This window comes from Microbacterium sp. Leaf151 (assembly GCF_001424225.1).
Taxonomy (GTDB): Bacteria; Actinomycetota; Actinomycetes; order Actinomycetales; family Microbacteriaceae; genus Microbacterium.
In genome coordinates this window covers 566863-623076 of sequence record NZ_LMOR01000003.1, presented here as the reverse complement: position 1 = coordinate 623076, position 56214 = coordinate 566863, and the positions used below count along the sequence as shown (strand labels likewise).

Annotated in this window: 53 protein-coding genes and 1 pseudogene (2 of these 54 cut by a window edge); 30 read left to right on the top strand and 24 right to left on the bottom strand. The window is 70.2% G+C overall.

Features of this window, described 5'->3' with window-relative positions:
• Together ASF76_RS10395 and ASF76_RS10390 are read left to right on the top strand one after the other, a co-directional pair.
• Positions 1-859: the 3' portion of a Gfo/Idh/MocA family protein gene (locus ASF76_RS10395; RefSeq protein ID WP_055956969.1), read on the top strand. It extends 125 nt beyond the left edge of the window; 859 of the gene's 984 nt are visible here — the last part of the coding sequence; its start codon lies beyond the left edge, outside the window; its stop codon occupies positions 857-859.
• A 92-nt stretch (positions 860-951) separates the two neighbouring features.
• Complete coding sequence (locus ASF76_RS10390) at positions 952-1812, top strand: NYN domain-containing protein (RefSeq protein ID WP_055956966.1); 861 nt, start codon at positions 952-954, stop codon at positions 1810-1812.
• A gap of 18 nt (positions 1813-1830) precedes the next feature.
• On the opposite strand, the gene ASF76_RS10385 is transcribed toward ASF76_RS10390, so the two are convergent.
• Together ASF76_RS10385 and ASF76_RS10380 are read right to left on the bottom strand one after the other, a co-directional pair.
• Positions 1831-2457: a hypothetical protein gene (locus ASF76_RS10385; protein WP_055956963.1), complete on the bottom strand. Its 627-nt coding sequence runs from the start codon at positions 2455-2457 to the stop codon at positions 1831-1833.
• Positions 2458-2542: 85 nt separating this feature from the next.
• Positions 2543-4105 carry an ATP-dependent DNA ligase gene (locus ASF76_RS10380; RefSeq protein ID WP_055956961.1) on the bottom strand — a complete coding sequence of 521 codons (1563 nt, stop codon included), beginning with the start codon at positions 4103-4105 and terminating at the stop codon, positions 2543-2545.
• 383 nt (positions 4106-4488) lie between these two features.
• Between ASF76_RS10380 and ASF76_RS10375 the strand changes: the two genes are divergently transcribed.
• Positions 4489-6141 carry a RecQ family ATP-dependent DNA helicase gene (locus ASF76_RS10375; protein ID WP_055956959.1) on the top strand — a complete coding sequence of 551 codons (1653 nt, stop codon included), beginning with the start codon at positions 4489-4491 and terminating at the stop codon, positions 6139-6141.
• Positions 6142-6554: 413 nt separating this feature from the next.
• Here the strand turns inward: ASF76_RS10375 and ASF76_RS10370 are convergent, their stop codons facing one another.
• The 5 genes from ASF76_RS10370 to ASF76_RS10350 all read right to left on the bottom strand — a co-directional run bounded on the left by ASF76_RS10370 (position 6555) and on the right by ASF76_RS10350 (position 12468).
• Positions 6555-6962: a DoxX family protein gene (locus tag ASF76_RS10370; protein ID WP_082484987.1), complete on the bottom strand. Its 408-nt coding sequence runs from the start codon at positions 6960-6962 to the stop codon at positions 6555-6557.
• Positions 6963-7034: 72 nt separating this feature from the next.
• A complete protein-coding gene (locus ASF76_RS10365) occupies positions 7035-7811 on the bottom strand; it encodes an LLM class flavin-dependent oxidoreductase (RefSeq protein ID WP_055956957.1) in 777 nt (258 codons plus the stop codon).
• Positions 7808-8689, bottom strand: a complete 882-nt coding sequence (locus ASF76_RS10360) for an LLM class flavin-dependent oxidoreductase (protein ID WP_055956955.1) — start codon at positions 8687-8689, stop codon at positions 7808-7810. Before ASF76_RS10360 ends, ASF76_RS10365 begins: the two co-directional genes overlap by 4 nt.
• Before the next feature lie 352 nt (positions 8690-9041).
• The gene (locus tag ASF76_RS10355; RefSeq protein WP_055956953.1) at positions 9042-11564 is read right to left on the bottom strand and encodes an ATP-dependent Clp protease ATP-binding subunit; all 2523 of its coding nucleotides are present in this window, start codon (positions 11562-11564) and stop codon (positions 9042-9044) included.
• Between the two features lie 73 nt (positions 11565-11637).
• Positions 11638-12468 (bottom strand): hypothetical protein, encoded by an 831-nt coding sequence (locus ASF76_RS10350; RefSeq protein WP_055956952.1) that lies wholly within the window; start codon positions 12466-12468, stop codon positions 11638-11640.
• A 103-nt stretch (positions 12469-12571) separates the two neighbouring features.
• On the opposite strand from ASF76_RS10350, the gene ASF76_RS10345 reads away from it, so the two are divergent.
• The 6 genes from ASF76_RS10345 to ASF76_RS10325 all read left to right on the top strand — a co-directional run bounded on the left by ASF76_RS10345 (position 12572) and on the right by ASF76_RS10325 (position 17623).
• Positions 12572-12940: a VOC family protein gene (locus ASF76_RS10345; RefSeq protein ID WP_055956950.1), complete on the top strand. Its 369-nt coding sequence runs from the start codon at positions 12572-12574 to the stop codon at positions 12938-12940.
• A 53-nt stretch (positions 12941-12993) separates the two neighbouring features.
• Positions 12994-13899, top strand: a complete 906-nt coding sequence (locus ASF76_RS10340) for an EI24 domain-containing protein (protein WP_156459216.1) — start codon at positions 12994-12996, stop codon at positions 13897-13899.
• A gap of 24 nt (positions 13900-13923) precedes the next feature.
• Positions 13924-14073 carry a hypothetical protein gene (locus ASF76_RS17080; RefSeq protein WP_013585971.1) on the top strand — a complete coding sequence of 50 codons (150 nt, stop codon included), beginning with the start codon at positions 13924-13926 and terminating at the stop codon, positions 14071-14073.
• A 14-nt stretch (positions 14074-14087) separates the two neighbouring features.
• Positions 14088-15752, top strand: coding sequence for an alpha-keto acid decarboxylase family protein (locus tag ASF76_RS10335; protein ID WP_055956948.1), 1665 nt, complete (start codon positions 14088-14090; stop codon positions 15750-15752).
• Between the two features lie 66 nt (positions 15753-15818).
• Complete coding sequence (locus ASF76_RS10330) at positions 15819-16922, top strand: class I SAM-dependent methyltransferase (RefSeq protein ID WP_055956946.1); 1104 nt, start codon at positions 15819-15821, stop codon at positions 16920-16922.
• Between the two features lie 146 nt (positions 16923-17068).
• Positions 17069-17623: a hypothetical protein gene (locus ASF76_RS10325; protein WP_055956944.1), complete on the top strand. Its 555-nt coding sequence runs from the start codon at positions 17069-17071 to the stop codon at positions 17621-17623.
• A gap of 160 nt (positions 17624-17783) precedes the next feature.
• Here the strand turns inward: ASF76_RS10325 and ASF76_RS10320 are convergent, their stop codons facing one another.
• A complete protein-coding gene (locus tag ASF76_RS10320) occupies positions 17784-18248 on the bottom strand; it encodes a DUF3817 domain-containing protein (protein ID WP_055956942.1) in 465 nt (154 codons plus the stop codon).
• Positions 18249-18555: 307 nt separating this feature from the next.
• Between ASF76_RS10320 and ASF76_RS10315 the strand changes: the two genes are divergently transcribed.
• Positions 18556-19581 (top strand): FUSC family protein, encoded by a 1026-nt coding sequence (locus ASF76_RS10315; protein WP_055956940.1) that lies wholly within the window; start codon positions 18556-18558, stop codon positions 19579-19581.
• 6 nt (positions 19582-19587) lie between these two features.
• Positions 19588-20073, top strand: a complete 486-nt coding sequence (locus ASF76_RS10310) for a hypothetical protein (protein ID WP_055956938.1) — start codon at positions 19588-19590, stop codon at positions 20071-20073.
• 57 nt (positions 20074-20130) lie between these two features.
• Here the strand turns inward: ASF76_RS10310 and ASF76_RS10305 are convergent, their stop codons facing one another.
• Entirely contained in the window at positions 20131-20568 is a 438-nt protein-coding gene (locus ASF76_RS10305; RefSeq protein WP_055956936.1) for a YybH family protein, read from the bottom strand.
• Between the two features lie 59 nt (positions 20569-20627).
• Between ASF76_RS10305 and ASF76_RS10300 the strand changes: the two genes are divergently transcribed.
• Positions 20628-21476, top strand: coding sequence for a PfkB family carbohydrate kinase (locus ASF76_RS10300; RefSeq protein ID WP_442922763.1), 849 nt, complete (start codon positions 20628-20630; stop codon positions 21474-21476).
• Positions 21473-22399: a nucleoside hydrolase gene (locus ASF76_RS10295; protein WP_055956933.1), complete on the top strand. Its 927-nt coding sequence runs from the start codon at positions 21473-21475 to the stop codon at positions 22397-22399. Before ASF76_RS10300 ends, ASF76_RS10295 begins: the two co-directional genes overlap by 4 nt.
• Positions 22400-22758: 359 nt before the next feature.
• On the opposite strand, the gene ASF76_RS16755 is transcribed toward ASF76_RS10295, so the two are convergent.
• From ASF76_RS16755 to nrdH, 6 genes and pseudogenes are all read right to left on the bottom strand, one after another.
• Complete coding sequence (locus ASF76_RS16755) at positions 22759-24561, bottom strand: AAA family ATPase (protein WP_235561283.1); 1803 nt, start codon at positions 24559-24561, stop codon at positions 22759-22761.
• 117 nt (positions 24562-24678) lie between these two features.
• Positions 24679-24963 (bottom strand): annotated as a pseudogene (locus tag ASF76_RS17735) (restriction endonuclease); the annotation flags it as partial.
• Positions 24964-24987: 24 nt separating this feature from the next.
• Complete coding sequence (nrdF, locus tag ASF76_RS10280) at positions 24988-25962, bottom strand: class 1b ribonucleoside-diphosphate reductase subunit beta (RefSeq protein WP_055956927.1); 975 nt, start codon at positions 25960-25962, stop codon at positions 24988-24990.
• A 39-nt stretch (positions 25963-26001) separates the two neighbouring features.
• Positions 26002-28158: a class 1b ribonucleoside-diphosphate reductase subunit alpha gene (gene nrdE, locus ASF76_RS10275; protein ID WP_055956925.1), complete on the bottom strand. Its 2157-nt coding sequence runs from the start codon at positions 28156-28158 to the stop codon at positions 26002-26004.
• Entirely contained in the window at positions 28140-28580 is a 441-nt protein-coding gene (gene nrdI, locus ASF76_RS10270; RefSeq protein WP_055956923.1) for a class Ib ribonucleoside-diphosphate reductase assembly flavoprotein NrdI, read from the bottom strand. Before nrdI ends, nrdE begins: the two co-directional genes overlap by 19 nt.
• A gap of 28 nt (positions 28581-28608) precedes the next feature.
• Positions 28609-28842, bottom strand: a complete 234-nt coding sequence (gene nrdH / locus ASF76_RS10265; RefSeq protein ID WP_055838040.1) for a glutaredoxin-like protein NrdH — start codon at positions 28840-28842, stop codon at positions 28609-28611.
• A gap of 387 nt (positions 28843-29229) precedes the next feature.
• Here nrdH and ASF76_RS10260 point away from each other — a divergent pair, with 387 nt between their 5' ends.
• Positions 29230-30435: an MFS transporter gene (locus tag ASF76_RS10260; RefSeq protein ID WP_055956921.1), complete on the top strand. Its 1206-nt coding sequence runs from the start codon at positions 29230-29232 to the stop codon at positions 30433-30435.
• 217 nt (positions 30436-30652) lie between these two features.
• Here the strand turns inward: ASF76_RS10260 and ASF76_RS10255 are convergent, their stop codons facing one another.
• Positions 30653-31057 (bottom strand): hypothetical protein, encoded by a 405-nt coding sequence (locus ASF76_RS10255; protein ID WP_055956919.1) that lies wholly within the window; start codon positions 31055-31057, stop codon positions 30653-30655.
• A 72-nt stretch (positions 31058-31129) separates the two neighbouring features.
• Between ASF76_RS10255 and ASF76_RS10250 the strand changes: the two genes are divergently transcribed.
• The 8 genes from ASF76_RS10250 to ASF76_RS10215 all read left to right on the top strand — a co-directional run bounded on the left by ASF76_RS10250 (position 31130) and on the right by ASF76_RS10215 (position 38273).
• Positions 31130-31882 carry an alpha/beta fold hydrolase gene (locus ASF76_RS10250; RefSeq protein ID WP_055957236.1) on the top strand — a complete coding sequence of 251 codons (753 nt, stop codon included), beginning with the start codon at positions 31130-31132 and terminating at the stop codon, positions 31880-31882.
• A 201-nt stretch (positions 31883-32083) separates the two neighbouring features.
• Positions 32084-33244 (top strand): acyl-CoA dehydrogenase family protein, encoded by a 1161-nt coding sequence (locus ASF76_RS10245; protein ID WP_055956917.1) that lies wholly within the window; start codon positions 32084-32086, stop codon positions 33242-33244.
• Positions 33244-34518 (top strand): DUF445 domain-containing protein, encoded by a 1275-nt coding sequence (locus ASF76_RS10240; protein ID WP_055957235.1) that lies wholly within the window; start codon positions 33244-33246, stop codon positions 34516-34518. The genes ASF76_RS10245 and ASF76_RS10240 overlap by 1 nt, the downstream gene beginning before the upstream one ends.
• Positions 34519-34595: 77 nt before the next feature.
• Positions 34596-34949 (top strand): gamma-glutamylcyclotransferase family protein, encoded by a 354-nt coding sequence (locus tag ASF76_RS10235; protein ID WP_055957233.1) that lies wholly within the window; start codon positions 34596-34598, stop codon positions 34947-34949.
• On the top strand, positions 34946-35890 hold the full coding sequence (locus tag ASF76_RS10230; protein ID WP_055956914.1) for an arginase family protein: 945 nt from the start codon (positions 34946-34948) through the stop codon (positions 35888-35890). The genes ASF76_RS10235 and ASF76_RS10230 overlap by 4 nt, the downstream gene beginning before the upstream one ends.
• Positions 35887-36351: a SixA phosphatase family protein gene (locus tag ASF76_RS10225; protein ID WP_055956911.1), complete on the top strand. Its 465-nt coding sequence runs from the start codon at positions 35887-35889 to the stop codon at positions 36349-36351. Before ASF76_RS10230 ends, ASF76_RS10225 begins: the two co-directional genes overlap by 4 nt.
• A gap of 289 nt (positions 36352-36640) precedes the next feature.
• On the top strand, positions 36641-37717 hold the full coding sequence (locus ASF76_RS10220; RefSeq protein WP_055956908.1) for an acyltransferase family protein: 1077 nt from the start codon (positions 36641-36643) through the stop codon (positions 37715-37717).
• The gene (locus tag ASF76_RS10215) at positions 37707-38273 is read left to right on the top strand and encodes a hypothetical protein (protein WP_055956905.1); all 567 of its coding nucleotides are present in this window, start codon (positions 37707-37709) and stop codon (positions 38271-38273) included. Before ASF76_RS10220 ends, ASF76_RS10215 begins: the two co-directional genes overlap by 11 nt.
• Here the strand turns inward: ASF76_RS10215 and hutI are convergent.
• From hutI to hutH, 3 genes are all read right to left on the bottom strand, one after another.
• Complete coding sequence (gene hutI / locus ASF76_RS10210; protein WP_200936117.1) at positions 38270-39463, bottom strand: imidazolonepropionase; 1194 nt, start codon at positions 39461-39463, stop codon at positions 38270-38272. The genes ASF76_RS10215 and hutI overlap by 4 nt on opposite strands.
• 74 nt (positions 39464-39537) lie before the next feature.
• Complete coding sequence (gene hutU / locus ASF76_RS10205; RefSeq protein ID WP_082484982.1) at positions 39538-41247, bottom strand: urocanate hydratase; 1710 nt, start codon at positions 41245-41247, stop codon at positions 39538-39540.
• Between the two features lie 59 nt (positions 41248-41306).
• On the bottom strand, positions 41307-42878 hold the full coding sequence (gene hutH / locus ASF76_RS10200; protein ID WP_055956902.1) for a histidine ammonia-lyase: 1572 nt from the start codon (positions 42876-42878) through the stop codon (positions 41307-41309).
• A 61-nt stretch (positions 42879-42939) separates the two neighbouring features.
• On the opposite strand from hutH, the gene ASF76_RS10195 reads away from it, so the two are divergent.
• The gene (locus ASF76_RS10195; RefSeq protein WP_055956901.1) at positions 42940-43713 is read left to right on the top strand and encodes an IclR family transcriptional regulator; all 774 of its coding nucleotides are present in this window, start codon (positions 42940-42942) and stop codon (positions 43711-43713) included.
• Between the two features lie 186 nt (positions 43714-43899).
• Here ASF76_RS10195 and ASF76_RS10190 read toward each other — a convergent pair whose 3' ends face one another.
• Positions 43900-44895 carry a LacI family DNA-binding transcriptional regulator gene (locus ASF76_RS10190; RefSeq protein ID WP_055956898.1) on the bottom strand — a complete coding sequence of 332 codons (996 nt, stop codon included), beginning with the start codon at positions 44893-44895 and terminating at the stop codon, positions 43900-43902.
• A gap of 234 nt (positions 44896-45129) precedes the next feature.
• Here ASF76_RS10190 and ASF76_RS10185 point away from each other — a divergent pair, with 234 nt between their 5' ends.
• The 4 genes from ASF76_RS10185 to ASF76_RS10170 are packed head-to-tail and all read left to right on the top strand — an operon-like array spanning position 45130 to position 50406.
• Positions 45130-46380, top strand: coding sequence for a sugar ABC transporter substrate-binding protein (locus ASF76_RS10185; protein ID WP_055956895.1), 1251 nt, complete (start codon positions 45130-45132; stop codon positions 46378-46380).
• Positions 46381-46382: 2 nt separating this feature from the next.
• Positions 46383-47540: a carbohydrate ABC transporter permease gene (locus ASF76_RS10180; protein WP_055956892.1), complete on the top strand. Its 1158-nt coding sequence runs from the start codon at positions 46383-46385 to the stop codon at positions 47538-47540.
• Positions 47537-48454, top strand: a complete 918-nt coding sequence (locus ASF76_RS10175) for a carbohydrate ABC transporter permease (protein ID WP_055956888.1) — start codon at positions 47537-47539, stop codon at positions 48452-48454. Before ASF76_RS10180 ends, ASF76_RS10175 begins: the two co-directional genes overlap by 4 nt.
• Positions 48451-50406, top strand: a complete 1956-nt coding sequence (locus tag ASF76_RS10170; RefSeq protein WP_200936112.1) for a glycogen debranching N-terminal domain-containing protein — start codon at positions 48451-48453, stop codon at positions 50404-50406. The genes ASF76_RS10175 and ASF76_RS10170 overlap by 4 nt, the downstream gene beginning before the upstream one ends.
• Before the next feature lie 218 nt (positions 50407-50624).
• On the opposite strand, the gene ASF76_RS10165 is transcribed toward ASF76_RS10170, so the two are convergent.
• Complete coding sequence (locus ASF76_RS10165) at positions 50625-51101, bottom strand: YbaK/EbsC family protein (RefSeq protein WP_055956885.1); 477 nt, start codon at positions 51099-51101, stop codon at positions 50625-50627.
• A 303-nt stretch (positions 51102-51404) separates the two neighbouring features.
• On the opposite strand from ASF76_RS10165, the gene ASF76_RS10160 reads away from it, so the two are divergent.
• Positions 51405-52478, top strand: a complete 1074-nt coding sequence (locus ASF76_RS10160; protein ID WP_055956882.1) for a Glu/Leu/Phe/Val dehydrogenase family protein — start codon at positions 51405-51407, stop codon at positions 52476-52478.
• A 112-nt stretch (positions 52479-52590) separates the two neighbouring features.
• Here ASF76_RS10160 and ASF76_RS10155 read toward each other — a convergent pair whose 3' ends face one another.
• The 3 genes from ASF76_RS10155 to ASF76_RS10145 all read right to left on the bottom strand — a co-directional run bounded on the left by ASF76_RS10155 (position 52591) and on the right by ASF76_RS10145 (position 54141).
• Positions 52591-52929 carry a histone-like nucleoid-structuring protein Lsr2 gene (locus ASF76_RS10155; RefSeq protein ID WP_055956878.1) on the bottom strand — a complete coding sequence of 113 codons (339 nt, stop codon included), beginning with the start codon at positions 52927-52929 and terminating at the stop codon, positions 52591-52593.
• A 95-nt stretch (positions 52930-53024) separates the two neighbouring features.
• Complete coding sequence (locus ASF76_RS10150; protein WP_055956873.1) at positions 53025-53765, bottom strand: acetolactate decarboxylase; 741 nt, start codon at positions 53763-53765, stop codon at positions 53025-53027.
• A 28-nt stretch (positions 53766-53793) separates the two neighbouring features.
• On the bottom strand, positions 53794-54141 hold the full coding sequence (locus ASF76_RS10145; protein ID WP_055956868.1) for a histone-like nucleoid-structuring protein Lsr2: 348 nt from the start codon (positions 54139-54141) through the stop codon (positions 53794-53796).
• Positions 54142-54308: 167 nt separating this feature from the next.
• Here ASF76_RS10145 and ASF76_RS10140 point away from each other — a divergent pair, with 167 nt between their 5' ends.
• Together ASF76_RS10140 and ASF76_RS10135 are read left to right on the top strand one after the other, a co-directional pair.
• Positions 54309-55799: an amino acid permease gene (locus ASF76_RS10140; RefSeq protein ID WP_055956864.1), complete on the top strand. Its 1491-nt coding sequence runs from the start codon at positions 54309-54311 to the stop codon at positions 55797-55799.
• Positions 55800-56019: 220 nt separating this feature from the next.
• Positions 56020-56214, top strand: partial view of a hypothetical protein gene (locus tag ASF76_RS10135; RefSeq protein WP_156459215.1) — the 5' end (the start) only. The gene runs 900 nt beyond the window's last position; the window shows 195 of its 1095 coding nt (coding positions 1-195); its start codon is at positions 56020-56022; its stop codon lies beyond the right edge, outside the window.

Genomic DNA, 56214 nt, shown 5'->3' with positions numbered 1-56214 from the left:
GTTCGCGGCGCAGTACGACATCGCGAACGCCCACGGCTCGTACGAAGAACTCGTGGCCGACCCCGACGTCGACATCATTTACATCGCGACCCCGCACCCCGGCCACATCGACAACGCCCTGCTCGCGCTGAATCACGGCAAGCACGTGCTCGTCGAGAAGCCCTTCGCCCTCAACGCGACCGAGGCGACGATCATCCGCGATCGCGCCGCCGAGAAGGGCCTGCTCGCCATGGAGGCGATGTGGACGCGCTACCTGCCGCACATGGTGCGCATCCGCGAGATCCTCGCCGCCGGCACTCTCGGCGAGGTACGCGTCGTCTCGGCCGACCACACCCAGAAGCTCCCGACCGACCCCGCGCACCGCCTCAACGACCTCGCGCTCGGTGGCGGCGCCCTTCTCGACCTGGGCATCTACCCCATCTCGTTCGCCGTCGACGTGCTCGGACTGCCCGAGCGCATCACCGCCCTCGCCCGCCTCTCGGATGCCGGAAGCGACGCCGAGGTCGCGACGACGTTCGTGCACACGGGCGGCGCGATCTCCACCACGGTGTCGTCGTCGCGGGGCGCCGGCACGAACGCCGCGCAGATCGTCGGAACCGAGGCGCGCATCGAGATCGACCGCGTCTGGTACACGCCCACCTCGTTCCGCGTCGTGTCGCCCGAGGGCGAAGTGCTCGAGGAGTTCTCCTCCGAGGTCGAGGGGCGCGGCATGCAATATCAAGCGCTCGCCGCCGAACGCTTCGCGGCCGATGGCGCCGCCGCGAACGACATCCTCCCGATCGACGAGACCGTCGCGATCATGGGCGTGCTCGACGAGGTGCGCCGCCAGATCGGCGTCGTCTACCCCGGCGAGCGCTGAGCACCAACGCCCGCGGTCCTCGCGCGGGAGGTGTTTCCGCCTTCCCGGGCGCGGGGTTTCTGCGCGCCCGGCGGACGGGTCAAACTGGAGTCATGCCCGACACCCAGACCGCCCGCGTCGCCGTCTACCTCGACTTCGACAACATCGTGATGTCGTGGTACGACCGCGTTCACGGGCGCAACGCCTATTCGCGTGACCGGCAGAAGATCGCCGACAGCCCGGTCGACCCCGAGATCACCGAGCGGCTGACGAAGGCGACGATCGACGTGGGCGCGATCATCGACTACGCGGCATCGTTCGGCACCCTCGTGCTGACCCGGGCGTACGCCGATTGGTCCGCTCCGGTCAACGCCGAGTACCGCTCGCAGTTGGTGGCCCGCGCGGTCGACCTCGTGCAGCTCTTCCCCGCGGCGGCCTACGCGAAGAACGGCGCCGACATCCGGCTGGCGGTGGATGCCGTGGAAGACATGTTCCGCCTCCCCGACCTGACGCACGTGGTCATCGTCGCCGGCGACAGCGACTACGTTCCCCTTGCGCAGCGGTGCAAGAGGCTCGGGCGGTACGTCGTGGGCGTCGGCGTGGCGGGCTCCACCGCGAAATCGCTCGCGGCGGCCTGCGACCGCTTCGATGCGTACGACTCCCTGCCCGGCATCCCGAACCTGGCCGAGACCAAGAAGGATTCCCCGCCCTCGCGGCCCCGGGCGCGCAAGCGCTCCAAGGACCCGGCTGTCGACCTGCTCGAGCGGGCGATGCAGCTGGAGGGAGAGCGCGCCGACGGGGAGTGGCTGCACGCGTCGGCGGTGAAAGACCTCATGAAGCGTCTCGACCCATCCTTCAGCGAGAAGGCGCTGGGATTCCGCAGCTTCTCGGACTTCCTGAAGGCGCAGACCGAGCACGTCGAGGTAGACGAAGAGTCCAACGTCGTGCAGGTGAAGGCGGTCGTCCGCGGCTGACGGAGAGGGCCTCGGCGGTCAGCGGCGCCCGGCACCGGGGGCGACGTGTGCGAGCACGCGCTCCCAGACCGAGGTGAGCGTGACGTGTCCGTTGACCGAGGTGATCTCGGCGTCGGGCACGACCTCGACCTCGGCCGATCGCATCCGCTCGACGTACCACTCGGCGTCGCCGGAATCTGCCGGACCGTCGCCCCCGACGACGACGAGAACCTCGGCGTCGAGATGGTCGAGGAGGGGTGTGCGCAGATCGCGGCTGAGCGGGTCGGACGGACTCTGCACGCCGACGATGGCCAGGCGATCCACGACCGGGCCCAGGGCTGCGGCGAGATAGATCGCGATCGGGCCGGCGGAGCGCTCCCCCACCAGTCCGACGATGGCGCCGGGCGCCTCGCGACCGACCAGCTCCCGTAATGCCTCCACGGTGAGACCGGCGGGGGTCTGCCCGCCGAAGACCGGGGGGTCTTCCAGCTCGGGGGCGTCGAGCCCCACGGCGACCACGCGCACGTCGTAGCCGGACGTGACGCGCGCGTCGGGGTCGGTGGTGGCCGAATCTCCGGTGCGCAGAACGAACACGGCGCGCGGCGCTCCGGGTGTTCCGAAACTGCGGTAGCCGAGCTCGCCGTCGAGCCAGGGTGCGAGACTCATCGCGTCGTCCTCTCGGTCCCGCGGTATGTCGCGAGACGATCTCTTCGCCCACCCGGCGGCTGCCGGCTGCGTGCTGCCCACGGCATCAACCCTCGCCCGACTCATCGGAATCGGCCGACCCGCCGCCCCCGGGGAGGAGCGACCGCAGCGTATCGATCGTGTCGGCCTCGGCCGCGGGCTTGTCGGAACGGTAGGCCTTCACGCGCGCGAAGCGCAGCGCCACGCCGCCGGGATACCGCACTGATCGCTGGACGCCGTCGATCGCGATCTCGACGACCGTGTCGGGCACGACCCGGATGCCGCCGGGGATCTCCCCGGCCTCACGCTCGGAGAAATGCGCGGTCTGCCAGGTCAGCAGCTCGTCGGTGAGGCCCTTGAACGTCTTGCCCACCATGACGAAACCGTCGGGCTGCCCGAAACGGCCCGCGGGGTCTCGCGCCCCGAGGTGCAGGTTCGAGAGCCAGCCCGAGCGCCGCCCCGACCCGCGTTCGACGCCGAGCACGACGAGGTCGAAGGTGTGCACGGGCTTGACCTTGAGCCAGCTCTTGCCGCGCCGACCAGCCGTGTACGGGGCGTCGAGGCCTTTGACCATCACGCCTTCGTGACCGGCCGCGAGGGCATCGCGCGCGAACGCGTCGGCGGTCTCGACGTCGTCCGTGGTCACCGCCGGGATGCGCCAGGGCGAGGCGATCCTCTCGAGCTCGTCGAGTCGGGCCGACAAGGGCTCGTCGACGAGGTCGCGCCCGTCGATGTGCAGGACGTCGAAGAACCACGGGCGCAGGGCGATCTCGCGCGCCGTCTCGGCACCGAAGCGCGCCATCGTGTCTTGGAAGGGACGCGGACCCCCGTCGTCGTCGAGCGACAGCGTCTCACCGTCGAGGATGACGTCGTCCACCGGCAGACCGCGGACCACCTCGACGATCTCGGGCACCCGGTGGGTGACATCGGCCAACGTGCGGGTGAACACGTGCACCTCGTCACCATGCCGGTGCACCTGCACGCGGGCCCCGTCGAGCTTGTACTCCACCGACGCCCGGCCGGCGTCACCCAGCGCGTCGGCGACCGATGTGGCGGTGGAGGCGAGCATCGGCTGCACCCCGCGACCGACGATGAGGCCCACGGCGGCGAGATCGTCGACCGTGCCGGTCAGGGCCACACGCGCCGTCTGGCCGAGGTCGCCCGAGAGCATCGCGGCGCGCCGCACCGCGGCACCGTCGCGGTCGGAGGCACGAGCGACGGCATCGACGAGCACCCCCTCCAGCGCACCCGTTCGCAGTTCGCCGGTCATGACGCGGATGAGCAGCTGCCACTCCGCCGCCGTCGCCCGCTCGGCCAGCGTGTCGAGGAGCGCCGTGCGGACCGCCGCCGACCCCGCACCGCCGATCCCGGTCAGCCGCGAGAAGGCCTCGTCGACGTCGTCGACCGTCAGCGAGGGCTCGCCGGCGTGCGATCCGCCGCGGCTCGACAACGTGCGCCAGCCGACACCGAGACGACCCTGACGCGGCGACGCCGTCAGCAGGCCCACCGCCGGCACGATCTCGTCGGGCGCGAGAGACCGCAGCACCGCGGCGAGAGCGTCGACCTTCGCCAGCCGCGAGCGTGTGTTCGTCACCGTCGCGAGGGCAGTCTCGATGTCGCTGAAGAGCATGTCGGCATCCTGGCACTCCCCTCCGACATCGGCCCGGCGCTTGCGTCGTCGCGGCGCCCGTGGCATCCGGGGTCCGACCCGCACCGCGGTCTCCCGCGCGGGCCGTCGCAGGACACCACCCCGCATCGGGCCGGCACACGGTGGCCGAGGCCGCAGGCGTTCGCCGGGCGAGCCTGCCTTCGCCGGGTCCGGGTGCGCGCCGAACCCGTGCGGTCACGAGTCCGATTCGGGCGCGGACTCGACCGTTCGATGCGAGCTCGGCGTCGGCGCCCCGCGCCGCTCGTCACGGTCGCCGTCCATCACACGTCGCCGACGGCCGCAACCCCCGGCGCGATGTCGGAGGTCTGAGGTGTGCTGGGGGCTCCCCCAGGAATGAGGCATCCGTGAACGCTCCCGCCACCCTCGAACAGTCCGCCCGCACCGCCCGTGAGGTCTTCGGGTGGGACGACCTGCTGCCGGGGCAGGCCGAAGCGATCGACGCGGTCGTCGGCGGGCGCGACACCCTCGTCGTGTTCCCCACGGGTGCGGGGAAGTCGGCGGTGTACCAGATCTCCGGATGCGAGCTCGGCGGCGTGACCGTCGTCATCTCGCCGCTGCTGGCGCTGCAGCGCGACCAGATCGACTCCATCGACGCCGCTCCCGATGCTCCCGCCGCCATCGCCCTGAACTCCCGCACGAGCGCGTCGGCCAAGAAGGCCGCATGGGCGGCGATCGAGAGCGGCGACGCCGTGTACGCCTTCCTCGCGCCCGAGCAGCTGGCGAACAGCGAGGTGTTCGACCGCCTCGCGAAGGCCGATGTGCGTCTCGTCGTCGTCGATGAAGCGCATTGCGTCTCGGCCTGGGGCCACGACTTCCGACCCGACTACGCGCGGATCGGCGACGCCGTCGAGGCGCTCGGGCATCCGCCGGTGCTGGCGCTGACGGCCACGGCATCCGCCCCCGTCCGCGACGACATCGTGGCGAGTCTGGGCATGCGCGAGCCGCACCTCGAGGTGCGCGGCATGGATCGTCCCGAGATCCACATGGCGGTCCGCCGCCACGAGCACGACGACGACAAGCGTCGTGCCGTCATCGCGGATGTCCAGGATGCCGGCGGCCCGGCGCTGGTGTACGTGGCGACCCGCAAAGAGACCGACGCGTACGCCGACGAGCTCACCGCCCTCGGCCTCCGGGCGGCCGCGTACCACGGGGCGATGGCTCAGAAGCGGCGCGACGAGGTGCACACGGCGTGGAGCGCAGGCGAACTCGATGTCGTGGTCGCGACCTCGGCGTTCGGCATGGGCGTCGACAAGAGCGACGTGCGCCTGGTCGTGCACGCCGACGTCACAGAGTCGCTGGACTCTTATGCGCAGGAGATCGGCCGCGCGGCGCGCGACGGGAAACCCGCCCGGGCGATCCTGCATTACCGTGCCGAAGACTTCTCGCTGCGGTCGTTCTTCGCCGGTGGGCACACGAAGCGCGCCGACATCGCCGGCGTCTGGGATGTCCTGCGGCGCGCGGAATCCCCCCTGCGCGCGAAGGACATCGCCGAAGAGGCCGGGCGCTCGGCCCGCGTCATCGGTCGCGTGCTGAACCAGCTCGTCGCGTGCGGTCTGGCCGTGTCGAGCCCCGAGGGCGTCTCGATGCGCGAGCGGGTGTCGGCGGGCGATGCGGTGAGCGCCGTTCGCGAGCGTGACGAGGCCGAGCAGCGTATCCGCGCGTCGCGCATCGAGATCATGCGCGGTTACGCCGAGACGACCCACTGCCGCCGACGCGCGCTGCTCGAGTACTTCGGGGTCGAGGCGTCCGAACGGTGCGGGGCGTGCGACCGCTGCGACAGCGGCGCCGTGGGTCCGGTCGACGTCGACGGCCCTGCGGACGCGGACGAAGACGGCATCCGCATCGACTCCGTCGTCGAGCACGGCGAATTCGGCACCGGCACGGTCATGGGGATCGAAGACGACCGGCTCACCGTGTTCTTCCCCGAGCACGGCTACAAGGTGCTCGCCCGCGCGGCTTTCGAGAACGGCATCCTTGAGCTCGGCGAGGCGGCGTAAGCGTCCGGACGTCGCGGGTCGGGGTAGCGGGGGCCTCGTCGGGTAAAGCGGCTGCGCGAGGAGCTGACTCGTCGAGTCGAGTCGCATCAGTCGCTCCTGGGGCGTGCCTGCCCGCCCCAAGGGGCCGGCAGGCACTCCGCGCACGCTGCTGTCATGCGGCCCTCGGGCCGCTCTGGCATTCGGGGTGTTCCGCCGGTCCGGAGGTCTGACCCCCTTCGGCGGTGATGGTCGGGTCACGTTTCAGGCAACAGGGCGGCCACCGACCGACCCGACGCCCAATGGGTGCCCCACGCCGAACCAGCCGCACCGCGCGAACGAGCTCGTCACGTATCGGGGCGTGTTTCGTCCTTCGGGGCGCACGAAACACGCCCCGATGCGCGAATCCCGCCGAAAACGGACCCGTTCAGCGAGGGTCAGCGCTCGCGCGTCGCCCACCACGCCCACGCGACGAGCGGCACCTGAAGGAACAGGCGGATGAACCGCGCACGGTCGGTGTTGAGGCCCGGCGCAGAGCGACCCGTGCGCCACTGGTGCACGTTGCCCGGGAACACGGCGACGAAGAACGCGGCGATGACCGCGCCGATGCGGCGGCGTTCGCGCGGCAACGACATCAGCGCCGTCCCGAGGAGCATCTCGACGGCTCCGGATGCCACGACGATGGCGTCCTTGTCCGTGTGAAGTATCCGCGTGGCCCAGCCCGGTACGACGATGCGATACCCCCGCCGTCCCCACGTGAGGTGGCTGACGCCCGCCCCGACCAGCAGCAGGGCCAGCACCCCGCGCGCGATCGAGCGGATGGTGAGACCTCGACGACGTGGCATCCGGTCAGTCTCGCACCAGAGAGAGGGAGGCGGGCCACGGTCTCGCGGTCCGGGCGTCTATGCGGTCTACGCTCAGCCGGGAGACGGGGCCGCCCGGCGGACGAAGTCGAGGTACGCCTCGACGGTGTCGTCGGGAACGACGGCTCGGAGCACGACCTCGTCGGCCGCGGCGGTGTGAGCCTCGAGCGCGTCACTCAGCTCGGTGACGTCGCGGATGGTCGTGTCGGCGGCCCCCACTCCCATTCGTTCGAAGTTGGCGGCGTAGTTCGGGAACGAGGCGTAGCGCGCAGTCTCGGCGTCGAGGCGTTCTCGCGCGGCGGGGACGATCGCCGCACGCACGTAGACGGCGACGTGCGCGGCGGGTGAGATCGCGTGCAGCGCGTCGGCCTGGGTTCGCACCTCGGTGGGCGGCACCCAATTGAGCAGCACTCCCTCAGCACGCTCCGCCCCCGTGCGCCGCATCTTCGGCCCCAGCGCCCCGAAGACCACGCGCGGCACCCCGGCGTCGTGCAGCACCTCGACGGCCTGGCGGACGCGCGCGAGCGCCCCCGCTTTGGACCCGCCCGAACCGATCCCGAGCGTCAGCCGCTCGATCGGAAGGTCGAGGGACGCCACCTCGGCGGCGATCGTGTCGGCGGGCCGACGGTCGACGGGCACGACGCCGGTGGCGAGGTGCAGGCGTTCTGTGACGCGCGCGGCCGCGGCCAGCGCGGCGAGAGCGTCGCCGTCGGGGGTGTCGTTGACCCACAACGTGTGGAAACCCGCGTTCTCGACCGCCGGGGCGATGCGGGCGATCACGTCGGGGCCGAGGGATCCGGCGACACCGAGCGAGACCGCGCCTCGCGTCATGAGACGCCGCCGGCGTTCGGCACGGCCACGGCGACCTGGCCGACGGCGGCGTAGAAGGCCGCCAGGTCGACCTCATCGGTCGGGAGCAGTACCACGTCGTCGACACCCACCGCCTGGAACCGCGCCACGCCCTCGGCGACGTCGTCCACCGAACCCGCCAGCACACGGTCTGCCGCGTCGGGGCGGTCGCGCATCGACGCAGTCGCGCGTTCGAGCGCGTCGGGACCGAAGGCGGTGAGGACGTAGGCCACGACATCCGCACGGCCCTCGTGCGCCGCGGCGGTGCGCGCCGACTGCAGCGTCTCGACCGCGACGGCGATCTCGGCGACGGTGTGCCGACTGTCGAGCACGACTCCGTCGGCGACGGCGCCCGCGAGGGCGAGCGTCTTCGGGCCTTCGGCCGCGGCGTACACCCGCGGCGGGGAGGCGGGCGGCCAGTCGAGCGCGACGCCGCGGAGCTTCACGTAACGGCCCTCGGTGCTGACCGTCTCGCCCGCCAGGAGCGCTCGGAGGGCGGGCAGCTGCTCCTGCATCAGCGTGAGCGGCGACGCCGCTTTTGCGCCGATCTGTCGCATCCAGTCCTGCACGCCGTGGCCGAACCCGGGCAGCAGGCGACCGGGGAACATGCGCTCGATGGTGGCGACCTCCATCGCCGAAGCGGCGACATTGCGCAACGGGAAGGGCGCGATGCCGACCCCGATGCGCAGATGGTCGGTGACCGCGAGTGCGGCGGCGGCCGCCGCCCACGCCGAAGAGCGGAAGCAGTCTTCCCACAGCCACAGTTCTTCGACCCCGGCATCTTCGGCCGCGCGCGCGGCGTCGCGCAACTGCTCGGGCGGGTGCGGGTAGGGGCTGAAGATCGTGCCGATACGACTCATGCGTCTACTCTGCCCCCAACCTCCGACATCGGGGCAGGGGCTTCCGTCCGTGCAGGATTCCGCGGAACCGTGGTCGCCGGCCCCTTCCCGCGCCCGCGACGACACGACGCGAGAGTTCGGCGCGAGACCGGCCCGACGCGCCACCGAACCGCGGGCTACGGCAGGAGTCTCCTGCGCTGTGTCCGGTGACCCGGCGCGACGCCCGTCGAGGGATGCTGAACCTCCGGCACCCCGTCGAACGACCCCGCGCAGCGCCCGTCCAGGGATGCCGAACCCGCACGCGCCGTCGCCCCCGAGACGCGAGATGCCCCCGGTGCCGAAGCACCGGGGGCGTCGTGCCGTGGACGCGCGCTCAGGCCGCGAGCGCCGTGACCACAGCCCGCACGACGAAGCCTGCGTCGGTGGCATTCACCGTCACCGCTCCCCCGTCTGCCAGCTCTCCCGACACGAACAGGTCGGCGATGCGGTCGTCGACCTCGCGCTGGATGACCCTGCGCAGCGGCCGCGCACCGTATTCGGGTTCGTAGCCGACCTCGGCCAGGCGATCGATCGCGGCATCCGTCGCGTGGAAGGTCACCTCGCGAGCGGCGAGCCGTCGAGACGTGGCTCCGAGAAGCAGCCCCACGATCTCTCGAAGCTGCGCCCTCTCGAGCTTGCGGAACAGCACGATGTCGTCGATGCGGTTGAGGAACTCCGGCCGCATCGCCTCACGGAGCTTCCCCATCACGCGGTCGCGCAGGTCGTCGTCGGCGAACTCGCGGCCCGTGGTGGTGAAGCCGATCGCACCGGAGCGGGATGCCAAGAACTCGGCGCCCAGGTTCGAGGTCATCACGATGACCGTGTTGCGGAAATCGACCGTGCGCCCCTGGCCGTCGGTGAGGCGTCCGTCGTCGAGCACCTGCAGCAGCAGCGTGAAGACGTCGGGGTGGGCCTTCTCGATCTCGTCGAACAGCACGACGGCGTACGGGTTGCGGCGCACGCGCTCGGTGAGCTGGCCGGCCTCGTCGTAGCCGACGTATCCCGGAGGGGCACCGATCAGGCGCGAGACCGTGTGGCGCTCGCCGAACTCGCTCATGTCGAAGCGGATCACCGCGCCGTCGTCGTCGAAGAGCGACCCGGCGAGCGCCTTCGCCAGCTCGGTCTTGCCGACGCCGGTGGGTCCGAGGAAGAGGAAGGATCCGACCGGACGGTTCTCGTCGCCCATGCCCGTGCGATTACGGCGCACGGCCTTCGCGACGGCCGCGACGGCGTCGTCCTGCCCGATGACCCGGGCGTGCAACTCGGTCTCGAGGTCGGCGAGACGCCCACGCTCGGTCGCCGTGAGGCGCGCGACCGGAATTCCGGTGGCGCGGCTGATCACCGCGGCGATATCGGGCTCGTCCACGACGGCCGAGAGACGGGGCCCACCGGCCACGGCGTCGAGGCGCGTCTGCACCGCCGCGATCTCGTCACGCAGGCGCGAGGCCTCCTCGTAGTGCTCGGCCGAGACCGCGGCATTCTTGTCGGCCTCCAGGGTCGCCAGACGCTCGAGCAGGGAGGAGGTGTCGACGCTCACCCCGAGGCGCAGGCGCAGGCGTGCTCCCGCCTGGTCGATCAGGTCGATGGCCTTGTCGGGCAGCACCCGATCGCTGAGGTACCGGTCGCTCAGCTCCACCGCGGCGCGCAGAGCATCGTCGGTGTAGGTGACGGCGTGGTGCTCCTCGTAGGCCGGACGGAGCCCCCGCAGGATCTCCACGGCATCCGGGATCGACGGCTCCCCCACGCGCACGGGCTGCAGGCGCCGCTCGAGCGCGGGGTCCTTCTCGATCGTGCGGTACTCGCGCAGCGTGGTCGCGCCGATCAGGTGCACGTCGCCGCGCGCGAGGCGGGGCTTGAGGATGTTTCCGGCATCCATCGATCCGTCTCCGCTACCGCCTGCCCCCACCAGCGTGTGCACCTCGTCGATGAAGACGACGAGCTTCTCGGATGCCGAGACCTCGTCCATCGTCTGGGTGAGACGTTCCTCGAAGTCACCGCGGTAGCGGGCGCCGGCGAGCATGGCGGCGAGGTCGAGCGACACCACGCGGGTCTCGCGCAGCTGCTCGGGCACCTCGCCCGCGACGATGGCACGCGCGAGTCCCTCGACGACGGCGGTCTTGCCGACACCGGCCTCGCCGATGAGCACGGGGTTGTTCTTCGTGCGACGACTGAGGATCTCGATCGTCTGCTCGATCTCGTCGGTGCGCCCGATCACGGGGTCGAGGTCGCCGGCGGCGGCGCGTGCGGTGAGGTCGGTGCCGAAGCGGTCGAGGTTCGGGGTGACGGATGCCGTCTCTGCCGACGCCTCGTCCTGCCCGCCGCCGAGGACGGTCTCGCGCACGCCCTCGGTCAGGGCCTCGGCGGTGACGCCGGCCTGCGCGAGGATCTGACCCGCCGGGGCATCCTGCGCGAGCACGAGCGCGAAGAAGAGGTGGTCGGGGTCGACGTACGTCGATCCCGCCGCGCGCGCCACCTGGAACGCGTGGAACAGGGCCCGCTGCACGGAGCCCGCCACGACGGCGCCGTCGACCTCGGCGGCGGGCGAGGCGGCGGGGAGCCTGCTCTCGGCGGCCCGGGCGATGGCGACGGGGTCGGCGCCGAGGCGGCCCACGGCCTCCCTCGCGGGCGAGCGCCCGACGAGCACGTGGAGCACGTGCAGCGCGTCGAGTTCGCGCTGACCGCGGCTGAGGGCGAAGCGACCGGCTTCCTGCAGGGCGTCCTGGGTTCGGGCGCTCAGGAACCGGCTGAGGTCGATGGAGCGCTCGGCACGGGCCTGCTCGCCCGCCAGATAGCGAGCGAGGAATTCGTCGAACGACTGCGCGCCGTCGCCGGCGCCGGGGGTGACATCTTCGGGCAATTCCGTCTCCTGTGATACGTGGGGGCGGCAACTTGAGTGCCGCCGTATCAACTTCAACGTGAGGTCGTCGCCGCTATTCCCGCAGGCCCGGATCGACGTCGTTCCAGAGCTCGACGGTCTGCACCACCCAGAACACCCCGAACAGCGCGAGGGCGATCGACTCCCCCACGAACACCACGGGGAACCCCGTGCGCTCGACGTCCGTCACGACGCCGACCACGAGCAATACCAGCGTGACGAGGATCCCCATCGCGACGGCCCCGTACGCACGACGCAGTCGCGCACGGCGACGGCCCACCGACTGCGGCCGCCACGCGGCGAGGGCTGCGACCGCCGCGATCAGGACGAAGAACGCCACAGCCGCGACCTCGTGCGCCATCTCGAAGAAGCCCTCCGGCGCGATCGCCGCCCACGCCACGGCCGCGACCGTGAGCGACACGATCACCCCGATGGTCGCCGTCACCCCACGGCTCGCCGTGCCCTGGACCCGCGCGAGGATCCCGCCGGCCACCGCTCCGAGAAGGACCACGGATGCCACGGCCACACCGTTGTTCACCACGGTCGCGCGCACATCGGGTGGCACACACCGCCGCACCGGCTCGCAGACACCCGCCGCGACGGTGGTGGGAACATAGGCCACGGCGAGCGCGAGGACCGCGGCGATGTCGAGCAGACCCTGCTCCAGGCTCCGGCCCGACAGGGCCAGCAGCGCCAGGGCGATCGCGCTGAGCGCGCCGACGAACACCGGCCCCGCCGGGCCGTAATAGGCGGCGCTGACGGACGGGAGCGCCGCACCGCCCGCGACCTGGAGTGCGACGCCGATGGCGAGGAAGACGGTGGCGCCGATGATCGCCAGTCGCACGTACCGATAGGTGCGCTGGGTCGAGGTGGTGCGGATGCGCATACCGGCATCCTTCCAGTGCCCTCCGACATGACGTGCGGGCGCTTCCCCTCGCGCGATGTCGGAGGTCGGGTCCATACTGGCCGCACATCGAGAGGAGCCGCTCATGGAGTGGAAGATCGAGCTCATCTTCGTCCCGGTGACGGACGTCGACCGGGCGAAGCAGTTCTACGAGCGCATCGGATTCCATCCCGACCACGACCATCAGGTCACCGACGAGCTGCGCTTCGTGCAGATGACCCCGCCGGGGTCGGCGTGCTCGATCGCCTTCGGCACGGGTCTCGAGCTGACGCTCGAACCCGGACGCCAAGACACGATCCAGGTGGTCGTGCCCGATGCCGACGGCGCGCTCGCGCACCTGCGGGAGGCGGGAGTGGAGGCCGACGGCGTCGACGAACAGCAGTGGGGGCGCTTCGTCACGTTCGCCGATCCCGACGGCAACCGGTGGACGCTGCAGCAGCTTCCGACGTACTGACGCTCGACGCGACGCGGCCAGCTCCGCGAGAGAGGGTCTGGAAGACTCTCCCCATGCGCGAATTCCTCACCGGTGCGGGACTCCTGTTGCGTGGCCTCGGCCAGTGGCGTCGCACCCCGGGGGCGATGGCCCTCGGTCTGATCCCCGGAGCCGTGGTCGGGCTCGTCTTTGCCGTCGCGCTGGTGGCGTGGGGCATCATGCTGCCCGGCCTGGTCGACGACTGGACGCCCTTCGCCGACACATGGCCGTCGTTCTGGGCCGATGTCGTGCGCACGGCGATCGGCGTCGCGTCATTCGGTGCCGCCCTCCTGGTAGTGGTGGTGTCGTTCACGGCGGTGACCCTCGCGGTCGGCGAGCCGTTCTACGACCGCATCTGGCGAGCGACCGAGCGCAGCGCCACGGGCACGGTGCCCGACGCCGACTACGGCTTCTGGCAGGCGGTCGCCGACAGCGTGCGCCTCATCCTCCGGGGCATCCTGGCTGCCGCGCTGGCCTGGCTCATCGGACTCATCCCGTTCATCGGCGGCGCGCTGGGTTTCGCCACCGGTGTCGCGCTGACCGGTTGGCTGCTCGCCGACGAGCTCACCTCGCGCTCCCTGTCGGCGCGGGGGTTCGACCGCCGCGCGCGGCGCGCGATCATCCGCGCGAACCGCGCGCGAGCCCTGGGCTTCGGCGTCGCGACCCAGCTGTGCTTCCTCGTTCCCCTCGGCGCCGTCGCAGTCATGCCCGCCGCGGTGGCCGGAAGCACCCTCTGGACGCTCTCGGCCCTCGACGGCAAGCGACCGCTCGGTGGCCCCGCCGACGCCATCCGACCGCTCGGCGCGCCCGCCGACGCCGACCCGGTCATCGCGGCACCCGCCGACGCCAGCCGGCCGACCGTGGCACCCGACGTACCGGCGGCGCCCCTCGCCGCCACGCCGACCCCTCCCGCGAACCGCCCGGTCGACCCGGCACGATAGCCTGGACCGACCGAAGGGATCCTCATGTTCATCGTCTCGCTCATCCTGTTCGTCGGCGGCATGCTGCTGACGGGACTGTCGTTCTCGCTCGCCGCTCCGGCGCTGTTCTTCGCGCTCGGCATCATCCTCGTTTCGGCCTCGCTGGCCCTTCCCTTCCACTTCGGCACCCGGTAAGCGGCACGGCGGCCATGACGACGTACACGGTCGCCGATTACCTTCTCGACCGTCTCGCCGAGGCGGGTGTACGACACCTCTTCGGGGTGCCGGGAGACTTCACTCTCGCCTTCCTCGACCACGTCGAGCGCCACCCCATCGTCGAATGGGTCGGGTGCGCCAACGAGCTCGGCGCCGGGTACGCCGCCGACGGCTACGGACGCCTGCACGGTCTCGGCGCGCTGAGCACGACCTTCGGCGTCGGCGAGCTCTCGGCGATCAGCGCCATCGCCGGCAGCTACGCCGAGCACGTGCCCGTCGTCCATGTCGTGGGCGCGCCGACCACCGCCGTGCAAGCCGCCGGTCGGGCGAGTCACCACTCCCTCGGCGACGGCGATTTCGGACACTTCGCCCGCATGACGGCCGAGGTCACCGCCGCGCAAGAGGTGCTGTCGGCCGCCGACGCCCCCGCGCAGATCGACCGCCTCCTCGCCGAGGTGCGTCACCGGCGTCTGCCCGGCTACCTCCTCATCCCGGCCGACATCGGCGAAGCCCCGGCCGATCCGCCGTCCTCGCCGCTCCCCGACCCCGACGTCGTCACCGACCCCGTCGTGCTCGCGCGTTTCCGTGACGCCGTCGCCGCCCGTCTCGAGGCGTCCGACACCGTCGCCGTGCTCGCCGACATCCTCGTCGCTCGTCTCGGCGCCGAGGACGCGCTCCACGCACTGCTCTCGCACGGGCTCGCCCACGCCTCACTGCTCTGGGGCCGCCGCGTCGTCGACGAGTCGGCATCCGGGTACCTCGGCCCCTATCTCGGCGCCGCCAGCGCTTCCGCGGTGCGCGATGGTATCGAGGGGGCCGACCTGCTCGTGCTGGCCGGCGTGCAGTTCACCGACCTCACCACGGGCTTCTTCTCGCAGCGCATCGATGCGGCCCGCACGGTCGAGATCCGCGGCGAGCGCGCGCGGGTCGGTGACGACGACTTCCGCCCCCTCGCGATGCGCGACGCGCTCGACGCCGTGGCCGCCGAGGTGGCGGTGCGGGGCGACCGCTTCCGGGCAGACGACTCCGCGTCGACGCCGGCTCCCCCGCACCCGCCTGTCGCCGGTGGCGCCCTCTCGCAGCGGGCCCTCTGGCACGAGGTGGCGGCGTTCCTCCGCGACGGAGACACGGTGCTCGCCGACCAGGGCACCTCGTTCTACGGCATGGCCGGAGAACGCCTCCCCCACGGCGTCGTCTTCGGCGGCCAGCCCCTGTGGGCCGCGATCGGCTTCACGCTCCCCGCGATCCTCGGGGCCGCCCTCGCCCGACCCGAGCGGCGCCCGGTGCTGCTCATCGGCGACGGTGCGGCGCAGTTGACCGCGGCCGAGGTCGGTACGCTGGTGCGCCATGACGTGCCCGCGGTGATCGTGGTCGTCGACAACGCCGGCTATACCGTCGAGCGCGTGATCCACGGGCTGCACGAGGAATACAACGACATCGCCGCATGGGACTGGACCACTCTGCTGGCTGCCATGGACCCGCGCGGTTCGACGACGGGCGTGCGGGTCGACACTGTCGAAGACCTCCGACGGGCTCTCGCCGACGCGCGGTCGTCGTCGTCGTTGACGCTGATCCAGGCGGTGGTGCCGCAAGACGACGTGCCGCCCGTACTGGCCGACCTCGCCGCCGCGGCCGCCGCCGCGAACCGTCGCACCTGAGTCGCGCCCGGCGTCACCGCCGCGAACGCCGCGGAGCCGCCCGCCCGACACGGGTACCGTTGCACGGTGCCCTTCTCGTTCGATGTCCTCCGCCGCCGCCCCGACCTCGAAGGCCCCGACCTCGCCGCCGTAGACGCCGCTGATCGCCTGATCCTCGACGAGTCGGCCGCCGCGCGCGCGGGTCTCTCCGACGGCGCCCTCGTCGTCGTCGGCGACACGCACGGCGCGCTGACCCTGGCCGCGGCGGACGCGGGGGCGCGCGGCATCCGGGTGCATCAAGACGAGCTCCTCGGCGAGCAGGCCCTCGCCGCCAACGCCGCCGAGGCGGGGCTCGACACCGCCTTCGTCTCTCACCCGCTCGACAAAGCGCTCCTCGCGGGGGCGCGCGTGGTGCTCCTGCGCCTGCCGCGTTCGCTGCGGGCGCTCGCCGACATCGCGGGACTCATCGCACTGCACGCCGACCCCGACGTGGTGGTGTTCGCCGGCGGACGACTCAAGCACATGACCGTCACCATGAACGACGTGCTGCGCGCCCGCTTCGATCGCGTCGACGTCTCGCACGCCCGACAGAAGTCCCGCGTCCTCATCGCCCGCGGCCCCCACGACGGCGGCGAACCCGTCCCGGAGGCTGCCGAGGTCGACGGCATCCGGGTGCGCGCGTTCGGCGGCGCGTTCGCGGGGGCGTCGATCGACATCGGGACCCGTCTGCTCCTCGCGCACCTTCCCGAACCGCAGACGTCCGAGGCCATCGACCTCGCGTGCGGCACCGGCGTGGTGGCGGCGGCGCTGGCCACGCGGCATCCCTCCCTTCGGGTGCTCGCGTGCGATCAGTCGGCGATCGCCATCGCGTCGGCGCGGGCGACGGCGGCCGCCAACGGTGTCGACGATCGCGTGCGGGTGGAGCGCGACGACATGCTCCAGGCGCACCCGGATGCCACGGCCTCATTCATCGCGCTCAACCCGCCGTTCCACGCGGGGGCCGCCGTGGCCGACGGTCTCGCGCCGCGCATGTTCGCCGACGCGGCGCGGGTACTTCGTGCGGGAGGAGAGCTGTGGACCGTGTGGAACTCCGCCCTGCAGTACCGCCCGGTCCTCGAGCGCGTCGTGGGACCCACCCGGCAGGTCGCGCGTGATCGCAAGTTCACCGTGACCGTGTCGACGAAGCGCTGACGGCGGTCGCCTGCCGCGCGTCCTCCCTCGGATTCACCGCCTCCGCCTCACCCCGCCGTCACCTCGGCGCGGCCGCCCCGTGGCGCGTCCGGTGGCGCCGCACCGCGGCCGAGCGTAGATTCGCAATCGTCCACGAGGAGGTGCGGATGCGTGTGCGCACGATCGCTGCGACGCTCTGCGCCCTGGGTGTGGTCGTGGGTCTGCTCGCGACGGGCCCGACCGCCCCGGCGGGCGCCTCCCCCATTCCTCTGTCGGAGAGCGTGTCGTCCCCGCTGCTCGCCGACTGCTCGAGCATCACCGGCAACGGCCGCGGGTACGCCCGACTGCACGACATCGCGTTGTGCGGCGCCGACACCATCCCGCCCGACGAGCCGTTGCGCGTAGAGGCCGTCGGCGGTGAGGAGTGCGGGTCGGCCACCCTCACCCTCACCAGTCGCGGCGGAGGGCTTGCGACGGTCTCGTGGCGGGTGGCATCCACCTCGGGTCCCATCCTCGACGTCGAGCTGGACGCGTCGTCCTCCGGCCGGACGGGCGGGACGACGCGCCGGTTCTCGGTCCGCGAGCCCTCGCTGCACGCCACGGGTTCCTCGATCGCGTTCCTCGGTTCCGGCCAGGCGATGGCGACGTTGTCGGGCACCGTCGAGACCTTCACGGCGACCTGCCGCATCGCCCCGGCGAGCGTGCGGGTGCACCTGCGCTGACGCGCGGCACCCGCTTTCGGAACATGACGCAGGAGTCCGACGGCGCGAACGCTCGGATCCGCCGCGCGACGACAACAGATCCGCGAAGCTCCTGCGTCGTGCCCGTGGCGCGCAACCCCGCGCGGAGACCGCGCCGTCTGCGGATCCCGTCGGACCGGGCTCAGCCCTTCCCGCCCGGTGGGCCCACCACGAGCAGCACCACGAACACCACGGCGACGACGGCGACCAGCGCGACCGCGAGCGCCCACGGACGCCGTAAGAAGAAGCGCAGCATCCGATCGATGGGCCGCCGGTCACGCGGGTCGGCGGTCTCGTCGAGCCGCCACGCCCCGCGGAGTCGTCCGGTGCGCTGCAGCCAGACCTCGGTCGGAATGGTCGCATACGGGATGACCGCGCTGACGACGGCCAGCGCCGTCGGTCCGATCCCCCACCGCTGATTCAACGCGACGAGCACGGCGGTGGCGCCGTAGGCGAGGAACACGAACCCGTGGATGCCACCCCCGATCGTCACCGCGAGGGGCAGGTCGGCTACGGCACGCAGGATCAACCCGCCGATCAGCAGGGTCCACGAGACCGCCTCGGCGATCGCGAGCGTACGGAACAGGTTCAGGGGCGTGCGGAACACGTCTCTCCTCGGGCGGGTCGGGGCTTCCCACCCTACGCAGGGGCGTCATGCCCGCGCGGCCGCTCGCCTCGACATCGAGGAGTCACTCGATGGGCTCGTCGTCCCCCTCCAACGAGGGATCGGACGTCGACCCCTCCGCCGCGGTCGTCGTGTCGGGTTCGGGCCCGGGTTCGATCGGGGGCTTCTCGCGTTCGGCATCCATGGATCCACCTCACCAGAGATCGTCGACCGGATGCCAGTACCCGGACGCCGCAGACGCCTGTCGGCCGACCGCGGGGGACGCCGAGGTGGAGCGTAGGGTGGTCGGGTGGCGGAATCCCGGGGACGCGTGTGGACCGGGGTCATCCGGGTCGGACCCCGCGCGGGCGATCATCGCGTGGCCGTCCGTGCCGTCCTTAGCGTGGGCGTCCCCCTCGTCGTCCTGCTGCTGATCGGCCGACTCGATCTCAGCGTCTACGCCAGCTTCGGCGCCTTCGCAGCGCTGTACGGCCGCACCGACAAGCCACGGCCCCGCGTGATCATGCAGGCGACCGCGGGCACGATCCTCGTCTCCTCGATGCTCATCGGCACGGTCGTCTCGGCGCTCGGGAGCCCGGCGGTCGTGGGCGTCGTCGTCGTTGCCGCCCTCGCCTCGGCCGTCACCCTCTTCGCGTACCGCGCTCAGTGGCATCCACCCGGAGCGCTCTTCGCGGTCTTCGCCGGTGGCGCGACGGCGAGCCTTCCGGCCACGTGGTCGTCGCTGTCACTCGTCCTCCTCGTCGGTGGCGCGAGCGTGGCGTGGAGCCTCATCGTGACCGTCGCTTTCGCGCTCGTCCGCCGCGGATCGTGGACGCGGCCGACACGCTCGCGCCCGGCGATCGGCCCCGTCGCATGGGAGATGGCGGCGACCGTCGGCGCCGCGGCCCTTCTCGCGGGCATCGCCGGGGCGCTCCTGGTGGGCACCCACTGGTACTGGGCGATGGTGGGAGCGGTCGCGGCCGTCGGCGGCGCGCACGTGACGGCCCGTCTCATCCGCGGCGTGCAGCGCCTGGTCGGCACGCTCCTGGGAGTGCTCATCGCTGCGGGGCTCCTCGCCCTCCATCTCCCACCCTGGCTCGTCATCCTCATCGCCGTCGCGCTGCAGGCCGCCTCCGAGCTGTTCGTCGGCCGCAACTACGGCATCGCGATGATCTTCATCACGCCTCTCGCGCTGCTGATGATCTCGCTGGCCTCCCCCGCGACGCCCGAGATGCTGCTGCGCGACCGCGTGATCGAGACGATCATCGGTGTCGCGGTGGGGACGGTCGTCGCCATCGTCTCCGCGGTCCTGCGCCGCCGACCCTCGAGGAGCTGATCCGCTATGACCGCCGCGACCGCCAAACCCCTCGGCCACATCGCCGCCGAACGCATCAGCGCGGGGTGCTACGGCGCGCTGGTGTCGGCATCCACTCTCATCGGTCTCGGCGGCTCCGACCTCGGAGTGGTCGTCGCCGTCGTCGCGTTGACGAACGTCGTGTACTTCGCCACCCACGTCTTCGCCTACTCGGTCGGCGACACCTCGTCGGAGCGCCCCTCGAGAATCGTCGCCCACCACCTGCGCGTCAGCGCGCCAATGGTGTCGGTGACGTTCCTGCCGCTCCTCGTCGTGGTGGTGCTCGCCGGGTTCGGCGTCGACCTGTCGACGGCGCTGCTCTGGGGCGTGGGCGTTGCGATGGCGTACCTCGTCGTGGTCGCCACCGCCGGAGCACGGTTGCGGGGCTACTCCGGCCTCGGCGTCGTGTTGACGGCGATCGGTGCGGCTCTGATGTCGGCTCTGCTGATCGTGGCGAAGCTGCTGCTGCACTGAAGCCATCGGACGCACGGCACAGCCCCCGGGCGGCGGCCGGGCGAACGCGCCCCTCCCTCACACGGCGGTCGTGGTGTGGTCGCCGTGACGGTGGACGATGCGCCAGACGCCGTCCTCCCGACGCCAGACGTGCGTCACCCGCACCACGAACGGGCGCGGCTCCGCCCCGTCGACCGACAGGGTCCCGCGCTCCCGCCCGGCCGTCATCGCCCAGTCGTCTCCGACGAGCACGCGGTCGTACTCCGGCACGAGGGCTCCGCCGCGGAACCGTCGGGCCACCGCCCGCAGGGTCGAAGCCACCTCCGCAGCGGTCGTCGCGTGCGTGCCGAATCCGCCCATCAGAGTGGCATCGTCGGTCCGGGTCCACAGCGCCGCGAACGGATGCGGATCGCCGTGCCCCATGGCATCCAGAGCCGCCGCCACCGCGCGAAGCGCATCATCGAAGGGCTGCAGCGACTGCGCTGCCGATGTGTCGCCGAGGGGTCCGCTCGTCATGGACACATCATCCCGTGTCGCGGAGCGGAGCACCTTGGCGCGTGACAGGGTGGATTCTCGTGACCCCTCCTCCCCCGACGCCCGAACTCACCGTGGTCGGTGCGATCAACGTCGACCTCACCGCCCGCGTCGAACGAGCCCCCGCCGCGGGTGAGACCGTCGCCGACGGCGTGCTGCACCGCGGACCCGGCGGCAAGGGCGCGAATCAGGCTGTCGCCGCGGCCCGGCTCGGAGCCGCCGTGCGGTTGATCGGTGCCGTGGGCGACGACGCCGAGGGGCGTGGCATCCGGGATCTACTCGTCTCGGTCGGCGTGGACGCCACCGGGGTCCAGACCTCGGATGCCGCCACCGGCACGGCCCTCATCGTCGTCGACGCGACGGGTGAGAACTCGATCGTCGTGTGCGCGGGTGCGAACGCGGCGATCGACGCGGACGCGCTCGACATCGAGCCGGGAGCTGCGGTGCTCATGCAGCTGGAGGTGTCGGATGCCGTGGTCTCGGCCGCCGCTGATGCCGCCGGTTTCTTCGCCCTCAATGCCGCCCCCGCACGTTCGCTCCCCGCGGGGGTGCTCGAGCGGTGCGACCTCGTCATCGTGAACGAAACGGAGTACGCGCAGCTGCCCGAGGTGCACGACGCGCCTCTGCTGTGTGTGACGCGCGGCGCGGATGGCGCGCGCCTGTACCGTCACGGCGACCTGGCGGCATCCGCTCCCGGCGTCGCGACGACCGTGGTCAACACCGTCGGCGCGGGCGATGCGTTCTGCGCGGCGCTCGTCGTGGGTCTTCTGCGCGGCGATTCCGCCGACGACGCGCTCGCGCGGGCGTGTGCCGTGGGAGCCGCGGCCGTCGCCGACGACGCCTCGCAACCCGCGCTCCAGAATCTCGACGCGTACGAGGTGGCCCCGTGACCCGCCGCCCGATCCTCGTCGACTGCGACACGGGCATCGACGACGCCCTCGCCCTGGCGTACCTGCTGGCCGAGCCTGCGGTCGAGATCGTCGGCGTCACCACGGTCTCCGGGAACACGGATGCCGCCCGCGCGGCCGCCAATACCCTCTCGCTCTTCGAGTTGGCCGGCGCGGACGACATCCCCGTCGCCGTGGGCGCCCACGACTTCCGCGGCCGCGCGTATGCCGGAGGCGCCCCGCACGTGCACGGTGACGACGGGGTCGGCGGAATCGCCCTGACCGCGTCGGCACGTGCCCATGACGCCCGCGCCGCCGTCGAGCTGATCGACCATCTGGCATCCCGGCATCCGGATCTCACCGTGCTCGCCCTCGGGCCCCTGACGAACCTCGCGGCCTACGCCGAAGCACCGGGCGTCGCCCGGTTCGACCGCCTCGTCGTCATGGGCGGCGCGTTCGCGCACTCGGGCAACGTCACCGCCTGGGCCGAGGCGAACATCCACAACGACCCCGAGGCCGCCGCCGTCGTGTTCGCGCAGGACTGGGACACCACCCTCGTCCCCCTCGACGTGACGATGACGCAGACCCTGGATGCCACCGACCTCGTGCGCCTCGAAGCGATCCCGGGTGCGCTGCCGCAGGCCCTGGCCGCCATGCTGCCGCTGTACCTCGACTTCTATGCCGGCCGCGTGTTCCCCGACCGACGCTGCGCTCTGCATGATCCGCTGGCCGCGATGGTCGCCGCGGGTTCCCTGCGCGGGGTCAGCGTCTCGTCGGGTCAGGTTGAGGTGCGCCTCGAGCGCGGTGAGCGCGGGCGCACGGTGTCGTCGCGCGGCTCTTCGACGCAGCGGTGGGTGCGCGGCATGGAGGGGTCGGCGGTGGAGGTGCTGCTGGGCGCTCTCGAGGCGCGGGAGTGGCCGGGCTGAGCGCTCGCGCCGGCCGCTTCACGCGTGCCTGACGACAACCATTTGACCGTCGTCAACCGAAGGTGCCAAGTTGGTCGCCTAGATCGTGACTCCAGCGCAGCCTCGATATGAGAGTGATGTGCGCGTGGTCGGTGCAGTCTAGGCCGCGGACGCGCCGCGGTCTTACGCGGAGCGGAGACGAGCGGGGAGTCTCGAGATTTCCGGGGGCGGTTGCCGCCAGCGACGACTCATTGCCAAGCGTTCCGAGTCCGCAGCGCTTGCCGTCGGAACGCGACACGTATGCTGCGAAGATTTGGGTTGGCGACGCGACGCCATGCATTGGTGCGCGGAGACACCCATTCGGAAATTCCGGCGGCACGTTAGGTTAGCGAGTGGAATAGTGAATGAATATCATTCTCGGAGCCCACGGAAGCTTCTCGAAACTCGCGATATCGGTCGTATTCGTCATCGTCTGGCTCCGACTCGACCTGGCGCATTTCCTCGATGCGACTGGGAATGTCGCCCAGATCTCCCTCCACCCAGTCGAGATATCCATTGACAACGTCAAGCATCTCGGAACGCGAGGAAAAGCCTAGATTTGAATAATCTTCGAGCGCGTAGGATATATTTGCCAGCAATCGATATTCAAGATCGTCTATAGAATCTCCACCCACGGCGCGTTCCAAGTCCAGTGCCGCTGGAATATCACCGATATCCATGTCTTCACTCCACGAAGCGCGAATGTCCGCAAGGATAGTTCGCGCATCGCCGTCGCGCATATGCGGGAGAAGGGCGACGTAGGCGGCTGTCACGTCGTCGGGGGCGGACGCCTTTACCGCACCGCAAAGACCCGACACGAGGTGGGCCAGGTCCGCTGAGGTTAGCCCGCGCGTGGACTTCTCGAAGATGCTGCAAAGATCGGCGACGGCGCGAGCCACATAGGGGGTACCGTTCAGGACCCCCAGGAGATGCGGCAGATGAGTTGCCATGGTCGAGACGCTTGCTTCGCGATCCGCCTTGGACGCTTCTTTCCAGGGGCGGGAAGCAGTGGCATCGCGCGAACTATATAGAGTGATGAGATCGGACAACGCGCGCGGGGACGCGCTCAACAGGTACGCACCGAGGTGTCTGGTATTTCCGGCCAGGCACCCAACGAGAAAGTCGCGTATCCCAGGATTCTTAGGTCGAATCACGTGCCGGCTTCGTTTGTCGACATCGATATCGAGGAAGATCCCCTCGAGAACATCTAAGTCTCTCAGAGACACGCGCAGCGCGCTGCTTTGCGTCTCCAGGAAGCGGTTAGCGGCCAGCAGAAGGGTTTCCCGGTCTTCAAAGAACGAGGATGTTCCCGCCAACAGTGCGATGGCACGCTGCGGTTCGGATAGCTCCACCTGGAAGACGTCCCGCCACAGATTCCCGGGCGAATCGAAGGATTGCAACAAGAATCGCGCGAATCCGTCGGATGCAAAGCCTCCCCCCGCTGCAAGCGCGGCGGCGATAATTGACTCAATAAGGCGCGGGTTGTAATTAACGTGTCGGACAGCTTTGATGTAGTTGTTTTCCCTCTGCACACTTCTGCGGGCAGCCGCGCCTAGTGGAGAATAGTACAGGTGATTGTAGAGGATGTGCGCTTTCTGAAAATCAGAATATGAACTAATGTCGACGACCACGTTGCTTTTAACGAAAGGTTCGCCGTTCAGCGTACTGTACACTCCGCGGGCAGCAGTAAGAATGTATTCTCGCGTGGTCAGGACCATCTTATGCGTGCCTGACGAAAGGACTCGCTTGAATATATGCTCAAGGGAGCGATCCTCACCTCTATCCAGCTTCTCCACCAAGCCGGTCTGCCCGAGAAAATCATCGTACAGAAAGAGCTGCTTAGCTTTTCTCTTCCAAACTTGCTCTACCTCACGAGCGGAGAATACCTCGAATACTTCGTAGCCATCGAGCGCATGGGCCGCGGCAATAGATTCTGCCAGACTTGTTTTACCGACACCAGGAGGCCCTGTCACAATACAAGCACCAGTGTCCCGAAGAACGCGGTCGACTTCAGCCACTGCGTCGCTTGCGACAAAGTACTTCAATTGTTTCACAATGCGTTCGTCGAGAAACTCCTGACGCGAGTGGATTGCGTTGTTCAGTACAGCTTGCAGAGCTGTGACGTCTGAGAGGTACAGCTTCATGTGTGCTCTGTGCACAGCTTCGTGGGCTGTCAGGAGGTTCTTCAAATCCTCTTCCGCAAGAATCCGCTCCGGGCTAAGACTCTGTGACGAGAAGATTGACGCGGTCGTGTTCTTAGAAGCCGGTGTAGCCCGTGCGGAGGTAGCAAGCCAGTACTCGCCGAGCTTCCTCCCACTGAGTTTGCTCGACTCCGCCCTGAGCTTGGACTGAACAGATGAAAGCGCCACGTTGGGGTAGTGCTTGCACTGAACTGTCCTGAGCTCGGAGCCCCTCAGCAGCCGGAGATCTGTGCCTCCGTCCTTGCCGGGCGAAAACGACTCTAGACGGACGCCCCATTCTGCTTGCAATAGGTCGCGGACAAGCTTCTCAAAGTCGTGGGGCGACAGCACCTCAAAGGCACTCATGGTCGGTCGCGAATACTCGGCGTATCAGAAGTCCCAGTCGTCATCCTCAGTCGCCTCGGCCTTGCCGATGACGTACGACGAACCCGACCCGCTGAAGAAGTCGTGGTTCTCGTCAGCGTTGGGCGACAGGGCCGACAGGATCGCCGGGTTCACGTTCGTCACCGACGACGGGAACATCGCCTCGTAGCCGAGGTTCATCAACGCCTTGTTGGCGTTGTAGTGCAGGAACTTCTTGACGTCTTCGCTCAGGCCGACCGAGTCGTAGAGGCTCTGCGTGTACTGCACCTCGTTGTCGTAGAGCTCGTACATCAGCGAGAACGTGTAGTCCTTGAGGTCCTGACGACGCGCCTCGTCGACGGTCTCGAGACCACGCTGGAACTTGTAGCCGATGTAGTACCCGTGCACGGCCTCGTCGCGGATGATGAGGCGGACCAGGTCGGCCGTGTTCGTCAGCTTCGCTCGGCTCGACCAGTGCATCGGCAGGTAGAAGCCCGAGTAGAAGAGGAACGACTCGAGCAGGGTCGAGGCGACCTTGCGCTTGAGCGGGTCATCGCCACGGTAGTAGTCCATGACGATGCGCGCCTTCTTCTGAAGGAACTCGTTCTCGCTCGACCAGCGGAACGCCTCGTCGATCTCCTTCGTCGAACACAGCGTCGAGAAGATCGACGAGTAGCTCTTGGCGTGCACCGACTCCATGAACGCGATGTTCGTGTAGACGGCTTCCTCATGCGGGGTCAGCGCATCGGGGATGAGCGAGACCGCACCGACCGTGCCCTGGATAGTGTCGAGGAGCGTGAGCCCCGTGAACACGCGCATGGTGAGCGTCTGCTCCTCGGGGGTGAGCGTGTTCCACGACTGGATGTCGTTCGACAGCGGCACCTTCTCGGGGAGCCAGAAGTTGTTCACCAGACGGTTCCAGACCTCGAGGTCCTTGTCGTCTTGGATGCGGTTCCAGTTGATGGCCTGCACGTGGTTCAGCAGCTGCAGCTTCTCAGCCATGGGGTTCCTTCGTCCTTGATCTCGGTCGTGATCAGCGGCTCAGAGCATGCACGAGACGCACTCGGTCATGTCGGTGCCCTCGAGCGCCAGCTGACGCAGACGGATGTAGTAGATGGTCTTGATGCCCTTGCGCCACGCGTAGATCTGCGCCTTGTTGATGTCGCGCGTGGTGACGGTGTCCTTGAAGAACAGCGTCAGCGACAGGCCCTGGTCGACGTGCTGCGTCGCCGCGGCGTACGTGTCGATGACCTTCTCGTACCCGATCTCGTACGCGTCCTGGTAGTAGTCCAGGTTCTCGTTCGTCATGAACGGCGCCGGGTAGTAGACGCGACCGAGCTTGCCTTCCTTGCGGATCTCGATCTTCGACGCGATCGGGTGGATCGAGCTCGTCGAGTTGTTGATGTACGAGATCGAGCCGGTCGGCGGCACCGCCTGCAGGTTCTGGTTGTAGATGCCGTGCGCCTGCACCGACGCCTTCAGCTCGCGCCAGTCGTCCTGCGTGGGGATCTGGATGCCGTCGAACAGCTCCTTCGTCTTCACGGTTTCGGGAGCCCACACCTGATCGGTGTACTTGTCGAAGAACTCCCCCGACGCGTAGGTGGAGTTCTCGAAGCCGTCGAACGAGGTGCCACGCTCGATCGCGAGGCGGTTCGAGGCCCGCAGCGCGTGGAACAGCACCGTGTAGAAGTAGATGTTCGTGAAGTCGATGCCCTCGTCGGAGCCGTAGTAGACGTGCTCACGAGCGAGGTAGCCGTGCAGGTTCATCTGGCCGAGGCCGATGGCGTGCGAACGGTCGTTGCCGTCTTCGATCGAGCGCACCGAAGCGATGTGGCTCTGGTCGCTCACCGCGGTGAGGGCCCGGATCGCCGTCTCGACCGTGAGGCCCAGGTCGCGTCCGTCCATCGCGAGGGCGATGTTCATCGAGCCGAGGTTGCAGCTGATGTCCTTGCCGATGGCGTCGTACGAGAGGTCCTCGTTGTACGTCGTCGGGGTGTTGACCTGGAGGATCTCCGAGCACAGGTTCGACATGTTGATGCGGCCGGCGATGGGGTTCGCCTTGTTCACCGTGTCTTCGAACATGATGTACGGGTAGCCCGACTCGAACTGGATCTCGGCGAGGGTCTGGAAGAACTCGCGCGCGTTGATCTTCGTCTTCTTGATGCGGGGGTCGTCGACCATCTCGCGGTACTTCTCGGTGACCGAGATGTCACCGAAGGGCTTTTTGTAGACCTTCTCGACGTCGTACGGCGAGAAGAGATACATGTCTTCGCCGTTCTTGGCGAGCTCGAACGTGATGTCGGGGATGACGACACCCAGCGACAGCGTCTTGATGCGGATCTTCTCGTCGGCGTTCTCACGCTTGGTGTCGAGGAAGCGCAGGATGTCGGGGTGGTGCGCGTTGAGGTACACCGCGCCGGCGCCCTGACGGGCACCGAGCTGGTTGGCGTAGCTGAAGCTGTCTTCGAGCAGCTTCATGACGGGGATGATGCCCGACGACTGGTTCTCGATCTGCTTGATCGGAGCCCCCGCCTCGCGGATGTTCGACAGCAGCAGGGCCACGCCGCCACCGCGCTTCGACAGCTGCAGAGCGGAGTTGATGCCGCGGGCGATCGACTCCATGTTGTCTTCGATGCGCAGGAGGAAGCACGACACGAGCTCGCCGCGCTGAGCCTTGCCGGCGTTGAGGAAGGTGGGGGTGGCCGGCTGGAAACGGCCCGAGATGATCTCGTCGACCAGCTGCACCGCCAGACGCGGGTCGCCGTCTGCGAGAGCGAGGGCGGTCATGACGACGCGGTCCTCGAAGCGCTCGAGATAGCGCTTGCCGTCGAAGGTCTTCAGCGTGTAGCTCGTGTAGTACTTGAACGCGCCGAGGAACGTCTCGAAGCGGAACTTGGCGCCGTAGGCGCGGTCGTTGAGCTCCTGGATGAACTCCATCGAGTACTTCGCGAGCACGGTCGGCTCGTAGTACTCCTTCTCGACGAGGTAGTCGAGACGCTCCTTGAGGGAGTGGAAGAACACCGTGTTCTGGTTGACGTGCTGCAGGAAGTACTCCCGCGCGGCGCGCTTGTCGGCGTCGAACTGGATCTTGCCGTCGGCGTCGTACAGGTTCAACATCGCGTTGAGGGCGTGGTAATCCAGTCCCTCGAAGCGGGCCTCGGTCTTGAAGTCCACGTCGGTCAGCTCAACTTCCACCATCGTTCCAATCCCTCGGTGACCCGCTCGACATCGTCGGGGGTGCCGAAAACTTCTAGCCGGTAAAGGTGCGGCACCGCGCACTTGCGCGCGACGATGTCACCGGCGAGGCAGAATGCGTCGCCGAAATTCGTGTTTCCCGCGGAGATGACCCCGCGGATGTTGCGTCGGTTCCGCTCCTCGTTGAGGAACCGGATGACCTGCTTGGGGACCGCGCCCTTCTCGACACCCCGGCCGGCACCCCCACCGTAGGTGGGAGTGACCAGCACGAAGGGTTCGTCGATGTCGAGGGCCGGGTCGGTCGGCAGCAGCGGAATGCGCACGGCCCGCTTTCCGAGCTTCTCGATGAAACGTGCGGTGTTGCCCGACACGCTCGAGAAGTAAACCAGCAGCGGAGCCTCGGTCGCCGACATGACAGCGCTCATGACAGGGGTCTGAGAGCGTGTCGCGGGGTCAGGCGAGACGTGACGCCAGCTCGTCGATCTTGTCGGGACGGAAGCCCGACCAGTGGTCCTCGTCGGTGATGACGACGGGTGCCTGCAGGTACCCGAGCGACTTGACCTGCTCGAGTGCCGACGGGTCTTCGGACAGGTCGAGCACGTTGTACTCGATGCCCTTCGAGTCGAGTGCGCGGTAGGTCGCGGTGCACTGGACGCAGGACGGCTTGGTGTAGACCGTGATCGCCATGTCGTTCTCTCTTTCCCCTGGAAAATCATCGTCCGGACGGGCAGGGCTCGCCGGGACCTCAATACTACATATGGGGACAGACATCGGAAGGCACCACAAGGGGTAGTAGTTACATCCGTGTGATTTTCCACCGTCTCTCCCCAGATACAACACAGGTTGTCCACGTTTTCATCCACAGATCGACCCCCATTCGGCGTCTTGTTAACACGCGCGATTCCGCGGTTGTCGCGGTGCGCGCCCGCTGTTGTCCACAGTTCGCACGCTAGACGGGGGTTCCGACATCGCACAGGCCGACGATTTCGGTGACCGGCGTGTCGCGGCGTGTCGCGGCATCCGGTGTCCGACGGGTCCGAAGCGCGTGTCGGAGGTCGGTTGTAGCGTGGTGCGGTGGCCGGCTACCGCGTACTCCTTCGAACCCCTGGCGTGGGGCGCATCATCGCCGCGCAGTTGACGGCACGCTTCCCCAACGGCATGACGAGCCTCGCGGTGCTGCTGCACATCGAGCACGTCACCGGTTCGTACGGGGCGGCCGGTCTCGTGCTCGCCGCCACGAGCATCGGCCAGGCCGTCGCCGGCCCCGTCACCAGTCGATGGATGGGCATCTGGGGCATGCGGCGCGTGCTCTCGGTGACGCTGCTGGTGTGCGCGGCCGCCATCGCGACCCTCGCCCTCATCGAGATGCCGCTGCCCCTCTACATGGTTCTGGGGCTCGTCGCCGGACTCTCGACCCCTCCGGTCCAGTCGGCGGTGCGAACCATCTATCCCAAGATGGTGCCGTCGAAGCAGCTCACGCCGCTGTACTCGCTCGACGCCTCGTTGCAAGAGATCATCTGGGTGCTCGCGCCCGTGGTGATCACCCTCGTCGCCACGCAGGTCGGCACCGTTCCGGGCCTGCTGCTGGTGGTCGTCATCCTGCTCGGCGGCGGCGCGTGGTTCATCTTCAGCCCCGAGGTGGGCCGCGTCCGCATCCCCCGCAGCCGTCGCGCCCTCGGTCGGGTGCTCGCCAAGCCGCCCGTCATCCTGGCCACCGCCACGGGGTTCCTGCTCATCGGCGCGTGCGCGGCCGTCGAGGCCGGCGTCGTGGCGACGTTCGACCACGGCGGACTGGAGGCGGGGCTGATCCTCGCGGTCTTCGCCGTCGGCAGCCTCGCGGGTGGCCTCTCGTTCGGGCATATACCCATCGGCCCGTGGGCCATGGCCCGTCGCTTCGCGATCGTCGCCCTCGGCCTATCGCTGACCATCGTGTCGCTGAACGCGTGGTGGCTCGGGGCCACCCTGATCGTCGCCGGCGCCGGCATCGCACCCGCCCTCGCGGTCATGTTCGCCATGACCTCGGCGAGCGTGCGCTTCAGCGAGACCGCCGAGGCCTACGGCTGGATCGGCACCGGTCAGCTCATCGGTGCGGCCGCAGGATCCGCCGTCGCGGGCTTCCTCGTCGACGGCGTCGGCCCCACCGGGGCGTACGTCGCCGCGGCCGGCTTCGCCATCGCCGGGTTCATCGTCTCGGCCGTGTTCGTGCGCGGCTTCCCCGACCTGCGGAACCGCGACTCGAGCCCGATCCCCGACACCGAACCCGTCGAGACGATCACCTGATCCCGGATGCCGCTCCGCCCGGCATCCGCTTCCCCCCCCGGGCGCGGACCGTGTCTCGCCGGAGCCGCTCGCGTTCGCCCCCTCTTCATGTGGGGCGGAATCGGTGGGTTCGGGGCGGAATCGGCGCCTTGGGGCGCGAACCCCCGCCCCGAACGCACAGATCCGCCCCGAACCGCGGGCCCCCGGCACACCACAGCGCCCCGAACCCGCGCGCGCGTCAGTGCGTGCGACGCAGCAGCTCGAGGACGGCGAGCGCGTAGGCGTCGGCCGGCGCCGGGTGGTCGAACACCAGCGTCGCCCCGCCGATCGAGATCTCGACCTCGTACGTGTCGGACAGTCGACGCAGCGACCGGAACGTCGCGCGCAGCAGTTCGCGCAGCTGCGACTCCGACGGCAACCACAGGGCGTCTTCGGTGGCGACGGAATCCAGCGCCCACTCCGTCGTGCCGTTGAAGGCGAGGATGCGTCCGGTCGGGTAGTCGCGGGGCTCGACCGTCATGTCGCTCACCGTGAAGACGTCGGCCTCGAACTCCGGCTCGTCCAACTGGAAGCGGTCGCCGGAGCGCGGGTGCCACACGAGTCCCGCCGCGCGGAGCGCCTGAGCCATCTCGGTCGAGATCATGGCATCCATTCTGGGGGCGATCCGGCGGCACGGGTCCGCGCGCCCCCTCTCGACGAAGAGAGAATGGATGCCATGCCCGCACCCGTGACCCTCCCCCGCCTGTCGTGGGGCTCGCCCGGCGGCCCTCGCGCCCTGCTCGCCCACGGCCTCGGTTCGGACGGCGCCCTCATGTGGCGGTATGGCACGGCCCTCGCCGATGCGGGATGGCACGCGGTGGCGGTCGACCTGCGCGGCCACGGCGCCGCGCCCCGCGCGCTGGACTACTCCCTCGCCGCATACGCCGCCGACCTCGTCGCGACGACACCGGAGGCGGACGCCCCGTGGGACGCTGTGATCGGGCACTCGCTCGGCGGCGCCGCGGCGACGGTCGCGGCGGCGGGCGAGCCCGGATGGACGCGGCGGCTCATTCTGATCGACCCCGCCATCGCCCTGTCGGACGACGACCGCGAGATCGTGCGGGTGAGCCAGGAGCAGGCGTTCGCCGACCCGAGCGTCGAGGCGGTGCGGGCGGCGCACCCCGCGTGGCATCCGATCGATGTGGAGCTGAAGGCCCGGGCCACGCAACGTGCGAGCCGCTGGGCGGTCGAGCAGACGAGTCTGCAGAACGCCGAGTGGGACGTGCGGGCCGCGGCGGCCGCGCTCACGGTGCCCACCCGCGTGATCGGAGCGGATCCGGCGGTGCACTCGATCTTCACGGGCGATCTCGCCGCGGAGGTGCGGCGCAACCCGGTCGTCACGATGAGTGTCATCGCGGGCGCCGGGCACTCCCCGCATCGCGATCGACCCGAAGCGGCGGTCGCCGCGCTGCTCGACGCGCTGAGCTGACCGCGACGCTCGCTCCGCACCCCGAGCGGCTCCGGGGCGGGTCCGCGTCGCGGAACGGGCGGCGGGTCCGCGCGTGTCGGATATCGCAGAAGCGTCCGGATCTCGCAGGATGACGTCCCGATCCTGCGAAGAAGACGACCCTCTGCGGAGCCGCTGTCACCCCCGGGCGCGATGTCGGTGGTCCCGAGCAGAATGGATGCCATGACCTCGTTCGATCCGGCTCGCTATCTGCCCGACGATCTCCTCGCGCGCATCCACGACCGAGCGGCGGTGCACGACCGCGAGAACACCTTCCCCCACGACGACCTCGACGAGTTGCGCGCGGCGGGGTATCTCGGCGTCCTCGTTCCGGAGGCCGCCGGGGGCGCGGGCCTGAGCCTCGCCGAGGTGTCGTTGCTGCAGCAGCGTCTCGCGGGCGCGGCCCCGGCGACGGCGCTCGCAGTCAACATGCATCTCGTGTGGACGGGCGTCGCCAAGGTGCTGCGCGACCGCGGTATCGACGACCTCGCCTTCGTCGAGGACGCAGCGGCGGCCGGCGAGGTGTTCGCCTTCGGTATCAGCGAGGCGGGCAACGACCTCGTGCTGTTCGGCAGCGACACCGTCGCCGAGCCCGACGGAGAGGGCGGTTATGCCTTCACGGGCACCAAGATCTTCACCTCGCTGTCTCCCGTATGGCAGCACCTGGGCGTGCACGGGCTCGACTCCACCTCGTCCGATGGTCCGAAGATGGTCTTCGCCTTCCTCGACCGCAGCGACGCGGTCGTCACACGCGACGACTGGGACACCCTCGGCATGCGGGGCACGCAGAGCCGCACGACCGAGCTCCGTGGCGCGCACGCCCCGGGCGAGCGCGTCGTGAGGCGGATCGATCCGGGCCCGCAGCCCGATCCTCTGGTGTTCGGCATCTTCTCCGTCTTCGAGATCCTGCTGGCCTCGGTCTACACCGGTGTCGCGCGGCGCGCGCTCGACCTCGCCGTCGAGGCGGCGACCTCGCGGCGGTCGAAGAAGACGGGCACGACGTACGCGAACGATCCCGACATCCGCTGGAGGGTGGCCGACATGGCCCTCGCCTACGAGGCCCTCCCGCCGCAACTCGCCTCGCTCGCGCGAGACGTCGACGACCTCGCAGACCACGGCCCGCGGTGGTTCTCGCTGCTCTCGGGTGTGAAGCACCGAGCCGTCACCACGGCGAAAGACGTCGTCGATGACGCGATCCTCGTCGGGGGCGGGGCCGCGTACTTCACACGCAACGAGCTCAGCCGTCTCTACCGCGACGTCCTGGCGGGCATGTTCCACCCGTCCGACGCCGAGTCCGCCCACTCGACCGCCGCGTCCGCGTGGCTCGGACCGGTGACGGCCTGATGGCCCGCACCTCGACGGCGGCGTTGAGCCCCGCCGACCAGGAGCGCCGCCGCGCCCTGCGTGTGATGAAGGGCGTCGCGCTGGGCGCCCTCCTCGGCATGGCGATCGTCTTCGCGATCTCGTTCTCGCTGCAGCGTGAGGTCGAGTGGCTGCAGTACGTTCGCGCGGCCGCCGAGGGAGGCATGGTCGGCGCCCTCGCCGACTGGTTCGCGGTGACGGCGCTGTTCCGGCATCCTCTCGGATTGCCGATCCCGCACACGGCGATCATCCCGCGGCGAAAAGACGAGATCGGCCGCCAGCTGGGCGAGTTCGTCGAGACGAACTTCCTCGAGGGCGACGTGGTGCGGGCGAAGCTCGAGTCGACGCCCCTCTCGGCGCGCGCGGGCGCCTGGCTGGCCGAGCCCGCCCACGCCGACCGTGTCGCCGCCGAGGCGGCCACGCTGGCGTCGAGCGTCCTCACCGCGCTCGACGACGACGACGTGCAGGGCCTCATCGAAGACCTCGCGCGCGAGCACCTGCTGTCGCCTGACTGGGGCCCGTCGATCGGCGGATGGCTCCAGCGGGTCGTGGCCTCCGGCGCGCACCACGGTGCTGTCGATCTCGCCCTCGACAACATCGCGGTGTGGCTCGGCAACAATCGCGACACGTTCCAGGGCCTGGTGTCACGGCGCCTGCCGGCGTGGGTGCCGGGAGTCGCCACCCGCCTCGTCGACGACACCGTGTACCGCGAGGCCGTGCAGTTCGTCGACGCCGTGCGCGCCGATCCGCGGCACCAGGCGCGCGGCGCGATCGACGGCTACCTCACGCGGCTCGCCGACAACCTCCAGAACGACCCGGCCACCATGGTGCGCCTCGAAGAGGCGAAGGCGGCGGTCTTCGACAGCCCGCGTGTTCGTCAGCTCGCCGCCGACGCCTGGAACACCGCGAAGACGGGCCTGCTGCGCTCGCTCGCCGACCCCGAGAGCGGGCTGCGGCGACGCGCCTCGGCCGCCCTCGCCGAGGTCGGTGCGCGCCTGCAGCGCGACGAGACGCTGCAGAAACGCGTCGACGGGTGGGTGACCGATGCGGCCGTCTTCGTGGTGGGGCGCTATCGCCACGACATCGCGTCGATCATCACCGACACGGTCGAGCGGTGGGATGCCGAAGAGACGACCGAGAAGATCGAGCTCATGGTCGGCCGCGACCTGCAGTACATCCGCCTGAACGGCACGATCGTCGGCGCCCTCGCCGGCCTGGTGATCTTCACCGTCGCCCACCTCGTCTGGGCCTCTTGACCGCTCCCGTGGCCGGTAAACGAACGGCCTCGCGTCGAAGCAGCGTACGCCGCAGGCAGGTGAGTAACGTGAGCCTCGTGAGCGACGGTTCGGGGACCGTAGAGCCCCTCTTCACCTACGGCGTGCTTCAGACGCCCGACGTGCAACTCGACACCTTCGGTCGCCTCCTCCACGGCGATCACGACACCCTGCCCGCGTTCCGCCTCGACGACGGCGAGAGCGGTGATGAGCGGGGCGCCCCCGCCGCGAACAGCCACCGCCGCCGCATCCTGCGTCACACCGGTGATCCGCGCGATCGTGTCTTCGGCACGGTCGTTCGTCTGAGCCCCGACGAGCTCGACGCGGCCGACGAGTACCTGATGACGGGGTCGCGCCGTATCTCGGTCGTGTTGGCGAGCGGGCTGAGTGCCTGGGTCTACGTGGGCGCATGACGGCGCTGTCCATCGACCCGCTCTGGCCGCGCGCCGGGGACTGGCCCGCGCCGACACGAGAAGAGACACCGGATGCCGTCCTGCTCGGCGTCCCCGCGTGGCGCACATCGCTCTCGCCGACGGGTGCGGGTGAGACGCCCGCCGCCGTGCGGGAGGCCCTGCGCCGCTACTCCCCCACGCTCATGGGCCCACCGCCCATCGACCTCAACACCATCCTGCGCATCGCCGACGCCGGCGACGTCGACGAGCCCGACGGGCGGGAGGGCGAAGCACGCGTGCGGGCCGCTGTGGCCGAGCTCGCCTCGGCACGACTGCTGATCGCCCTCGGCGGCGACAACTCCGCGACCTACGCCGTCGCGAAGGGTCGACGGGCGCGCGGGCTGATCACGCTCGACGCGCACTTCGACCTGCGCGACGGAGAATCCAACGGCTCGCCCGTGCGTCGGCTGCTCGCCGAAGGACTCGATCCCGGACGGGTCGTGCAGATCGGCATCGCCGACTTCGCCAATTCCGCGGCGTACGCCCGACGCGCCCTCGACGCGGGTGTGAAAGTCATCACGCTCGACGAGGTCCGCCGCCGCGGCATCGGCGAGGTCGTCGCCGACGCCCTGCGCATCGCGGGAAGCGGCGGTGTCGCCGCCGCCGCCGAAGCTCGCGCGCCCGCGCCGGGACCTCCGGCCGAGCCCGGCGACATCCACCTCGACATCGATGTCGACGTGTGCGATCGATCCGTCGCGCCCGGCTGCCCGGCCAGCGTTCCGGGCGGGCTCGCCGCGTGGGAGCTGCGGGCACTGGTGCGTGGGATCGCCCGCGACCCCCGCGTCACGAGCGCCGACATCGTCGAGGTGGATGCCACGGCCGACACCGCTGACGCCCGCACCGTACGACTCGCCGCGCTCTGCGTTCTCGAACTCCTCGCTGGATTGGCGGAAAGACCATGATCCAACTCATCCTCGCGCGGCACGCGAAATCCGACTGGGCCGACGAGGGCCTCGACGATCACGACCGCCCCCTTAACGACCGTGGGCGGCGCGACGCGCCCGCGGTCGCCCGCACCGTCCAGCGCGCAGGGGTCCGCCCCGCCGTGATCCTGTCGAGCACGGCCCTCCGAGCGCGGCAGACTGCCGAGGCGTTCGGGAAGACCTTCGAGGTCGAGGTCGTCGAACGACCCGAGCTCTACCTCGCCGCACCCGATGCTCTGCTCGACGCCGCTCGCACCAGCGGTGTCGACGAGGTGATGGTCGTCGCTCACGATCCCGGCATGAGCTCGCTGGTGTCACGCCTGGCCGGCCGCGACGAACGGATGGTGACGTGCGCGGTCGCCGTCTTCACCTGGCATGAGGGCACGTGGGACGACGTCGGCGCGATGCCGCCCGATGACTTCGACCTCTACACGCCGTAGGCCCGCCGCGGCTATATGCGTGGGCCTGCCGCAGATGTCCTCCGTGGGCCCGCCGCGGTTATACGCGTAGGCCCGCCGCGGCGGCCTGCGCCCGGCCGGCCCTCCTTCGCGCACCGCAGGAGACACGCGACACGTGGGGCGCCCCCCACACACGGCGAGAGACGCGCTTCGCGATCGGCGTTTCGTCATCCGGCCGACATCTGCTTCGTCATTCCGGCGAACATTCGTCTGGTAGAACTGTCTGACACCCGACGCGGTCGTCTGTGCCGCGCGGGGACCCGGCGGGCGCATGCGGCGGAACCTGAGGAACGGTCATGACTCCCGAACCCCCCTTGCGCCTGCGCAGAGGATCGCGTGGATCGACGTCGCACGCGGCATCGCCATCACCCTCGTCGTCTTCCACCACTCCATCCAGTTCCTGGACGCCACCGGCTGGCAGGTGGACGCTCTCGTGCAGGTGACCGCCGCGCTGTCGACGTTCCGGATGCCGCTGTTCTTCCTCGTGTCGGGGGTTCTCGCTTCCTCTGCGATCGCACGTCTGAGCTTCGCCTCCCTCTTCTGGAAACGCCTGGCGCTCCTCGTCTACCTCTACGCGCTGTGGTGCATCATCTGGTGGGCCTGGTTCCTCTTCGTCCCCCGCCCGTCCGAACCGCTGACCTCCCCCGTCGGAGATCTGGCGACGGCGCTGTACCTCCCGTGGTCGGGCCTGTGGTTCCTCTACGCGCTCATCCTCTACACCGTCGCCGCCTGGGTGCTCCGCCGCCTCCCGCGGGTCGCCCAGCTCGGCATCGCCTTCGGCGTCGCCTGCCTCTTCGCCACCGGCATCGTCACCGTCAGTTCGTCGTACACCTGGCGGTCGGTCGGCACGTACTTCGCGCTGTTCATGACAGGGGTGGTCTGCCGGCAGATCGTCGAGGCGTTCGCTCGACGCGTCAACGTGTGGTGGGTGTTGGGAACGGGTGCGGCCCTCGCTGCGGGGACCGCCGTATTGCCCTTCCTGCCGCTGCAGGGTGTGTTCCGCGTGGCACTGTGCGTCGTCGGCGCGGCGTTCGGCGTCTCGATCGCGGTGATGCTGGCGCGTTCGCCGATCGCTCGGAGGGCTGTCGGTGCGCTCGGGTCGCGCACCCTGCCGATCTACGTGCTCAACTCGCTGCTGCTCGCGCTCGCGGTCGCGATCCTGCCCGTCGAGCTGGTGCCGGGGTCTCTCGCCGCCGTCCTGCTCACGGCCCTCGTCATCACGACGGCCCTGATCATCCGCCGCGCGGTCGGCTCGTTCTCGGGGATCTTCACCCTCCCGACCCCGATCGACCGCTTCGCGAAACGGCGCCTGCAGGTCGACCGCCTCGGAGCCGGGCGTGGCCACTGATTCGCTGACCCTGCCCCGCACCCGCCGCCGTCGCGGCTGGGTGATCGCCCTCGCCCTCCTCGCGGCGATGGCCGTCGCCGGAGTGGCGATCATGGTTCAGGCGTACGTCTTCCCCGCCGTCGCCGCACCGCCCGCGCGCGCCGACGTCATCTATGTGATCGGTCCTCCTACCGAGGGGAGGACCGCCCTCGCCGAGCGACTTCGCAGCGATGGGGTGGCCGACGACATCCTCATCTCGGTCCCCTTGGAGGGCGAGCAGTCGGCGGCGAAGCTGAGCGTCTGCCAGGAGCAGAACGTGACCTGCGAGCACCCCGACCCGTTCACGACCGCCGGAGAGATGGCGCTCCTGAACGCGCGGTACGGCCCCGAGGCGAGCGCCGTCGTCATCACCTTCACCCCCCACGTGAGCCGGACGCGCTTCATCGCGGCGCAGTGCGCCGACGCGAAGGTGACCGTGATCGACGTGCCGACTTCTCTCGACCTCGGAGAGTGGATGTACCAGTTCGCCTACCAGACGGGCGGGTTCGCCAAGGCGGTCGCCGCCCCCTGCTCTTAGGGCGCCCCCGCGGCGCGCAGTTCTTCGCCGTCCTTCCACACCCGACGGACGAGTGGCACACCGGGTCGGTAGGCGAGATGCACGCGCGACGGGGCGTCGAGCAGCACGAGATCGGCCCGCATCCCAGGTGCGATCAGTCCGACGTCCGTGCGGCGCAGCGCCCGCGCGCCGCCCGCCGTCGCCGCCCAGACCGCCTCGGCCGGGGTCATCCCCATCTCGCGCACGGCGAGCGCGATCATCAACGGCAAGGAGCTGGTGAAGCTCGAGCCCGGATTGCAGTCGCTGGCGAGCGCGACGGTGACGCCGGCGTCCAGCAACCGGCGCGCGTCGGGGTAGGGCTGGCGCGTCGAGAACTCCACGCCCGGGAGCAGCGTGGCCACCGTGTCCGATCCGGCGAGCGCGGCCACGTCGTCGTCGGAGAGGAAAGTGCAGTGATCGACCGCGGCGGCTCCGAGGTCGACCGCGAGCCGCACCCCCTCGCCGTAGCCGAGCTGATTGCCGTGCACCCGGATGCCGAGACCCGCCGCGCGGCCCGCCTCGAGGACCCTCCGGCACTGATCGGCGGTGAAGGCGCCCTCTTCGCAGAACGCGTCGATCCACCGCACGTGCGACGCGACCGCGCGGAGCATGTCGCCGACCACGAGGTCGACGTACTCCTCCGCGCTGCCGGTGTGGTCGGGGGCGACCACGTGCGCCCCGAGGAAGGTCACCTCGTCGGTCACCTCCGCGGCGAGTCGCGCCAGACGCGCTTCTGTCTCGACGTCGAGACCGTAGCCGGTCTTGACCTCCACCGTCGTGGTGCCCTGCGCGCGGCCTTCCGCGACGAGCGCGGCCAGGCGAGTCCGCAGGTCGTCGTCGGTCGCCGCCCGCGTCGCCGCGACCGTCGTACGGATCCCTCCCGCCGCGTACCGCTCCCCCGCCATCCGCGCGGCGAACTCCTCCGCGCGATCACCGGCGAAGACGAGGTGGGTGTGGCTGTCGACGAAACCGGGGATCACGGCGCGGCCGCCGGCATCCGCGACACGGACACGGGAATCGGAACCGGATGCCACGGCATCCCGGGCATCCGTCGCCCGGCCCGCCCACGCGATGCGGCCATTGCGCACGAGCACCGCGGCGTCGTGGATCGTGCCGCACGGGTCGCGGTCGACGACGACGTTGGTCGTCAACTCGCCGATGCCGGTCAGCAGGAACGTGTTCGCGGCGTCGGCATCCGTCGCCTCGGAGGGGCTCACCACCTCGGCACCGGTCGGCACGGGAGTGCTCACCACATCGGCACCGTGAGGCCCCGTTCGGCGGCGACCTCTCGGGCGCGGTCGTAGCCGGCATCCACGTGCCGCATCACCCCGGTTCCGGGGTCGTTGACGAGCACGCGCGCGAGCTTCTCGGCGGCGAGCTCCGTGCCGTCGGCGACGCAGACCTGACCCGCGTGGATGCTGCGGCCGATGCCGACGCCCCCACCGTGGTGGATCGACACCCACGACGCTCCGCTGGCGGTGTTGAGCAGGGCGTTCAGCAGCGGCCAGTCGGCGATGGCATCCGATCCGTCGGCCATCGCCTCGGTCTCACGGTAGGGCGAGGCGACGGAACCTGCGTCGAGATGGTCGCGACCGATGACGATCGGGCCCGCCAGCTCGCCGGAGGCGACCATCTCGTTGAACTTCAGGCCCGCCAGGTGGCGTTCTTTGTAGCCGAGCCAGCAGATGCGCGCCGGCAACCCCTCGAACTGCACCGTCGACCCGGCCTTCTCGAGCCAGCGGTGGAGCGCCGCGTCGCCCGGGAACAGCTCCGCGACAGCGCGGTCGGTCTTGGCGATGTCCTCCGCGTCGCCCGACAACGCCACCCAGCGGAACGGACCCTTGCCCTCGGCGAAGAGCGGACGGATATACGCCGGCACGAACCCCGGGAAGGCGAAGGCGCGGTCGTACCCGCCGAGCTCGGCCTCACGGCGGATCGAGTTGCCGTAGTCGAACACCGAGGCCCCGGCATCCTGGAACTCGACCATCGCCCTCACGTGCGCGGCCATGCTCTCTCGCGAACGCCGGGTGAAATCCTCGGGGTCGCGCGCGGCTTCGGCACGCCAGTCGTCCACCGACGTCCCCACGGGCAGGTACGACAGGGGGTCGTGGGCGCTCGTCTGGTCGGTGACGATGTCGATCCGGATGCCGCGCGCGAGCAGTTCCGGGAACACCTCGGCCGCGTTGCCCTCGACGCCCACCGACAGCGCCTCGCCCGCGTCGCGCGCGGTGCTCACCCGCTCGATCGCCGCACCGAGGTCGTCGGCCACCTCGTCGAGGTATCCGTGGGCGACGCGTCGGTCCAGGCGGGTGCGGTCGACGTCGACGATCAGCACGGCACCACCGTTCATGGTCACCGCGAGCGGTTGCGCCCCGCCCATCCCGCCGCAGCCGGCGGTGAGGGTCAGAGTGCCGGCGAGCGACTCGCGACCGAGCGACGCCGCGACCGCGGCGAACGTTTCGTACGTCCCCTGCAGAATGCCCTGCGTGCCGATGTAGATCCACGATCCCGCGGTCATCTGGCCGTACATCGTCAGGCCGAGCTCCTCGAGACGGCGGAACTCGGGCCACGTCGCCCAGTCGCCCACGAGGTTCGAGTTGGCGATGAGCACGCGCGGTGCCCACTCGTGCGTGCGGAACACGCCCACGGGCTTGCCCGACTGCACGAGCAGCGTCTCGTCGGGCGCCAGTTCGTCGAGGGTGCGAACGATGGCGTCGTACGCGGCCCACGAGCGGGCGGCCCTGCCCGTGCCGCCGTACACCACGAGGTCGGCGGGACGCTCGGCGACGTCGGGGTCGAGGTTGTTCATCAACATGCGCTTGGCCGCCTCGGCGCCCCAGCTCTTCGCGGTTCGGACGTTGCCGCGCGCGGCGCGGACGGGCCCACGGGATGCCGGGACCTCGGCCCCTGCGCCGTCGGCGGCGGCGATGTGCGAGGGGTTCAACGTGTCGGTCATGCGTGATCTCCTTCGATCCGGTCAGGGGCGGTCTGGGCGGGCGGTCTCGGCGAGGCGGTCTAGGTGGTGAGTGCGGTCTCGGCGAGCGCGGTCTGAGCGAGGGGCGTCTGGGCGACGGCGGCCCGTGCGACGGCTCCCGAGAAGACGAGGTCGGTGACGGCCTCGATCTCGGGCGAGACGAAGCGATCGGGGCCGGGGCCGGCGACACGCGTGCGGACGAGGGCGCGCACGGCGCGGGTGGCCGCCGCCGGCACGAGCGGGGCACGCAGGTCGAGGGCGCGGCATCCGGTCATGACTTCGATCGCGAGGACGCGCCCCAGCCCGTCGATCGCGCGGCGGAGCTTGCGCGCACCCGCCCACCCCATCGACACGTGGTCCTCCTGCATGGCGCTCGAGGGGACCGAGTCGACCGACGCGGGCACGGCCAGACGCTTGAGCTCCGACACGATCCCCGCCGCGGCGTACTGGGCGATCATCAGGCCCGAGTCGACGCCCACCTCGTGCGCGAGGAACGGCGGTAGACCGTTACTGCGCGCCGCATCCAGCGCACGGTCGGTGCGGCGCTCCGACATGGATGCCACGTCGGCCACCGCGATCGCGAGGAAGTCGAGCACGTACGCGACCGGTGCGCCATGGAAGTTCCCGTTCGATTCGACGCGGCCGTCGACGGTGACGACGGGGTTGTCGACGGCGGATGCCAGCTCGCGCTCGGCGACGACGGTCGCGTACTCCAGCGTGTCGCGCGCCGCGCCGTGCACCTGCGGGGCGCAGCGCAGCGAGTACGCGTCCTGCACGCGCGTGCACTCGGGTCCGCGGTGGCTGGCCACGATGGGCGACCCGGCGAGGAACGCGCGCAGGTTCGCGGCGGATTCGGCCTGACCGAGCTGCGGGCGGAGCGCCATGAGATCGGCGGCGAACACGGCATCCGTCCCGAGCTGCGACTCGATCGACAGGGCCGCCGAGACGTCGGCAGTGAGCAGCAACGTCTCGAGGTCGTGCAGGGCGAGCAGCAGCATGCCGAGCATGCCGTCGGTGCCGTTGATGAGGGCGAGCCCCTCCTTCTCGCGCAGGGCGACGGGGGTGATGCCCGCGGCGGCGAGGGCGTCGGCCGCCGGGACCGATCGTCCCTCGGCGTCGCGCACGTCCCCTTCGCCCATGACGGCGAGGGCCACGTGCGACAGCGGTGCGAGATCGCCCGAACAGCCCAGCGAGCCGTACTCGTGGACGACCGGGGTGATCCCGGCGTTCAGCAGCGCCGCGTACGTCTCGACCACGACGGGGCGCACGCCCGTGCGACCGGTGGCGAGCGTCTGCAGGCGCAGCAGCATGAGCGCGCGCACCACCTCGCGCTCGACCTCGCCGCCCGTACCGGCGGCGTGGGAGCGGATCAGGCTCGCCTGCAGCTGCGCGCGGCGGTCCTCGGCGATGAAGGTCGTGGCGAGAGCTCCGAAGCCGGTCGAGATGCCGTAGTGCGGCTGCGGGTCATCGGCGAGGCCCTCGATGAGGGTGCGGGTGTCCGCCACCCGGCCGAGCGCGTCACCGTCGACGACGACCCGCGCGCCGTGGCGCGCGACGTCGACCACCTCGCGGGGGGTGAGGGGGGCTGCTCCGACGGTGATGCTGACGTCCATACGCCGATTCCATCGCGAGGGATGGTCCGAGACGAGAGGGTTCTGGCATCCTGTGTCTGTCATGTCAGACAATCCGCGCCCGCAGGTTCCCGCCGCCGATCAGACGCTGCGGATCCTCTCGCTGCTCGCGCGCCAGCCCGGGCCGATGGCGGCGCAGTCGATCGCGTCGAGCCTCGGCATTCCGCGGTCGAGCACCTACCACCTGCTCGCCACGCTGGAGGAGCACGGATACGTCGTGCACCTGCCCGGCGACCGACGCTGGGGCCTGGGCACGGCCGCGTTCGAACTGGGCGGCGGATACGCCCGGCAGCAGCCGCTCGCGCGTCTGGGTAGACCGCTGCTGGCGGCGTTGTCCGACCGGGTCGGCGAGTCGGCCCACCTCGCCGTGCTGGCGGGACGCGACGTGCTGTACATCGTCGAGGAGCGTGCCCCCCGGCGCCCCGCACTCGTCACCGACGTCGGCGTTCGCCTTCCCGCGCACCTCACCGCGACGGGTCGGGCGATGCTGGCCGCCCTCCCCCGCGAGCAGGTGCGGGCGTCGTTCCCGGATGCCACGGCCCTGACCCAGCGGCATGGCTCGGGCCCCGCCACCCCGCGCGCACTGCGGGAGGTGCTGCGCGAGGTGCGCGCGGCGGGCTTCGCCCGGGAAGACGGCGAAGTCACGCCCGGTTTCCGATCCGTTGCCGCCGCCGTGCTCGACCACGCCGGCTGGCCGGCGGCCGCGGTGGCGATCACGTGGCCCTCGGACGGCCCGGAGCGGGATGCCGCCTCCCTCGCGGACGCAGCGACCACCACCGCCGCCGAGCTCGCGCGCCGCATCGGCCGCCACGCCTGACGCGCTCTTCCCGCTCCGCCCCGCCCGGTTCGGGGCACGGAATGTGCACCGGGGCGGACGCCGACCGCCCCGGTGCACAAAACCCGCCCCGAACCCCAGACCCCGACCACGCCCGGCGGAGCCACCCCACCCCGGCCGAACCACCCCACCCCGGCCGAACCACCCCACGCCCGGCGGAGCCGCCCCTCACCGCACGACGAGTCGCGGCTCCACCAGCACGTGGGCCGTACCCGCCGTCGCGGCCCGGGGCGCGACGACCGTGCCGTCGCCCATCAGCAGGTCGAGGGCTCCGGATGCCACCCGCTCGGGCAACTGCTCGACGCTCGACAGTCCGAGGGCCTCGGCGGCGGGGGTGTTGTCGAAGCCGACGACGGTGATGTCGGCGCGCCCGGCGAGCGACGTCGCGAGGTGCGCGCCGATGGCGAGGGAGTCGCTCGCGCAGACGATGCCGGTGACCCCCGGGTCGGCGGCGAGACCGGCCGCCACGACGTCGCGCGCAGCCGACACGTTCTCTTCGACGACCCAACGCGGACCCGTGCTCGCGGTCTCACGCCAGCCGCGCTCGCGCTCGTCCCCCGTGCCCGACCCCGCGGGCCAGCCGAGGAAGGCCACGTGTCCGCTGCCGTGCACGAGCGCGTGCGCGGTCGCGGCCCGCGTCCCCGCCGCACCGTCGACGTCGACCCACAGGTGTGCCGGCGCTTCGACGTCGTCTTCGCCCCACGGTCGGCCGAAAGACACGAACGGGAGGTTCCGCGTCGTCAGCCACCCGGTGCGGGGATCGCCGTGGAAGGTTCCGGTGACGACGACGGCATCCACTTCTCCCCCTTCCAGCAGGTCGCCGAGTCGGGCGATCTCCTCCTCCGGCGTGCGGGCGGCGTACAGCAGCACGCGCATGTCGCGCTCTCCGGCGCGTTCGGTGAGGGCGTGCACGAACCGGTCGAGCACGACGCCCGAGATGCCGCCGGCGTACGGATCGAGGTGAATGCCGATGGTGGAGCTGCGGCGCATCCGGAGTCGACGCGCGGCGGCATGGGGGCGGTACCCGAGCTCGGCGATCGCGGCCTCCACCCGGTGCCGTGTGGTCTCGCGCACGATGTCGGGGGTGTTCACCACGTTCGATACGGTCTGCCGCGAGACGCCGGCGACGCGGGCGACGTCGTCGACGGTGGGCGCCTTCGCCATGTCGTCCCCTCCCGTATCGATGCGCACGAGCCGATGTCGAGCAGCGGTTCCACGGGCCGGCCCGGCGGGGGTCCGGCACGCGCGTCCAGACCGTCAGCCTAGGCGGGGCGGCAACCTCTTGACATCTGCCGCGACGTGTTCGTACCTTGGTGAGACCGTCATTTGAACGTTCAAACTGACGGCCCTCCGACCACATGCGGAGGGGTCGCATGCCTCATCGAAGGAGAGAGACACATGACACGGCACACGCCCGCACCCCGCACACGCACGGTGCTCGCCGCCGGCGCCCTGCTGGCCACCGGAGCCCTGACGCTCACCGCCTGCGGCTCGGGCTTCAATGACACCCCCGGCGAGGGCCAGGCTTCCGGCACCGGCAGCCTCAGCATCCTCATCGGCTCCTCGGGTGACGCCGAGACGAAGGCCGTCACCGACGCCGTCGCCGCATGGAGCGAGCAGTCGGGCGTCGCGGCCGAGGTGCAGACCGCCAACGACCTGCCCCAGCAGCTCTCGCAGGGCTTCGCCGCCGGCTCCCCGCCCGACCTGTTCTACCTCGCCCCCGAGGCCCTCGCGGGCTACGCGGCGAACGGGTCGATCGCGGCCTACGGCGACGACCTCGCCAACAAGGACGACTTCTACCCCTCCCTCGTCGACAATTTCACCGTCGACGGGTCCTTCTACTGCGCCCCCAAGGACTTCTCCACCCTGGCGCTGATCATCAACGCCGACCTGTGGACGGCCGCCGGACTCACGGATGCCGACATCCCCACGACGTGGGACCAGTTGGCATCCGTCGCCCAGCGCCTGACCGCCGACGGGCGCGTCGGACTCGCGTTCGGCGCCGAGTACCAGCGTGTCGGTGCTTTCATGGCGCAAGCGGGCGGCGGCCTCGTCACCGACGGGCAGGCCACGGCCGACAGCCCCGAGAACGTCGAGGCGTTGACCTATGTCAAGACGCACCTGAACGACGGCTCGTTCGCCTTCGCGTCCGACGTCGGCGCGGGCTGGGGCGGAGAAGCGCTCGGCACACAGAAGGCCGCGATGGTCATCGAGGGCAACTGGATCACCGGAGCGATGTCGGCCGACTACCCCGACGTGAACTACACCGTCGCCGAGCTCCCCGCCGGCCCCGGCGGCAAGGGCACGCTGCAGTTCACCAACTGCTGGGGCCTCGCCGCCGACAGCGGCAACCAGGAGCAGGCACGCTCGCTCGTGGAGTACCTCACCGGCACCGACCAGCAGCTGGCGTTCTCGGAGGCCTTCGGCCCGATGCCGTCGATCCAGTCCGCGGCCGACGCATGGACCAGCGCCAACCCCGATCTGGGCGCCTTCCTCGCTGGAGCCGAGTACGCGCAGTTCCCGCCGAACATGGCCGGCGCCGCCGACGTCATCACCGACTTCAACGCGCAGCTCGAGTCGCTGAAGACCGGCGACCCGCAGGCGCTGCTGCAGACGGCACAGTCCAACCTCGAGGCGATCGTCGAGTAATCGTGAGCGCCCTCACCACCGCGTCGCGTCGCGCCGGGTCCCCCTCCTCGGGGATCCGGCGGGGCGAGGCCGCCGCCGGCTGGCTCTTCACCGCGCCCGTGCTCGTCATCCTGGGTGTGTTCCTGCTCGTCCCCGTGCTCATGGCGCTGTGGGTGAGCTTCTCGGACTGGACCGGTCGCGGCAGCCCCTTCTCGTCGAACGTGAACTTCGTCGGCGTCGACAACTACGCCGCTGTCACGACCGGCGGCGGACTCGCCGAACGCGACTTCGGAACGGCCCTCCGCAACAACGGGTGGTACGTGCTGCTGGTGGTGCCGCTGCAGACGGCGCTCTCGCTCTTCCTCGCGGTACTCGTCAACCGGGCGGTCCTCCGCGGTCGCGGGTTCTTCCGCACCGCCTTCTATTTCCCGTCGGTCACCAGCTCCGTCGCGATCACCGTGCTGTGGTTGTTCCTCTTCTCGGCATCCGGTGCCGTCAACGAGGCGCTGTCGTGGCTGGGCATCAACGGGCCGAACTGGTTCAGCGACCCCTCCGGCGTCGTGCACAATCTGCTCGCCACCGTCGGCGTGACCAGTGGCCCCGCGTTCCTCACCGGCAACACCCTGCTCGGCGTCTCGTGGTGGGACTGGCTGGCAGGCCCCTCGGTCGCCATGTCGGCGTTCATCCTGATGGCCGTGTTCACCACCTCGGGGACGTTCATGCTGCTCTTCATCGCGGGCCTGCAGAACATCGGCGGCGACGTGCAGGAGGCCGCCATGATGGACGGCGCCACCGGCTGGCAACGCTTCTGGCGGGTCACCCTGCCGCAGCTCAAGCCCGTGCTGTTCACCGTGCTGACCCTCGGCCTGATCGGCACCTGGCAGGTGTTCGACCAGATCTACACGGGCACACAGGGCGGCCCCGGCAAGACCACCCTCACCCCCGCGTACCTCAGCTACTCCTCGGCGTTCCTGTCGCAGCAGTGGGGTCAGGGCGCCGCCATCGCCTTCGTGCTCTTCCTCATCATCGTCGCACTGACGATCCTGCAGCGCTTCGTGCTGCGCGACCGCCCGGTCTCTCGTCGGCGCATCCGCCAGTACGAAGTGCGCGGAGCGGGCACGAGCCCCGCTCCCGCCGACGACATGGGCCCCGGAGCGGGCTCGAGAGGAGGCACACGATGACCGCCACGGCCTCCCCGCAGACCACCGTCCTCGCCGAGCAGCGTCTGGACGGACCCTCCCGCCGCCCCGCGAAGCATCGCCGGTCGCGCAAGGCGCTCGGATGGCAGATCGGCCTCTACACCCTGCTGATCGTGCTCGCGCTCATCTACATCTATCCGTTCCTCGTGCAGGTGGCGACATCGTTCAAAACGGATGCCGCGGCGGCGGCCGATCCCATCTCGCTCCTGCCGCAGACCTTCACGTGGGCGGCGTACGAGCGGCTCTTCCTGAACTCCGATTTCCCGGTGTGGTTCGCCAACTCCGCGGTGGTGACGGTGTTCGTGACGGCGGGCCGGGTGTTCTTCAACTCTCTCGCCGGCTACGCCCTCGCCCGCCTGCAGTTCCGCGGACGCGGTCTCGTCTTCGCGGGGCTCATCGCGGTGATGGCCGTACCGACCGTGGTGCTGCTGATCCCCAAGTTCCTCGTGATCAACCAGCTCGGCATCTACGACTCCTACGCGGGCATGATCCTGCCGCTCCTCGTGGATGCCGCGGGCGTGTTCATCATGAAGAACTTCTTCGAGTCGATCCCGCCGTCGGTCGAGGAGCAGGCGCGCATCGACGGCGCCGGCACCTTCCGCATCTTCTGGTCGGTCGTGCTGCCGATGGCGCGACCGGCTCTCATCACGATCGTCATCCTGTCGTTCCAGGGATCGTGGAACGAGCTCAGCCACTTCGTCATCTCGACCCAGTCCCCCGAACTCACCACCCTGACCAAGGGCGTCGCAGCCCTCGCGAGCGGACAGCTCAGCCAGGGCAGCCAATTCCCCCTCAAACTCGCGGCCGCGGCCATCATGACGATTCCGGTCGCCGTGGTGTTCTTCATCTTCCAGCGCCGCATCATGAACGCCAGTGAAGGAGCCGTCAAAGAATGACCACCGCCCCCACCGCCTCCCCGGCGGCCGTGACGGATGCCGTGACAGCCCCGCTCCAGCCCCTGTTGAACGACGCGGTCATCGTGCTGCGCGCCCCCACGCAGGTGTGGTCCGACGCCACGGGCGACATGGGCGCGGCAGCCGTCCACGGTGTGTACCACGGCGACGTCCGACACGTGCGCTCCCTCGCGCTCGTCTGCGACGGCTCGCCCGTCGAGTGGGTCTCGAGTGCACCCGACGGGGCCTCGCGTCTCGTGCTCGGGGGTCTGCTGCGTGGACTCGACGACACCACGCCCGACCCGAAGGTGCGTGTCCTCCGCGACCGGCGCGTCGCCGATGGGGTGGTCAGCGAGACCTGGACGCTGCACTCGCGCATCGACCGGCCCATCTCGACGACCCTGCGGCTGGCGTTGTCGCCCGAGTTCGCGCAGCTGCACGAGGTGAAATCCGGCCACGCGCACCCCCGCGAGATGACGACCGACCTCGACGGTGACCGCGCGATCGTGGATGCCGGGGCGCAGGCTCTCGAACTCGTCGCACCCGGCGCCCGCGTGGCATCCGGAGCCGACGGGCTCGAGGCGAGCTGGGGCGTCGAGGTCCCCGCCTTCGGGAGCGTCGAAGTGGCGTGGACGCTGACCCTGCGCGACGACACCCTCGTCGTCGGGTCGGCCGCAGCGGCACCGCGGTGGGATGCCGCGGCCGTCGCCACCCAGGCGCCCGACCCCCGCCTCGCGCGCTGGTTGCGCACCGCCCTCGACGACCTCGACGCCCTCCGCCTCGTGCTGCCCGAGCACCCCGACGACGAGTTCTTCGCCGCCGGCGCGCCCTGGTTCTTCACGCTGTTCGGGCGCGACTCGATCTGGGCTGCGCGTCTCGCCCTTCCTCTGGACCGCGAGATCGCGGCATCCACCCTCCGCGTGCTCGCGCGGCTGCAGGGTGTCGACGACGACGCGCAGACGGCGCAGGAGCCGGGCAAGATCCTCCACGAGCTGCGCGCCTCGGCCCTCGAGATGCCGGGCGAGGGCATCGTGCTGCCGCCCAAGTACTACGGCAGCGTCGACTCGACCCCGCTGTGGATCTGCCTGCTCGCCGACGCCTGGCGCGCCGGCATGCCCGAGGCCGAGGTGCGGGAGCTCCTCCCGACGCTTCGCGGCGCCCTCGGCTGGATCCGCGACAGCGGCGACAGCGACGGCGACGGCTTCCTCGACTACATCGACCGCCTCGGCACGGGGCTGTCGAACCAGGGCTGGAAGGATTCCGGCGACTCGATCCAGTGGCGCGACGGCCGGCTCGCCGAGGGCCCCATCGCGCTGAGCGAAGTGCAGGCCTACACCTACGAGGCCGCCCTCGCCGGCGCCGATCTGCTCGACGCTTTCGGGGAGGGGACGGATGCCGACGACGCCACGTTCTGGCGCAGCTGGGCGGCCGATCTGAAGAGGCGCTTCGCCGAGACGTACTGGGTCGAGACGCCGGAGGGCCGCTACCCCGCGGTCGCCCTCGACAACGCCAAGCGTCCGGTCGACTCTCTGACGAGCAACATCGGGCACCTGCTCGGTACCGGCCTGCTGACCGGCGACGAGGAGGCGCACGTCGCGTCGCTGCTGCTCGGCGAGAGCATGTCGAGCGGATACGGCATCCGCACGATGTCGACCGGGGCCGCGGGGTACTGGCCGCTGTCGTACCACGGCGGAAGCGTCTGGGTGCACGACACCGCGATCGCGGTGCACGGCATGCTGCGCGCGGGCCTGGACGAGAAGGCGCGCACGGTCGTCGCCGGACTCCTGGATGCCGCCGAGGGCTTCGCCTATCGCGTGCCGGAGCTGCACGCCGGCGATCCGCGCACCCACTCGTCGGTGCCGACGCCGTACCCCGCCGCCTGCCGACCCCAGGCCTGGTCGGCCGCCGCCGCGGTGGTCTGCCTGACCGCACTCGCACCCGACCCCGGGGCCTGAGCGACAGGGCGGTGGCGGCACCCGCGCGTCACCGCGCTGTCCCTGCCCGCGCCGCGTAGCGGGCTCGTCACGGACACATCCGCACCGGGTGCGGGGCGCCGAATGTGCACCGGGGCGTACATCGACCGCCCCGGTGCACATTTCCCGCCCCGCAACCCCGCGCCCGGCCCCGCTGAACATCCCGTGACCCGGCTCGCGGCTTCGCGACCGCGTGCGATTCACGCCACGCGCACGACCGCACCGCCGGTCAGGCGCACCAGCTCCTCGAACGTCAGCGGAAAAACCGTGTGCGGCGTACCACCCGCTGCCCAGATCTCGTCGAACGCCGCGAGATCCTCATCCACGACCGTGGTCAACGGCGCCGGGTGCCCGGTCGGCGCCACTCCCCCGATGGGCTGTCCTGTCGCCGCCAGCACCTGATCCGGTGTCGCCCGACGGATGCCGCTGCGCCCGAGCCGCTCCGCCAGAGCCGCCGTGTCCACGCGGTGCGCGCCGCTGGTCATCACCAGCAGCGGCTCGTCGTCGCTCCAGAAGACGAGGCTGTTCGCGATGGCCCCGACCTCGACACCGAGGGCCGCCGCCGCGAGCGCGGCCGTCGACGCGGCATCCGGAAGCATCACGATCTCGCCCTCGACACCGGCCTCCCGGAGGGCTGCGGCGACGAGACGACTACGGGCGGGCAGGGCGTCGGTCATGACCGCCAGCCTAGAACGACGCCGTGCCACGCCGACCAGCCGTGCGCGCAGCCTCAGCCCGAAACGCGCCACCGCGACCGACCCCGCGCGTCGCCGGGGTGACGCGACCCCGCCCCGGGCGCCCGCCATCGGCTCCGCGACCCGTGCGACACCGGCCCGACCGGCCGCCCCGCACGGCTCGCCGAGACCCTGCCGCGCGCCCCTCGCGTCCGTCGACGACGCGCGCCACAATGGAGACGGATGCCGCGACGCTGCGGCATCCGAGAAGAGCCGCCCACAAGGCGGCCGACGACAAGGAACGCGATGACCAACGCCCTGCCCCTGCCCGATTTCACGCACGAACGCGTGGAGGTGATCACGGGGCGGCGCAGCGGTCTGCTCGTCGCCGTGGCGCTTCACTCCTCGGTGCTCGGCTCCGCCCTCGGCGGCGCCCGCCTGTGGACCTACCCGTCATGGACCGAGGCCCTCGGCGACGCCCTGCGCCTGTCCGCGGCGATGACGCTGAAGAACGCCGCAGCCGGACTCGACGCGGGCGGCGGCAAGAGCGTGATCGGCCTGCCCGAGGGGACGGTCCTCGACGCCGACCGTCGCCGCGCGGCCTTCCTCGACCTCGGCGACGCCGTCGAGAGCCTCGGCGGGCTGTACCGCACCGCCGAAGATGTGGGCTCGACGACCGAGGACATGCTGGTCGTGAGCGAGCGCACCGCGCACGTGGTCGGACTCCCCGATTCCGTCGGCGGCTCCGGCGAACCCGCGGGCCCCACGAGCCTCGGCGTGTACGCCTCGCTCGTCGCGACCCTCGAGCGCGCCGTCGGGACCGGCGATGTCGCCGGTCGCCGCATCACCGTCGCGGGTCTGGGCCAGGTCGGCGGTCGTCTCGCCGAGCGTCTGGCATCCGAGCACGCCGTCCTCACCGTCACCGACGTCAACCCGGCGAAGCGGGCGCTGGCCGAAGACCTCGGCGCCGCCTGGGTCGAGCCGAGCGAAGCGCACCTGATTCCCGCCGACGTGTTCGTTCCCGCCGGCATCGGCGGTGTCCTCACCGACGAGGTCATCGACGCCCTCGACGCGCGCGCGGTGTGCGGGCCTGCCAACAATCCGCTCGCCGAGCGGAGCGGCGCTGAACGGCTGGCGCAGCGCGGCATCCTGTACGCCCCCGACTTCGTCGTCAACGCCGGCGGCGTGATCTACCTCGACCTGGTCGCCAAGCAGCGCGGGACGATGGACCAGATCATGGGCCGTGTCGCCGGGATCGGCGACACGATCCGGCGCGTCTTCGACGAAGCGGCCGCGCGGGGGGTCACCCCTCTCGCCGCGGCCGAGGGCTTGGCCGCCGAGCGTCTGGCGGTCGGCGCGCGCAGTACCGCCCTCGTCTGACCCGTTCGATCGCGAACGCCGGACGACCCTGAGTCGACGGGTCGCACCCGCCGCGCGGCGCAACAAGAACCGGATGCCACGAGTTCGTGGCATCCGGTTCTGTCGGCAGGTGTCAGTGAGCGGCGTCGTACGCGTCGAGGACCGATGAGGAGATGCGTCCACGCGTGTTGACCGGGTGGCCGTTCTTCGCGGCCCAGGAGCGCACGTCGGCGAGGTCTCTCGTGGGGATGGCCCGACCGCGGGGAGTTCGTCGCGGCGCGGAGTGGAGGGAATTCGCCGCGCGACCCGCGGAAATGTAGGGCCGGAGCGCATCGCGCATCTTCTCGGCATTGTGTACCGACAGATCGATCTCGTATGCGCGTCCCTCGAAAGAGAACTGCACGGTCGTACCGTCGTCGATCACGGAGCCGTCGAGATCATCGATCACCTGGGTAATGTGCTTTTTCGCCATGCGCCGACCCTAAACCGCCGAGCTGCGCCGTTTCGGCGAATGCAATGCGAATTCACCCGCATGTTCGCCCCAATTGCGACCAATGGTCGCGTCTTTCACGAAGTGGAAGACGAGACCCCGCGACTCTCGACGGCGACGATTCGATGATCGTCGTCATGGGTGAGCTCGGTCGAGAGGAATTGTCCGTCGCGGGGAAGCCGCAGGCTGAAGTCGGCGTACGCCGACATACGCAGTCGCCCCTCACGCACGCGCGCGTCCAGCACATGCCCCCCGACCGACCGATCCTCGCTGAGGAAATGCAGGTGCAGGCCCGCCACCGTGATGCCCTGATAGATACGCGGCATCCAGAAACCCACGAGAGTGCCCGTGCATTCACGCGTGGTGGTCTCGATCTGTTCCGCCGCGACCTCGGCGAGGGGGCGGAACGGCGGCTCCTGTCGGCGCGTGACGCGGGTGAGGACGTGCGCGAAGACACCGTCGACCCGCACCGCATGGAAGAGGTTCCTGCTCAGCAGCCGATCCGCCACCGCCGACTCCAGGCCCGTGAGATCGAGGTCGACGAAGGCGGACCCGGTGGACTCACCCAGGGAGCAGACGTCGACGAACGGCAGGAATTCGTCGTCCGTCATCACCCGCGGGGGCGCGTCGGAGGTGCACTCGTAGAGCTCGCCGTCGAGGATGACGACCTCGCCACCCAGCCCCTCGCAGCACCCCACTCCGGTATCGCCCGCCGCTCGCACGACATCGACCGACGCGCCCTGCGAGTACACGCCGGCGAGGAGTGCGTCGAGGACGGCGAATTGCGTCACCGCACCAGGTGCCAACTGCGCAGTCATGCCTGCGCTCCGCCGCCTCGACGAACGATCAGGACGTCGCTTCGGTGTAGGCGTCGAGGATCGTCGCGGGCACGCGGCCGCGGTCGCTCACGGTGTGCCCGTTGGCGCGCGCCCACTCGCGCACGGCGCCGAGGTCCACGTCGTTCGACCGGCGGGCCGGACGCCCGCGACGCGCCGCGGTGTTGCCACGCGAGACCGAGCGTGCGGCATCCACGAAGGGGGCGATCGCCGAATAGAATTTGTCGGCATTGCGGTCGGAAAGGTCGATCTCATACGCTCGACCCTCAACCGAAAAAGTGAGCTGCTTTCCCTGTCCGTCTTCGAGGACGGTACCGTCGAGGTCATCGACGAGGTGCGTGATGTGCTTCATAGCCATAATGCGTAAAGATTACACCCGCGAGAATTGATTTACCTCACATCGCAATTCCGTGTCATCATGCACGCCGCCCGTCCGCGCACGGATAGTCAGCGGGCACGGATGGGACTATCCTCCGTGGGTGGTGTCCGCTCCCTGGACATCGCCTGAGACAGAGGAAGCACAGCGTGAGCCTTTTCCGCACCAAGTCGGTGGAGCAGTCCATCGCAGACACCGACGAACCGGAGTTCCGACTCAAGAAGTCCCTGACCGCGGTCGACCTGACCGTCTTCGGCGTCGGCGTCGTCATCGGCGCCGGGATCTTCACGTTGACCGGCCGCGCCGCCCACGACGTCGCCGGACCCGCCGTCGTCATCAGCTTCATCATCGCGGCCATCGCGTGCGGTCTCGCCGCCATGTGCTACGCCGAATTCGCCTCGACCGTGCCCGTTTCCGGCTCGGCGTACACGTTCTCGTACGCCTCGCTCGGCGAGCTGTTCGCGTGGATCATCGGATGGGACCTCATCCTCGAGATGTTCCTGGGCGCCAGCGTCGTCGCGCAGGGGTGGAGCGCCTACCTCGGTACCTTCCTGCAGCAGATCGGCATCGTGCTGCCGGAGGCGATCTCGTACGGCGGCGTGGTCGACCTCCCCGCGATCCTGCTCGTGCTCGTGCTCGGCGGTCTGATGACCCTCGGCATCAAGGAATCGTTGCGCGTCAACCTCGTGCTCGTGGCCGTGAAGCTGTTCATCGTCCTGTTCGTCATCATCGCCGGCATCCTGTTCATCAACCCGGCCAATTACTCCCCGTTCGTGCCCGAATCGGTCCCCACCGAGTCGGCATCCGGTCTCACCCAGCCGCTGCTGCAGTTCCTGTCGGGCCTCGAACCCGCCACGTTCGGCGTGGGCGGCATCCTCGCGGGCGCGGCGCTGGTGTTCTTCGCCTACATCGGCTTCGACGTCGTCGCGACCACTGCGGAAGAGACCAAGAACCCCCAGCGCGACCTGCCGATCGGCATCATCGCCTCGCTCGTCATCTGCACGATCCTCTACTGCGCCGTCGCGATCGTCGTCACCGGCATGGTGCCGTACGGCGAGCTGAACCCCTCGGCGGCTCTGGCGAACGCCTTCGCCTTCCACGGCCAGACCTGGATGGCCACGGTCATCGCCGCCGGCGCCGTCGCCGGTCTGACGACGGTGGTTCTGACCCTCATGATCGGCGCGACCCGCATCATCTTCGCGATGTCGCGCGACCGGCTGCTGCCCGGGGCGCTCGCCAAGGTGCACCCGCGGCTTCGCACCCCGTGGGTCATCTCGATCCTCGTCACCGCGATCGTCGCGGTCGTGGCCGGTTTCACCCCCATCGGCGTGCTCGAGGAGATGGTCAACATCGGTACCCTCTCGGCATTCGTGCTGGTCTCGGTGGGCGTGCTCGTGCTGCGGCGCAAGCGCCCCGACCTCAAGCGCGGCTTCCGCGTGCCGTGGAGCCCGGTGCTGCCGATCCTCTCCGCCCTCATCTGCACCTACCTCATGCTCAACCTCTCGGTCGAGACGTGGCTGCGCTTCCTCATCTGGCTGGCCATCGGCTTCGCCATCTACTTCGCGTACTCGCGCCGCCACTCACGTGTCGGTACGGGCGAATTCATCGCCCCGCGCGTGGTCGGTCCCCCGAAGCAGTAGCGACGGACACCGGATGCCACGACCCCACCGCCTCTTACGGCCGGGGCCGTGGCATCCGTCGTTCCGCACCATCACCGGCTCCTCCCCGCCGCGGCGCGCCGGTCGCCGGAACGGATGACATACCCCCGTCCCCGCGGGCGAAAAACGCCGCGGAACAGACGATGCGGGACCACCCCGTTCTGGGACGTCGCGCCCTCCCCCCTAGGGTGGAAGGCGTTCGATGACGACGATTTCCGTTCCGGGGGGTTTCATGGGGATCGCACGCACGTGGGTCTTTCCGATTCTGCGTATTCTTCTGGTCGCCCTCGTGGCGGCCGCACTCGTCAAGCTGGCGTTCTTCCCCGACCGCCCGGTCGACGCCTCGCCGGCCGTGCCCACGGGCGCGATCGTCGAGCCGCGCACGGTTGCGTCGCTG

Coding starts and splice junctions, on each gene's coding strand:
- ASF76_RS10350 (WP_055956952.1), bottom strand. CDS start 12,468: ATGCGCATCCGCACCACCTCGACCCAGCGCACCTATCGGTACGTGCGA.
- ASF76_RS10190 (WP_055956898.1), bottom strand. CDS start 44,895: ATGGCGAAGGCGCCCACCGTCGACGACGTCGCCCGCGTCGCCGGCGTC.
- ASF76_RS10385 (WP_055956963.1), bottom strand. CDS start 2,457: ATGAGTCTCGCACCCTGGCTCGACGGCGAGCTCGGCTACCGCAGTTTC.
- ASF76_RS10360 (WP_055956955.1), bottom strand. CDS start 8,689: ATGAGTCGTATCGGCACGATCTTCAGCCCCTACCCGCACCCGCCCGAG.
- ASF76_RS10185 (WP_055956895.1), top strand. CDS start 45,130: ATGACACGGCACACGCCCGCACCCCGCACACGCACGGTGCTCGCCGCC.
- nrdE (WP_055956925.1), bottom strand. CDS start 28,158: ATGGTGGAAGTTGAGCTGACCGACGTGGACTTCAAGACCGAGGCCCGC.
- ASF76_RS10340 (WP_156459216.1), top strand. CDS start 12,994: ATGCGCGAATTCCTCACCGGTGCGGGACTCCTGTTGCGTGGCCTCGGC.
- ASF76_RS10165 (WP_055956885.1), bottom strand. CDS start 51,101: ATGACCGACGCCCTGCCCGCCCGTAGTCGTCTCGTCGCCGCAGCCCTC.
- ASF76_RS10250 (WP_055957236.1), top strand. CDS start 31,130: ATGCCCGCACCCGTGACCCTCCCCCGCCTGTCGTGGGGCTCGCCCGGC.
- ASF76_RS10225 (WP_055956911.1), top strand. CDS start 35,887: ATGATCCAACTCATCCTCGCGCGGCACGCGAAATCCGACTGGGCCGAC.
- ASF76_RS10155 (WP_055956878.1), bottom strand. CDS start 52,929: ATGGCGAAAAAGCACATTACCCAGGTGATCGATGATCTCGACGGCTCC.
- ASF76_RS10150 (WP_055956873.1), bottom strand. CDS start 53,765: ATGACTGCGCAGTTGGCACCTGGTGCGGTGACGCAATTCGCCGTCCTC.
- ASF76_RS10390 (WP_055956966.1), top strand. CDS start 952: ATGCCCGACACCCAGACCGCCCGCGTCGCCGTCTACCTCGACTTCGAC.
- hutU (WP_082484982.1), bottom strand. CDS start 41,247: ATGACCGACACGTTGAACCCCTCGCACATCGCCGCCGCCGACGGCGCA.
- ASF76_RS10345 (WP_055956950.1), top strand. CDS start 12,572: ATGGAGTGGAAGATCGAGCTCATCTTCGTCCCGGTGACGGACGTCGAC.
- ASF76_RS10310 (WP_055956938.1), top strand. CDS start 19,588: ATGACCGCCGCGACCGCCAAACCCCTCGGCCACATCGCCGCCGAACGC.
- ASF76_RS10370 (WP_082484987.1), bottom strand. CDS start 6,962: ATGCCACGTCGTCGAGGTCTCACCATCCGCTCGATCGCGCGCGGGGTG.
- hutH (WP_055956902.1), bottom strand. CDS start 42,878: ATGGACGTCAGCATCACCGTCGGAGCAGCCCCCCTCACCCCCCGCGAG.
- ASF76_RS10160 (WP_055956882.1), top strand. CDS start 51,405: ATGACCAACGCCCTGCCCCTGCCCGATTTCACGCACGAACGCGTGGAG.
- ASF76_RS10170 (WP_200936112.1), top strand. CDS start 48,451: ATGACCACCGCCCCCACCGCCTCCCCGGCGGCCGTGACGGATGCCGTG.
- ASF76_RS10305 (WP_055956936.1), bottom strand. CDS start 20,568: ATGACGAGCGGACCCCTCGGCGACACATCGGCAGCGCAGTCGCTGCAG.
- nrdH (WP_055838040.1), bottom strand. CDS start 28,842: ATGGCGATCACGGTCTACACCAAGCCGTCCTGCGTCCAGTGCACCGCG.
- ASF76_RS17080 (WP_013585971.1), top strand. CDS start 13,924: ATGTTCATCGTCTCGCTCATCCTGTTCGTCGGCGGCATGCTGCTGACG.
- ASF76_RS10365 (WP_055956957.1), bottom strand. CDS start 7,811: ATGACGCGAGGCGCGGTCTCGCTCGGTGTCGCCGGATCCCTCGGCCCC.
- ASF76_RS10240 (WP_055957235.1), top strand. CDS start 33,244: ATGGCCCGCACCTCGACGGCGGCGTTGAGCCCCGCCGACCAGGAGCGC.
- ASF76_RS10230 (WP_055956914.1), top strand. CDS start 34,946: ATGACGGCGCTGTCCATCGACCCGCTCTGGCCGCGCGCCGGGGACTGG.
- ASF76_RS10220 (WP_055956908.1), top strand. CDS start 36,641: ATGCGGCGGAACCTGAGGAACGGTCATGACTCCCGAACCCCCCTTGCG.
- ASF76_RS10175 (WP_055956888.1), top strand. CDS start 47,537: ATGACCGCCACGGCCTCCCCGCAGACCACCGTCCTCGCCGAGCAGCGT.
- ASF76_RS10145 (WP_055956868.1), bottom strand. CDS start 54,141: ATGGCTATGAAGCACATCACGCACCTCGTCGATGACCTCGACGGTACC.
- ASF76_RS16755 (WP_235561283.1), bottom strand. CDS start 24,561: ATGAAGCTGTACCTCTCAGACGTCACAGCTCTGCAAGCTGTACTGAAC.
- ASF76_RS10335 (WP_055956948.1), top strand. CDS start 14,088: ATGACGACGTACACGGTCGCCGATTACCTTCTCGACCGTCTCGCCGAG.
- nrdF (WP_055956927.1), bottom strand. CDS start 25,962: ATGGCTGAGAAGCTGCAGCTGCTGAACCACGTGCAGGCCATCAACTGG.
- ASF76_RS10195 (WP_055956901.1), top strand. CDS start 42,940: ATGTCAGACAATCCGCGCCCGCAGGTTCCCGCCGCCGATCAGACGCTG.
- ASF76_RS10245 (WP_055956917.1), top strand. CDS start 32,084: ATGACCTCGTTCGATCCGGCTCGCTATCTGCCCGACGATCTCCTCGCG.
- ASF76_RS10380 (WP_055956961.1), bottom strand. CDS start 4,105: ATGCTCTTCAGCGACATCGAGACTGCCCTCGCGACGGTGACGAACACA.
- ASF76_RS10255 (WP_055956919.1), bottom strand. CDS start 31,057: ATGATCTCGACCGAGATGGCTCAGGCGCTCCGCGCGGCGGGACTCGTG.
- nrdI (WP_055956923.1), bottom strand. CDS start 28,580: ATGAGCGCTGTCATGTCGGCGACCGAGGCTCCGCTGCTGGTTTACTTC.
- ASF76_RS10325 (WP_055956944.1), top strand. CDS start 17,069: ATGCGTGTGCGCACGATCGCTGCGACGCTCTGCGCCCTGGGTGTGGTC.